The sequence below is a fragment of the Variovorax multivorans genome, from assembly GCF_051216835.1.
Taxonomy (GTDB): domain Bacteria; phylum Pseudomonadota; class Gammaproteobacteria; order Burkholderiales; family Burkholderiaceae_C; genus Variovorax.
Genome location: NZ_JBPJZL010000020.1, coordinates 1 through 54,922, shown reverse-complemented (window position 1 = coordinate 54,922; position 54,922 = coordinate 1). Strand labels below are relative to the sequence as shown.

The window sequence follows — 54,922 nt, the reverse complement described above, 5'->3', positions numbered from 1 at the left end:
CCGGTTCGGCAGGTTGGTGTAGTTGTCGATGCCCTGCTCCTTGCAGCAGTTGGCACAGGCGTTGTTGAGCAGGTCGAGCGCATAGCGTGTCTTGCTGATCGTGCTGGACGCACCGGGCTCCCGGAACGGATCGAAGATGCCGTCCGGCAGAACCTTGTATCCGAGCGCTATCGCCTGCGTCTGGAAGTGCGTAATGTGCTTCTGCGTGATCTGCCCGTAGTAGCCGTCCACGACGATCACCTCTGTCTGGCCGGGAGGCGGCTCCAGATCGTGGTTGAAGCCGAGCAGTTCGTAGTAGAAGATCTTGAACAGCGCCTGCACGAGCATCACGTCTTCACGTGTGTTGGAGCCGATCCGACCGACCGACCAGTCGGTGTTGTAGGTCGTGAGCAGCGCGCCGCTGCTGCTGATGGTTGGGGTGCTGAATGCCATTGCATTGCTCCGGTGCGGTGAGGACGCATGGAAACCGCACCGGGCACTGGCGCGCCCGATGCCGTGCCCGGCGGTCCGTCGCCCGTCAGCGGGTTTCGGTGGTCGCCACGTTCCAGCCGAACTTGACTTCGCCGCCGCCGGCGCCCTTGTCGTCCTGGGCCTTGTAGGCGAACTCGATGTCCTTGAACGAGCACATCACTTGTTCGTACACGTCGCCGCCTTGCGCGCCGCCGGGGCCCACGCTGGAGATGAAGACTTCCTTCAGCGTGACCTTCAGGTACTCCTGCTGGCCTTCGCCCGACTTGCGGCAGGTCAGGACCATGTCCTTGAAGTGCTTGCCGCTCACGCAGTTCTTGGCCAGCACCGGGGAGGCCTTGTCGTAGGTGTGCGTGAAGTGGAATTCACCGGGCGTGGCCTTGCCCTTGCCCGAGCCGCCGCCGGAGCCCGCGCCCGACGCGTTGGCCACGCTCCAGGACCACGACGAAATCTCGATCTCGTCCTTGTGGTCCTTGTGGGAAGACTCGCCCTTGACGCCGTCGAGCTTGATGTGAAAGTCAGATGACATGTTCCTACTCCTTGGAACCCGATTGCGTTCGGGCGGTTGATGATCGAAACGAGAAAAATGGCTGCCGGCGGTGGGAGGTAAGTTCCGATGCCCGGCAGCTACTCATAGAACGAAACGGAACCGGGAATTCAAGAAGAATCCCCAGATTTTTTTCAGCCGGCGCCCTTGGCCGTCGGCAGCTTCGACACCAGGCGCAAAGAAACCGTGAGGCCTTCGAGCTGGTAGTGCGGGCGCAGGAAGAACTTGGACGTGTAGTAGCCCGGGTTGCCTTCCACTTCCTCGACGACCACTTCGGCGGCCGCCAGGGGCTTCTGCGACTTGGTGATTTCCGACGAGTTGGCCGGGTCGCCGTCCACGTAATTCATGATCCATTTGTTCAGCCAGCGCTGCATGTCCTCGCGCTCCTTGAAGCTGCCGACCTTGTCGCGCACGATGCACTTGAGGTAGTGCGCAAAGCGGTTGCAGGCAAAGAGGTAGGGCAGACGCGCCGCCAGGTTGGCGTTGGCCGTGGCGTCCGGGTCGTCGTACTCGGCCGGCTTGTTGAGCGACTGGGCGCCGATGAAAGCGGCGAAGTCGGAGTTCTTGCGGTGGATCATCGACAGCAGGCCGGCCTTCGAAAGCTCGGCCTCGCGCCGGTCGCTGATGGCGATCTCGGTTGGGCACTTCTGGTCCACGCCACCGTCGTCGCTCGGGAAGGTGTGCAGCGGCAGGTTTTCCACCGCGCCGCCCGACTCGATGCCGCGGATGCGTGAACCCCAGCCGTAGAGCTTGTACGAACGGTTGATGTTGGTCGCCATCGCGTAGGCCGCATTGGCCCAGGCGTACTTGCTGTGGTCGGCGCCGGCGGTGTCTTCCTCGAAGTCGAACTCTTCCACCGGGTTGGTGTTGGCGCCGTAGGGCGTGCGCGCCAGGAAGCGCGGCATGCACATGCCGAGGTACTTGGAGTCGTCCGACTCGCGCAGGCTGCGCCAGCCGGCGTACTCGGGCGTAAGGAAGATCTTGGTCAGGTCGCGCGGGTTGGCGAGCTCCTGCCACGACTCCATCTGCATCAGGTTCGGGCTTGCGCCGGTGATGAACGGTGCATGCGCCGAAGCGGCGATCTTGGCCATCTCGCCGAGCAGTTCCACGTCGGGCGGGCTTTGGTCGAAGTGGTAGTCGCCCACCAGCGCGCCGAAGGGCTCGCCGCCGAACTGGCCGTACTCCTGCTCGTAGATCTTCTTGAACATCGGGCTCTGGTCCCAGGCCGCGCCCTTGAACTTCTTCAGGCTCTTGGCCAGATCCGTCTTGGAGATGTCCATCACGCGGATCTTCAGGTTCTCGTCGGTCTCGGTGTTGTTCACCATGTAGTGCAGGCCGCGCCACGCACTCTCGAGCTTCTGGTATTCGGGGTGGTGGATGATCTTGTTCACCTGGTCGGTGAGCTTGGCGTCGATCGCGGCGATCATGGCCTGGATCGACTTGGTCACGTCCTTGCCGATGACGGTGCTGTTGGCCAGCGCCTGCTGCGCCAGCGTGAGCACCGCGGCTTCGACGGCGCTCTTGGCTTCGTCGCTGCGCGGCTTGAATTCCTTTTGCAGCAGCGACGAAAAGTCGCTGCCCGCATACGCGACATCTTTCAGCGCGCTCTGTTCGAGTGCTTCGGTGGCCATGGTGGTTTACTCCTCGTGATCCTGTGTGGCGGTCGGATGGGTGTAGTCGTCAGGCGGCGGGTGTGCCGCCGGCGTCTTCGGGCTTCTTGCTCGCGGCCAGCGTCTGCAGCAGGGCCGGGTCTTCGAGCACCTTGGCCAGCAGGTCTTCGGCGCCGCCCTTGCCGTCCATGTAGGTGACGAGGTTCGACAGCTGCGTGCGCGCTTCGAGCAGCTTGTTCAGTGCGCCCACCTTGCGCGCCACGGCGGCGGGCGAAAAGTCTTCCATGTTCTCGAAGGTGAGCTCCACCTTCAGGTCGCCCTCGCCGGTGAGCGAGTTCTCTACCGCGAAGGCCGCGCGCGGCTTCATGGCCTTCATGCGCGAGTCGAAGTTGTCGACGTCGATCTCCAGGAACTTGCGATCGGCCACCGGCGCGAGCGGGTCGGCCGGCTTGCCCGAGAGGTCCGCCAGCACGCCCATCACGAAGGGCAGCTGCACCTTTTTCTCTGCCCCGTAGAGCTCCACGTCGTACTCGATCTGGACCCGGGGCGCCCGGTTGCGGGCGATGAATTTCTGACTGCTCTTGGCCATGGAGATGCTCCTTGCGGGTGTGAATGGGGGCGGGTGTGGGGTGGTGCCGGCTTACTCGGACGGGCGGCGGCCCGTGACCGTTTCGATGGTGTCCATCGCGTTCGGCGCGAGGTTGGCCATGATTTCGAGAAAGCTCACGCCGATGAGCTTCTTGGCGCGCTCGATCAGAAGCGGCGCGGGGTTGCCCGGCTCGGTCTGCTCGAGGTAGCGAATGACGCGGTCGAGCATCTGCACCGCGTCCTGCCGGTTCTGGATCTCGCCGCGTGCGGCGGCGGGGCGGGAGGCCGCGCTGCCGTTCGCCTGTGCATCGGCGGCCGTGTCGCCGGAGGCATCCGAAGCGGCGTCGGCCGGCGCGCCGCTGGCGGCGGCGCAGGCCTTCTGCAGCACGCGGGCGATGGTGCGCAGCGGCTCGAGGTCGACGGCATCGGCGCGGCCGGTGTGATCGGCGACGAGTTTCTTCAGCTGCTCCACCAGCGCGGGCACGCCGAGTGCGGCCTGGATCGCCTCGGGCCGCTCGGCCTGGATGGCTTCGAGCCCGCCATGCACCTGCGCTGCGGAGTAGGCGGCCTCGCCGCCGACGGCGGTGAGCGTGTTGTGGGCAATGGCAATGTCGCGCACACGGATCGGGCCCACGCCGCGCGCGATGCCGATCTGCGCCTCGTACAGGTCGCGCAGGCCCATGCTCTCGTCGGTCAGCGGCGCGAGCGCGTTCAGGCGCATCGTCGGGTCGTTGTCGTCGTCGGCATCCAGCTTTGGATGTATGCCGTCCCAGAAGGTGTCGAGCAATCCGTTGAGCAGGCGCAGCCCGGCGGCGAAGCCTTCCACGCCCTGCATGCGGGTGGATGCGCGCAGCAGCAGCACCGCGGCGCGCACGTCCTTGCTGCGGCGCAGGATGCCGTCGGCCCGTTCGCCCACTTCGCGCCACTCGGGTTCGACCGCGGGGATCACGGTGTCGCCGAACTGCTGCTCGGGCTTGCCCTGCGCGGCCGAGACCAGCGTCATGAAGTCCGCGTCGTACTCGAGATCGTCGCCGCACGGCGAGGCCTCGCCGATGGGCGCGAGCAGTGTGGCTGCGAGTTCGTTGGTCAGCATGTTGCCTGTTGGAGTTCGCTGGTGATAATCAAAGATGCGTCTTGACCGGTCAATGCAACGAAGGGAATAGCATGCGCACGCTGGGTACACACCATTCGTCCTATGAAGGCCTCCTTGGCGCGGCAACGCGGCGCCGCATTGCAGCTCTTGGCCTTGCTGCAGCGGGTCTTTTCATCGCGGGCTGCGCGAGCAAACCGGTGGTCACCACGGTGGCCGTGACCCTCACGGCCGGCGCCGACGCTAACCCCGATGCGCGTGGACGGGCCTCGCCGCTCACCGTGCGCGTGTATGCATTGAAGTCGCCCGGCCCGTTCGAGGGCGCCGATTTCTTCTCGCTGTTCGAGAAAGACCAGGCCACGCTCGGCGCTGAACTCGTGCAGCGCGAAGAAGTGCTGCTGCGGCCCGGCGAGACGAAGAAGCTCGACTTCAACCTGCCGCCCGACGCGAAGTCCATCGGCGTGATGGCGGCGTTCCGCGATCTCGACCGTGCGCGCTGGCGCGAAGTGCGTCCGGTCACCACGGGCAAGGCGCAGGCGCTCGACGTGAACCTGGGCGCACGCGCAATGCGCATCGACGCGAAGTAAGCGCTGCACCTTGCGCCGGCGGCGAGTCATGACGGCCGCCCTGGCCGCACCAGCGGTTGGTCGGCGGGCAGGAAGTGCTCGAACAGATCATTCACGAAGGCCCCGCGGGTTGAGTCCGATGCGGCTGCCGTGAGGTAGAGCCCGCGCCAGCGCGGCGTGCGCGAGGACTTGCCGTGGTTCTCGAACAGCACCTGCGCGAACTGGCGCAAGCCGGGCTGCAGCGCGCGCACGGCCTCCACGAATTCGTGAATGGCGAGCCGGCCTGCGGCGCCGGGTTGCTCGCGCAGCAGCGCCATGCGCAGCGCGTGCAGGTGCTTCGCGATGGGGTCGAACACGGCATCCAGCCGCTCGCCGGCCGGTGTCTCGATGAAGGGCGAGGCATCGGTCAGGCGATGCCCCAGCACCTGCGCCAGCACTTCGGGCGGCAGCGCGCCGCGCAGGGCCGCATAGCCCGTGAGCTGTTCGAGCCCGGTCACGACGAGGTAGGTGGGCAGTTGCAGGCGCAGGGTGTCGCTGGTTTCGTCGAGCAGGCGGCGCGCCCGTGCGGCCAATGACTTCAGCTCCGTGGCATCGGCATGCAGCAGCTCGCCCGCCGCCACGCCCACTACCAGGCCGTTGAGCGGTAGCCGGTCGCGCCGCTCGGCCAGCGCGAGCAGCGACTGCAGCCACAAGCCGCGCAGCGGCGGCGTACCGGCCGTGTCGCCGAGCGCGCCCGGATGGATCTCTATGGACACCGTCGCGCCTGTCAGCCACCAGTGCCACCACGTCGCGCCGAAGGGTTCGCCGCTGCCACCTCCGCTCGCGGGGGCGGGCGGGGGCACGCGTTCGGCGTGCGCTGTCGCGAACAGGCCGGGCAGGTTGGCTGCCGCGTCGCCGAAGCACAGGAACCACGGCGCGGGCACCACGGCTTTCGGCCGTGGCGAGCGGCGCAGGGCTTGCTGCGCCTGCGCCATGCCGTCTCTCAGGGCGTCGATGGCAACCTCGTCGGCGCCGGTGGATGGCGCGCCGAGCGCCGCGATGCGCTTCTGCAGCCCCCGTCGGCGCGCACCGCGGCCCGCATCGCGCACCACCGCGTACAGCAGGCCGAAGCCGAGCAGGCACAGCGCCAGCAGCAGCCAGAAGCGATGGGTGGGCGAGAGCAGGGCGTTCATCGGGAAACGGTCTCGAGGAAGACGAAGTCGGCGATCAGCCGCTCGCTGCTCTTGCCGGCCGCGAGCGCCTCGCGCAGCCGCAGCAGGTAGGCGGAGGCCAGCTCGTAGGGCGGACGATCGGAGGTTTCGCTGAATGGCGTCGGCGACGACAGCACGGTGACCAGCACGTTGCCGAAGGGCGGACTCACCAGCCAGCTCGACGGAATGTCGCGGCCCAGCTCCAGCGTTTCGCCGGCGTGCAGCCGCGTGGGCATCTGCCCGGCATTGAGGTGCATGACCGAGCCGTCGACCGTGTAGTAGTCGACCCAGATGTAGCTGTCGTGGCGCGGCGCCACCACTTGCACGCGCACGTTGTCGCCCTCGCGCAGCTGGCCTTCTCGGGCCGAGGGCGCGGTCACGTCCAGCCCGTAGACCTTCTCGTTGTTGCGCATCTGGTAGGGCTTGAGGATGGCGAACACCTCGCAGTGCGGCCATACGCGCAGGCCGATGTCGAAGCGCGGCGCCTTCACGCCGGGCAGCGCGCTCACTTCATGCTCCACGCGCGGCAAGTCGCCCGGCAGCGAGACGAAGCCGGTCACCTGCGTGCGGCCGTCGCGGTCGACGGTGGCCGTGAGGTCGGCGCAGGCAAAAGTCTGCAGGTGCTGCTCGACGCGCTGGCTCAGGCCGGTGGCGGCCGCGGGTGGCCCGGTGGACCACAGCCACAGCAGGTAGAGCAGGGGCAGCGCCAGCGCCAGCGCGGCGCTGCTCAGCAGCAGCGTGCGGTCGCGCCGGCGCGTGTCGTTGGGGCCGCGCGGGTCGGGCACCTCGTAGGGCTGCGGCGTGATGCGGTCCTGCACCAGGCTGCCGGTCGACAGCGGGCGCAGCAGCAGCTGGCTGCCGTGCAGGTCTTTCAGCTTGCCCAGCTCGCCCTGGTCGCCGTCCTCGAAGTAGTACTGGCCCTTGAAGCCGAGCGCCAGTGCATGCCAGTACACCTCGCGCACCGCGTCGTCCCGCGCGCCCAGGGCCGACAGGTGGTGGAAGAACTCGCTGTGCGCGTTGTTGGAGTTGAAGAGCTGCACCTGCAGCGGGGCCGCCGCGCCTGCCGCCAAGGTGGCCTCGGGGTGGCGCGCGAGGATTTCGTCGATCCAGGCCACCATTGCGAAAGCCGCCGATTCGATCTGCCCCGCGGGCGTGCCCGAGGCCTCGGCGGCGGCGCGGGCCGCGTCGAGCCGCTGGCGGGCCTGCTGCTGTGCAGCATCGTGCGCCAGCATGGGCGTGCCGGCCACGATCGATGCGTCCAGTGCGAGGCCGAACGAGATGAAGCTGGAGAAGCAGTCTAGAAGGCGAGCCATGGGCGGGCCCGCTCAGCCATGCGTTGCGAAGGATGCCCGGCGCCAGAGTCTGCTGCGATGGCACATGCCCATGTCCCCGGTTCCTTCGAGTAGGCGTTCATTCTTTCAAAGGGGGCGCGGCGGGCGCCATATCGCTTGGGGTCTATGCCGTTGGTGGGGCGGGCGGCCTTGCTGAGCGGGGCATTCGCCGGTATCTTCAGCGTCTGCAAGTGCACTGCACGCTGGGACACGGGGAAAGACATCATGAAAATCCTGATCGCCGACGACCACCGGCTCGTCATCGAGGCGGTCAAAGCCAAGTTGTCGGAGCTGGAGCCTGGCATCGAATTCGTTCTGGCGATGAGCGTCGACGAATTGCTTGCCGGAGCCACCGACGATCTCGACCTGGCCCTGATCGACCTCAACATGCCAGGCGCCGACGGCCAGGCCCACATCGACGAAATCCGCCGCCGCCATCCGGCCGTGCCGGTGATCGTGCTGTCGGGCTACGAAGACCCGGCCATCATGCGCAGCGCGCTCGAGCGCGGCGTGCTCGGCTTCATTCCCAAGGCGTATTCGCCCGAGGTCATGCTCTCGGCCGTGCGGCTGGTGCTGGCCGGCGGCGTGTATGTGCCGCCGATGATGCTCACCGCGCTGCCGCCGGGCATCGTGGCCGGCATGGGGCCGCAGGCGGCCACCGAGGCGCTGACGCGCGGCGCAGGCGGCGGCAATGGCGGCACCCAGACGCTGGAGCACCTGCGCAACGTGCTCACCGAGCGCCAGGTCGAGGTGCTGCAGCTGCTGTCGCAGGGCAAGCCCAACAAGCTGATCGGGCGTAGCCTGGGTATCAGCGAAGGCACCGTGAAGATCCACCTGGCAGCCATCTTTCGGGCGCTCAATGTGCGCAACCGCACAGAGGCGGTGGTGGCTGCGCAGGCGCTGACCGAGGCGCAGCAGGCCTAGGCTGCGCGCAACTCGGGGGGCGGTGCGGTTTCGGCACTGCCGCGCAACCCCTCTTTTCTCTGCGCAATGGCTTGGGCCAGAAACTCGGCATCGCGCGCCACGCCCGAGAAGCGACCCGAACCCCACGTGTGCAGCCAGGGCAGCCCGAGAAAGTAAAGCCCCGGCTCGTTCGTCACGCCGCGCAGGTGCACCGGTGCGCCGCGCCCGTTGAACACCGGCGCGTCGACCCATGCGAAATCGGGTGAGAAGCCGATGCACCAGACCACGCCGGTGATGCCCGCCGCCGCAAGGTCGAGCCGCGTGCGTTCTTCCTGCGGCTCCCACACCGGCGCGTAGACCGAAGGCGGCGGCGCCTCGATGCCCTGCGCGGCGATGTGCTTGTCGATCGATGCGTTGATGCGGTTGTAGGTGCCGTCGGCTTGGTCGAGGTTGTCGCGCAGGTTGGGCTGCAGCTCGAAGCTGCCGTTGTCGAAGCCGCTCAGCAGGCCATACAGCTCCATGCCTTCGAGTGCGAAGCGCCGCAGGTCGATGTCGCGTCCGCCGTCACGGCCGGTCACGTAGTGGTTGGTGTTGTCGCGCACGCCTTCGCGCAGCGGATGCTCGGTGACCGGCATGTCGTAGTACTTCATGTCGGCAAGCCAGTCGACCACCTCGCGGCCCCGGTAGAAGCGCGCACAGCGCGGCGCGTTGCCGGTGGCCAGGTGCACCTTGCGGCCGGCCAGGTGCAGGTCTTCGGCGATCTGCGCGCCCGACTGGCCGCAACCCACCACCAGCACCGCGCCCTCGGGCAGCTGCGCCGGGTTGCGGTACTGCGCGGAGTGGAACTGCGCCACGCTTGCGGGCAGCTTCTCGGCCAGGCGCGGCACGATGGGGCGGTGGTAGCCGCCGGAGGCCACCACCACCTGGTCGGCGGTGTAGAGGCCGGCGTCGGTCTGTACGCTGAAGCGCTCGCGTTCGCCATCGCGTGATATGCGTTCGACAGTCACGCCTTCGATGGCTGGCGCCTTCACGTGCTCGACGAAGCCCGCGAGCCATTCGTTGATCTGGTCCTTGACCATGAAGCCGTGCGGATCGCTGCCGATGTAGCCCCAGCCCGGCAGCTGGCACTGCCAATTGGGTGTGACGAGGCAGAACGAATCCCAACGCTGCGTGCGCCAGGTGTGCACGAGGCTGCGCTTCTCGATCACGAGGTGGTCGATGCCGCGCTGCTGCAGGCAATGGCTCAGCGACAGGCCGGCCTGGCCGCCGCCGACGATGACGACGCTGTAGTGGCTGCGTCCGCCGTAGGGGTGTGACATGGGTTTCTTCTTTCTCTCTGGATGTGGGGACGGTCAGTCGAAGGCGACGACGGTGACCTGGGCCTCTGCGGTTTCGCTGAAGCGCGTGGCGATGTGTTCGATCTCGGCGAGCTGGTCCATGGCCTGCGAGCAGGCGAAGCCGTACTTCGCGCGAACCCGCTCGGAGGCCATGCCCAGTGCCTCGCGCGTGCGCCGCATGAAGTCGGCCAGGGCGTAGCGTTCGCCGGGCGCGAGGTAGTCGCGCACCACGCTGGAAGGTGAATAGCAGCGGGTTTCGCTGGCATCGGGCCAGCGCACGCGGAAATGCATCACAGGCATGTGGCGGGCTCCCGCAGGGCGATGGGCGGCTGGATGAAGGCATCACTGCCGAAGTCCCACAGCAGCGCCTCTTCGCCTTCAGCGCGCAGCCGCACCCGCCGGGTGGCATCGACTTCGCCGATCACGCCGCAGGCGATGTCGCGCGCGGCAAAGCGCGCCATCACCGACGCCACCTGCGCGGGCGCCACGCTGAGCACGAAGCCGTAGCTGGGGAACGAAGACAACCAGCGCAGCAGCGGCACGCCGTCGGGCCGTGGCAGCGCATCGAGGTCGATGCGCGCGCCCACGCCAGAGCATTCGAGCAGCATCATGGCCGTGCCCACCGCGCCGGCCATGCTGATGTCTTTCGCGGCGCCGCACAGGCCGTCTTCGGCGATGGCCGGCAGCAGCTCCAGGTCGGCGCGCAGCCGTGCGGCGGGCGCGTGGGTCGAGGCGTTCCAGTATGGAAAGGGCTCTTCGTAGGCGCCGCGCAGGTCGGCGGCCATCACGAGCAGGTCGCCCGGCTTCGCGTCGAAGCTGGTCAGCAGCCGGCGCGCATGACCGAGGATGGCCACTGCCAGTTGCGGCCGCTCGCTGCGGTTGTTGCTGTGCCCGCCGACGATGGGCACGCCGTAGCGCACGGCGGCCTCGGCCATGCCGCGCAGCACGTCGTCGGCGGGGCTCATGCCGCTGCTCCACAGCGCATCGACCACCGCGGTGGGACGCCCGCCCATGGCGTAGATATCGCTCACGTTGACCATCACGCCGCAATAGCCCGCGAACCAGGGCATGCGCACGATGAAGTCTTCCACCAGCCCTTCGATGGCGAACAGCAGGTAGCCGCCGTGGCCGTCGGGAATGGCCGCGCAGTCGTCGCCGATTGGCACGGCCTGCGCGAGCGCGGCATGGCCGCCGGGCAGCGAGCGGCCGAGGGCCGACACCACGTCGCTGATGTCGCGCTTGTGGGCGAAGCCGCGCGTGGCGCGCAGGGCTTCGGCAATCTCGCGGACGTTCGTCGTCATGCCAGCACCTTGGCGCGCGTGACGAAGCCGCTCACGGGGTCGTGGCAGGGCGGGTAGCGATCGAGGTCGGCCTGCATGCGCGCATGCGGGCGGCCATGCACGCTCGTTTCTTCGAGCACCGTCCAGCCAAGCTTGTTGAACAGCGGCACGTTCTGCATCTGCACCTGCGCGAAAAAGGTCTCGCAGCCCAGTGCGTTGGCGCGCGACACGGCCAGCCGTATCAGCGTCGCGCCCAGATGCCCCTGGCTGCGGAACGCGGGGTGCACCGCCAGCCGCGAGCCCCACCATTCGCCTTCGGCTTCACCGCGATGGATGCGCACCGTGCCCACCACCTGCTCGGGCATGCCGCCGTTGCACGACATGGCCACCAGCAGGCGCGCGTGGTCGTCGATGGCATCGCGGTCGTCGCGCGCGAAGATGCCCTGCTCGATGCAGAACACCGCGCGGCGCAGCGCCATGGCCTCGTCGCGCTCCCACTGCTGGGCGGCTTCGCGCACCAGGTATTCGACGGGCGCGTAGTGGTCGCCCATCCGTTCGCGCATCTCGCAGAGGTCGTCGATGCACAGCATGCTCAGCTTTCGTAGACCGATAACGACGAGCACGCGCCGCACTTGCCGCAGCCGGCCTTGATGTCGGCCGAGCGCAGGCCCGCCGCCACCACGCGTTCGCCCAGCGGCGCGAGCAGCGACTTCATGAACTCCGGCGTGGGGGCCGGATGGTCCTCGAGCGGCGTGCCGCTGATCGGCACGAAGGGCACGACGAAGGGGTACACGCCGCGCGCCAGCAGTTGGTCGCAGGTGTCGAGGATGGCTTCGCGCGTGTCGCCCAGCCCGGCCAGGATGTAGGTGCTGACCTGCCCGCGACCGAACACGCCCACCGCCGCTTCGAAGGCGCTCATGTAGCGCGAGACGGGCACGCTGGCCTTGCCCGGCATGATGCGTTCGCGCACCTCGGGCGTGACCACTTCGAGGTGCATGCCCAGCGTGTCGATGCCGGCGGCCTTCATGCGGTGGAACCACTGGTCGTCGTCAGGCGGCTCGCACTGGCCCTGGATGGGAATGTCGACCGCGGCCTTGATGGCGAAGGCACTCTCGCACAGCACGGCCGCGCCGCGGTCGGTGGCGTTGGGCGTGCCGGTGGTCATCACCATGTGTTTCACGCCGTCGAGCAGCACGGCGGCGCGCGCCACCTCGGCAAGCTGCTCTGGCGTCTTGCGCGCGATGGTGCGGCCGGCCGCGAGCGACTGGCCGATTGCGCAGAACTTGCAGCTTTTCTTGCGGCTTTCGTAGCGGATGCAGGTCTGCAGCACGGTGGTTGCCAGCACGTCGCTGCCGTGCAGCGTGGCGATGTGCGAGTAGGGCACGCCGTCGAAGGTCTGCATCGCGTAGAAGCGCGGCTGCTTCGGAAAGCTGATGCTTGCAATGGGGATGCTGCCGCGCATCACGCGGCTCATGCCGGTGGCGTCGGGCGCCTCGGCGGTGAAGGGCGAGTGCCAGGCGGTGGAGGTGTGGACCGGCACCATGATCGTGTGGCCGTCGACCGTCACGGCCTTGTGGTCCGACGGGCCCGCGCCGCCGCGGCGGCTCGAGACGCCGGCCGAAGGGTCAACCAGCCGCAACCCGAAGGACTGGAGCTCTGTCATCAGCTGCCGGCTGTCCTGGGGCTGCATCGTCGTGGGTGTTGTCGTCATGGTCGGGGCTCCGTTGGGCGAAAGGTTGCGTGAGGTGCATGGGCACGGTGGTCTGCGCCGGCCGGTCGTTGATGGCGAGCGACAGCAGCTCGGGCCGCGCGTAGTGGCCGACCGAATCCATCATTCGCTTGCGCTTGGCGATCAGCGCCATGTCGAGGTCGGCTACCACCATGCCTTCGCCCTCTGTGAGCGGCGGCGCGAGGTGCTTTCCCTCGGGCGAGACGATGGCCGTGTGGCAGCCGCCGCGCAGCGCCTTCTGCAGATTGGCGTCGGGCGTGACCGAGCGGATCTGCTCGTCTGTGAGCCAGCCGGTGGCGTTGACCACGAAGCAGCCCGACTCCAGCGCGTGGTGGCGGATGGTCACTTCCATCTGCTCAGCGAAGATCGGGCCGACCAGCGAGCCGGGAAACTGCGCGCAGTGAATCTGCTCGTGCTGCGCCATCAGCGCGTAGCGCGCGAGCGGGTTGTAGTGCTCCCAGCAGGCCAGCGCGCCGACGCGGCCCACGGCGGTGTCGACCACCTTGAGGCCGGCGCCGTCGCCCATGCCCCAGACCATGCGCTCGTGATAGGTGGGCGTGATCTTGCGGCGCTTGAGCACCAGCGTGCCGTCGGCGTCGAACACCAGCTGCGTGTTGTAGAGGCTGCCGTGGTCGCGTTCGTTCACGCCGAGCACCACCACCATGCCGCGCGCGCGGGCCCGCTCGGCCACCGCCTGCGTGACGGGGCCGGGCACCACCACCGCGCGCTCCACCAGCTGCAGGTGCGGCGCACCCTGCAGCACCGGCGGCAGCACGAAGCTGAAGTAGGGGTAGTAGGGCACGAAGGTCTCGGGAAAGACCGCGATCTGCGCGCCCTTCGATGCGGCTTCGTCGATGGCGCTGCACACCCGGTCGAGCGTGCCGTCGGGCCGCTCGAAGTCGGGCGCGATCTGGATCGCCGCTGCGCGCACGATGCGGGAGGTGGAAGCCATCGCTCGTGCTGCCTTACAGCGTCCAGGTGTCGATGACCACGGCGTTGGCCTTCTTGTGCAGCAGCACGAGGTCGAGCACGTCGAGCGGGTTGATCGGCGTGATGCCCTCGATCAGCGCGCCTTCGCCGTGGCCGTACAGCGCCTGCAGCGCGAAACGGCAGGCGTACACCTTGCCGCCCTCTTCCATGAACTTGGCGAGTTGCTTGTTGAAGTTCTGGTGGCCCGGAAAGGCTTCGTCGCCCAGCGTGGGAAAGCCGCGCTGCACGCCCAGCGTCACGCCGGGGCCGTACAGCAGGACGGAAGTCTCGAAGCCCTTGCGACGCAGCCGCGTGGCCTGCAGCAGGTTCACGAAGCCGATCGAACCCTCGAAGGCCACGGTATGAAAGGTGACGAGCGCCTTCTGGCCGGGCTCGGCCTTGACGTCTTCGAACACCTTCTCTTCGTAGTCGACGAGGAACTCGCCTTTTTCGTTGCGGGGGCGGGTGACTTTGGGCATGGGGTACTCCGGTTGGGTGGTGGGTACGCAGGTGTTGCGTGCCTTTTCCTTCGCAGGCGATGTGCCAGCGGTTTGCCGGGTTCATGCGATCAATGCGCGATCAACGTGCAGCAGTGCGGGCTGCGTGCGCGCAAAATTTTTTCCGGCACCCGAAAACGCGGGTTCGAGGTGGGCCTGCGCGGCCTGTTCTGCACCGTGACGACGCACATGCCATGCGATCAATGCACCCGATCAATGGGGTTGATCGCACCTGATCGAAGCATTCTTCCCCTCTGGAGCGGGCGCAGATCCTGCATGTTGATCGGTAGCCAGATGCAATCAATGAATGCAATCAACTTCGCCGGACCATCACCGATGACCACGATCACCGCCCACTGGCGCAAGCAGCTGCGCAACACCTCCCGGCCGGCCTACCTGCTGCTGGCCGACCTGATCGCCGACGACATCAAGACCGGTCGCCTCGGCGTGCGCGACCGCTTGCCCACGCTGCGCGAGCTGGCTGCCGACCTGGAGCTGAACTACACGACGGTGGCGCGCGGCTACGCCGAGGCACGCAAGCGCGGGCTGATCGACTCGCGCGCCGGCACCGGCACCTTCATTCGCTCGGGCAGCCCGAGCCTGCGGCTGCGCGGCGGCAGCGGCGCCGAGATGACGATGAACATGCCGCCCGAGCCCGGCGACGAGCACCTGATGGCACGGCTGCACGACAGCGCGAGTCGCGCCTTTGCGCAGGTCGATTTCCACGACCTGCTGCGCTACCAGGACTTCGGCGGCACCGCGCACGACCGCGCCGCCGCCATGCACTGGCTGCGGCCCTTCGTGCCCGAGGCGAGCGTCGACCGCATCCTGGTGTGCCCTGGTATCCACGGCGTGCTGACCGCGCTGTTCTCGCAGCTGGCGCGGCCGGGCGAGCTGATCTGCGTGGAGTCGCTCACCTACCCCGGCGTGAAAGCCATCGCGGCGCAGCTCGGCGTGCAGCTGCACGCGCTGCAGATGGACGACGACGGCCCCATCGCCGATGCCTTCGAGCACGCCTGCAAGACGCTCAAGCCCAAGGCGCTGTACTGCAACCCCACGCTGCTGAACCCCACGGCCGCCACCGTGTCGCGCGCGCGGCGCGCGGCGCGAGGCGCTGGCCGACGTGGCGCTGCGCTATGCGGTACCGATCATCGAGGACGACGCCTACGGCATGCTGCCGCGCCAGACGCCCGCGTCGCTGGCCACGCTGGCGCCGGGGCTCACTTATTACGTGAGCGGTTTCTCCAAGTGCTTCGGCGCGGGGCTGCGTAGCGCGTACGTGTGCTCGCCGACGGTGGTGCAGTCGCAGCGGCTGGCGGGTGCGATGCGCGCCACCACCGTGATGGCCTCGCCCATCACCAACGCGCTGACCACGATGTGGGTGGAAGACGGCACGACCGAAGAGATGCTGCAGGCGGTGCGCGCGGAGTCGGTGGCGCGGCAGGTGCTGGCCACGCGCTATCTGGGCGACAGCGGCCTGCAGGCGCACCCCGAGGGCTTTCATGCCTGGCTGCCGCTCACGCCGGGATGGAGCCCGGTGGAGTTCGCGTCGTACCTGCGCACGCAGAACGTGGGCGTGGTGGCGAGTGCGGCTTTTTCCACCGATGGCGACCCGCCCGATGCGGTGCGCATCTGCCTGGGCGGGCCGATGTCGCGCGAGCAGTGCGATCAGGCGCTGCGGTTGATTGCGGACACGCTGGCGCATCCGCTGCATCCGCACGCGACGCTGCGCTGACCAGCCGCTGCCGTGGTGGCTACCAGCGGTAGGTGAGCTTCGCCTGCACCGTGCGCCCCTGGCCGAAGTACTGGCCGTAGCCCGCGACGTAGCTCTTGTCGAAGAGGTTGGTGGCATTCAGCGCAAAGCTGTAGGGGCCGCGTTCATAGCGGATGGCCGCATCGACCAGCGTGTAGGCCGGGTTGTAGCTGCTGTTGTCCACACTGGCCGGCACCTTGCCGACGCGGCGCACGCCGCCGCCCACGCTCCAGCCCTGCAGCTCGGAGCTGCCGAAGCGGTAGTCGAGCCACAGCGCGGCGGTCTGGCGCGCTGTGTTGAGCGGCTGCTTGCCCAGTTCTTCGGGGTTCAGGCTGCGGGTGATCTTTGCGTCGAGCAGGGTGTAGCTGGCCACCAGCTTGAGCTGTCGGGTCAGCGAGGCGCGCGCCTCGAACTCCGGGCCGCGCGTGCGCACCTCGCCGATCTGCGAAACCGGGTTGAGCACGTACGGGGTGAACGTGGGCGAGTTGTTCTTCTTCAGGTCGAAGACCGACACGGTGAACAGTGCGTCCACGTCCGGCGGGCGGTACTTCAGGCCCACCTCGAACTGCCGGCCGAGCTCAGGCTTCAGGAGGTCGCCGCCGCCGGCGATGGTGCCCAGCAGCGGGGTGAACGAGGTCGAGTAGCTGAAGTAGGGCGCCAGGCCGTTCGGCGCGAGGTAGAGCAGGCCCGCGTTGTAGGTGGTCTTGGTGTTGGTGTCGAGGCCGATGGACGACGCCGCCGCCTGCGGCCCCGGGCTGGCGCTGTTGTGCGCTCGGTCCTGCCGCACGGCCAGCCCGAGGGACCACGGCCCCGCGCGCATCTGGTCCTGCACGTGGAACCCGCGCTGCGTGATGCCGTTGGTCGACTGAACGGAGAACGCGGGCTCGGGCACGGGCGCGCCATAGACCGGTGCGAAGGCATCGATGGAGGAGGCCGGATCGACGCTGGTCTGCGTGGTGCTGCTCTGGCGCTGGTACTCCAGTCCCATCAGCAGCGTGTGCTCCACCGGCCCGGTGCGAAAGCGCCCTTCGAGCTGGGTGTCGAGCGTGGTGGTGCGGCTCCTGTCCTTCATCCGCACCGCCGAGCGGTCGAGCGTGCGCAGGTCGCTCTCGAAGCCGGTGCCGTAGATCTGCCGGTAGTCGATGTCGAGCGTCGCGTGGCGCGCGTTCTGCCGCAGCGTCCAGTTGTCGTTCAGCTGGTGCTCCAGCAGGTAGGTGAGCGAGAACGCGTCGCGGTTGTAGCGGTCGAAGCCGGGCTCGCCGATGAAGCGCTCGCGCGGAATGCTGCCGTTGGGGTTGGGCGAGATGAGCGCGCCTTCGGGCCAGATGCTCTTGGGCGTCATGCGGTCGCGCGTGGCCTCGGCCATCAGCGTGACCTTGGTGCGCGGCGATGGCGTCCACGTCAGCGACGGTGCGATGAAGCTGCGGTCGTCGCGCGAGAAGTCGGTCTGGCCGTTGCTGTTGCGCAGCACGCCGTTGAGCCTGAAGAGCAGGCTGCCGTCGGCGTTCATCGCGCCGCCGAGGTCGAAGCTGCCCTGGTAGCGGTTGCGGTTGCCTACCGAAAGGCTCACCTCGCGAACCGCCTCCGCCGAAGGGCGCTTCGACACCATGTTGATGGACCCGCCCGGCGCCGACGGGTCGTAGACCGCGCCCGGTCCTTTCAGCAGCTCGACGCGTTCCAGCGCCTGCGGCTCGACCAGCCACCGCGTGACGAGGCTGGTGGTGGGGAGCTTGAAGCCGTCGAGGTATTCGGCGGGCGTGAAGCCTCGCACCGTGAGCGACGCGAAGCGCGGGTCGTAGCCGCTGACCTCGGTGAGCACGCCGGCGGAGTAGCGCAGCGACTGCTCGACGGTGTGCACGGCCTGGTCGTCCATCTGCGCGCGCGTGACGACGGTGACGGCGCGCGGCGTCTCGAGCAGCGACGTGTCGGTGCGTGTGGCGGTGGCGCTGCGCTGCGCCACGTAGCCCTGCACCTGGCCGTCAGCGCGCTCGCCCTGCGCGGTGACGGTGAGCGTGGGCAGCGTGCTGCCGGTGCCCGGGGCTGCCGCCGTGGCGACGGCCGGGCGCACCGCATAGGCGCCGCTGCTGCCGGGCACGGCCTCCAGCTGGTGGGGCGACAGCAGCTCGGCCAGGCCTTCGGGCACCGTGCGGCTGCCCTGGAGCACGGCGGCACTCTTGCCATGCACCAGCGCCGGATCGAAAGACAGCGTGATGCCGGCCTGGCGCGCGAAGGTGCTGAGCGCGTCTTCGAGCGCGCCGGCCGGAACATCGAAACCGGCGCGCGCGGAAGCCTGCGCCTGTGCGCGTGCGGATCCTGCGGGCGCAGCCCATCCCGCCGCGACGCCCAGCAGCAGCGCGGGAAGCAGGGTGGGCCTTGCCGGCCGGAACCGCCAGAACCCGGGTGGGCGGTCCGGAGAAAGCCGTCTCAACGTCGCGCAACAGTCAATGTGCCTCCTGTGCCATGTTCGAGCCGTACAGGCAGTGTGCGAACCAGCGCTTCGAGCGCACGGCCGACCGGGTCGGGGCCGTTGAGCTGGAACACGCCCGACACGCGCAGCGAGGCCACGTCCGCATCGCACAGCAGCGGCGTGCCGTGGTAGCGCGCGAGTTCGGCGACGAAGGCGTCCAGGCGCATCTGCCGGGCCACCAGAGCGCCGTCGGTCCAGGCGTCGGGCTCGAAGCTGCGGTCCACGATGCGCTGGGGCTGTGCCGCGCCGCCGCGCACGATGTAGCCGTCGCCCGCCTGCGCGACCACCGGCGGTGCGCCTTCGGTGTGGATGGCCACGCGGCCTTCGGTGAGCGACAGCCGTGTCTGGTCGTCCTGCTCGCGCACGCCGAAGCGCGTGCCCAGCGCCTCGAAGCGGGCATGCGGCGTCTCGACCCAGAAGGCGCGGTGGCCCAGCAGCGCGCCGCTGTCGGCGCCGGTGCGCACGAAGAGCTCGCCGCGGCTCAGCACGATGCGCCGCTGGCGCGGCGAAAAGATCACCTGCACCTCGGAGCCGGTGTTGATGTTCAGCTCGGTGCCGTCGGCCAGCGTCACGCGCCGGCGCTCGCCCACGGCGGTGGCGTAGTTGGTGCGCCGTTCCCAGGGCGTTTCGCGCCAGACGAACAGGCCGACAACGCCGCCGGTGACAGCCAGGCCCAGCACGCTGAGCGCGCGGCGCCGGCTTTGCTGCTGCCGCTGCTGTTGCGCGCGCATCAGGGTCGCGGCCTGCAGCGCGCCGTGGGCCAGCGCGCCGCCTGCGTCGCCCATGTCACTGCTCATGCCGCTGCCGATGCGCGGCACCTGGCGGAAGGCGTCTTCCACGGCCTGCACCTGCTGCCAGGCCTGTTCGTGCGCGGGGTGCGCGGCGCGCCATGCGTCGCAGGCGTTGTGCGTTGTTTCGTCCGCGCTGCCGGAGCCCAGCCGCACGACCCAGGCGATGGCCTGTTCGAGCAGGTCGGAGGCGTTGCCGCCGTCGCCGGACGAAGGAGAAGAAGAGGGGAATGCAGGTTTCATCGCAGCGCCAGGCAGTGGCGGATGGCAGTTGCCATGTATTTCTCGACCGAGCTCAGGCTCACGTTCAGGCGCTGCGCGATCTCGGCATAGCCGAGGCCGTCGAGCCGCGAGAGCAGGAAGGCGCTGCGCGCCTTGGGCGGGAGGCCGTCGAGGATGGTGTCGATGCGCACCAGCGCCTCGACCAGCAGCAGTTGCGTCTCGGGCGAGGGCGCCTGCGGCTCCGGCAGGGCCGCGATGGCTTCCATGCAGGCGCGCTCCAGCGTGCGGCGGCGCACGTGGTCGACCACGAGGCCGTGCGCGATGGTGGTGAGCCAGGCACGCGGCTCGCGCACCTCTTCCACATCGCCCGGACGGCCCAGCACGCGCACGAATGTGTCCTGTGCGAGGTCGGCGGCGTCGCCCGCGTGGCCGAGCTTGCGGCGCAGCCATCCGAGCAGCCAGCCGTGGTGGTCGCCATAGAGGGTTTCCACACTGCGCGTGGGAGGACGGTCCGGCATGGAAGGCAGAGAGAAGTCGTTCGGGAACGCAGCGAGCGTTGCAGGCATGAATCTATCTCACTGTGTTGACATTTGTGAAAGCTTTACTGCCGCGGCTGCATCCCACCGGGGGATGGCCCCGGGTCTGCATGATGGGCGCGAGCGTGGATACGTTGGCGGCGCTGGTGCTGCCAGCCTCGCAGCGCCCTAGGCCGATCGACAGCGCAAGGCCGCCCGCCGCCGCGCCGAGGCAGCACACGCTGGCCAGCCAGGAGCGCAGGGAGCCAGTGACACCGACGGTGGCTCGCGCCCGTGTTCGTGCGCGGGGGCGCGGCGGCACGAAGAGCCAGGGGGTGGCCATCACAGCAACCCCTTCGGGGCGCGCGCCGCGCGGTCGCCGTACAGCGGAAACCGCAGCGTGAGACAGCCGTCGCCAAGAGGAGAGGGCGCGGTATAGATGCGCGCGCCATGCCGCGCCACGATGGCCCGGCAGGCATGGATGCGGGGCGTGGCCGTGCGGCTGGCGCTGGTTTCGAAGGCGTGCGACAGGCGGGGTGCGTCGGTGTCGCTGTCGCTGCCGATAGTGGCCTCGCGCCAGCTGATCACCGCCTGGTGCCCTTCGGCGCGCGCCAGCACGTGCAGCGTCGTGCCCTGCGGCAAGGTGGCGGCCGCCGCGTCGGCGATGTGCGCCATGAGCTGGGGCAGGTCGCCGGCGATCACGGCCACCGGCAGCGGATCTTCCGGCAGGCGCAGGTCGAGCCCGATGCCGCGTTGCGCCAGCGTCGCCCCGTGGGTGACGGCGAGCGCGCGCAGCGGCTGTCGCAGGTCGATGCGCTCGCGCGTGGCGACGGGCCCCGGCCGCGCGCCGATGTGGGCCGGCGGCGTGCCCGCGGCGCGCACACTGAGCGCCTTGCCCGTGAACCAGACGGCGCCGAGCGCGAAGAAGGCGGTCGCGACGATGCAAAGGCTGCTGACGCTCATCTGGCAGCCTCCTGGCGGGGCGATGTGAGCGACTTGGGCGACGGTGTATGGAAAGTGCTCTGAAGCATGGCGAGGCGGCTCCTCTTTCGGTCTCAGGTGAATTCACTTCCTTGCCGAACGGAGCCGCCAAAACCCGTAATGGCGCATCGAAAAAAGTTGCGGGCGTCAGTACCTGCACTCGGGCGCGGCCTGGTCGAGCAAGGCCACGATGCGCCCGACCAGCCGTTCGCTGTAGGCGGGCGCGGGGTGCAGCACGTCCGCCATTTCGGCGGGCTTGAAGGAAACGGCACCCCAGTCGGCAAACAGCGCGCCGGTTTCGCCGGCCACGCGCCGGGCGATGTTGTCGGCCGCGTCCCTGCCCGGTGCGGGGTGCGTCTGGCGGCTGAGGCCGGTGATGACCGGCGTGCGCCCCTGGGCCTGCACGTGCGCCACCATGCGGCGCAGCGCCGGCTCGTAGGGCTGGCCGAACTGCCCGTCGTTGATGCCGTGTTGCAGCACCACGAAATGCGTGGTCAGCGGTGTGCTGGAGAAGGCGGGCGCGCGCTGGGTGGCTGTCGACCCCGGCGCGCTGTTGTCGAACACCGTGTAGGCCGGCCGCAGGCGCTTGAGCATCGCCGCGGGCGGCTCGTCGAAGCGCTTGTTGTAGCCGTAGGCACCGTGGAGGATCGAGTCGCCCTCCAGGGTGACGGTGCAGTCGCGGGGTGCGTCGTCGGGAGCTTTCGCGGACGCCGCCGGACGGGTCGGGGCACTGCTGCTGTGGCTATTGCTGCTGCCCCTGTCGCCTCCGCAGGCGGGGACCAGCGCACCGATCGCAAGGATGGCAAGCAGCGTGAAAGCGATGTCGGACAGGCGGACACAGGCCGCGTGGGGGCGTGCGGAAAGAGAAACCAAGGCGATCTCCGGCAAGGGCCTCCGGCGTTTTCCGGAAGCATCGATCCCTTGCCGTACGAGTTTTCAAAACCCGCAATGCGCCTTGCGTTTCAGGTCAGTCGGCCATGTAAAGCCTGCTTCGTCTTCAGCGCTTGGCGAACACGCCGTTCCACGCGAACACCGAGTTCGGCGCGTTCACGCGCATCGGCAGGGCCGCGGGGCTCGGTGGGGTTTCTTTCTTCTTCGGGGGCTCGTGCTCGACGCGCACGCCCTTGGCCAGCTGGTCTTCGACCAGGCTCTGCAGCGTGACGGAGCCCAGGAATTCCATGACATGGTGCTTGGCGGAGGCCCACAACGCATCGGTCGAGTAGCAGCCCTTGCTGCTGCCGGCGTCTTCCTTGTTCGGTGAGGCTTCGGTGTCGGCCAGTGGCTGTCCATCGACCGAAGCGAGGATGTCCGCCACGGTGATTTCGGACGCCCTGCGCGTCAGCGTGTAGCCGCCGCCCGGTCCGCGCGTTGCCTTGATCAGCGCATGCTGGCGCAGCTTGCTGAACAGCAGTTCGAGCGACGAGCGGGCAATGTGCTGTCGTCGGCTGATCGACGCCAACGGTACGGGGCCATCCCGTTCGCGCATGGCGACATCGATCATGGCCGTCAAGGCGAAGCCGCCCTTCGTCGTGAGACGCATGGAGTGTTCCTCGGTGTTGGGTTTTGCAAACAATGCGTGATAGGTGTGCAAAAGACCGGGAAAGTTTCCTTCGGGAGGTAAAGGCCTTTTTTGAAACAAATCGAAAAAAGCCCGCCGCGGGGCTAGGACGACCAGCGATGAAGTTCCACGCCAGGAGCGTCGAGTGCCAGCTTCAGCACGTTGCCGTGCGTGGAGTCGGTGACGAACAAGGTCGACCTGCCAGGGCCACCGAAGGCAATGTTCGTCGTCGACGCACCGGTGGGCCCGCGCAGCACCATGACGGGTTCGGCGCGCGCGTTGAGCACCCAGACATAGCCCAGGCCGGGGTTGGCCACCAGCACTCGCCCCTGCGTGTCGACCGCAAGCCCATCAGGGCCGCTGGGCCCGTAGGACGTGAAGAACTGGCTCACCTTGGCAACGCTCCCGTCGGCCAGCAAGGGCACGCGCCAGACGCAGTTGCCGCGCGTCACCGCGAGATAGAGCACCTTGCCGTCCGGCGAGAGGGCGACGCCATTCGGGCTGGGCACGTTGGACAGCAGCAGGTCGAGCTGCCCGTCGGGCCTCAGGCGATACAGGCGACCCGATGGGTCGTGCAAGCCGCTCTGGCCCTGGTCCGTGAAATACACGTTGCCTCGCGCATCGAGCACCAGGTCGTTCACGCCCTTGAAGCTCTCGGTGTTGCGCCGCTGAAGGTGCGGCGTGATGCGGCCGGTTCGCACATCCACCCGCATCAGGCCGTTCTTGTAGTCGGTGACGAGCAGGGTGTGTGCGTCGATGAACTTCATGCCGTTCGGCTCGCCGTCGTATTCGGCGATCAGTGTCCATTCGCCCGATGCGTCGATGCGGAAGATCCGGCCGAAAGGGATGTCCGTGACGTAGAGGTTGCCGTCGTCGTCGAACACAGGGCCTTCGAGGAAGGAGTCGGTCACCTGCCCGCCGCGATTGGCATCGGCCCAGACGCTGGGCTCCGGGCGGCGAAAGGACTCGGGCATGCTGGTGAAGGTCTGCAGGTCCAGCACCTGGGGCGCTTGAAGCAGGTACAAGTCGGTCTCCTCTGCGATCAGGTCATCGCGAAGCCATAGAGCCTCGCCGGGTTGTCGACCAGGATGCGGTCGCGCACGGCGGTGGCGCCATCGCACCATGCCGACAGCACGTTTGCCAGGTCGGCGTCGTTGACGGTCCCTGGAGTCTCCGTGGTGTGAGGCCAGTCGCTGCCCCAGACCAGCCGTTCCGGTGCTGCCTTGACCAGCGCACGGCCCAGCGCGAAGGCATCCTGGTAGGCGGGCGCTCCGTCGCGCGATCGCATGTAGACGCCCGACAGCTTCATCCACGTATTGCCGCCGTCGAGCAGCCGTCGCGCCACCGCAAACGCCGCGCCATCGACGCCGTCGGCCGGGTCGATGCGGGCCATGTGGTCTATCACCAGCGGTACCGGGAGTGCCGCCAATATCGGCGCGAGCTCCACCAGTTGTTCGGGTTGCAGGAAGACCTGGATGTGCCAGCCCAGCCGGGCCACCTTGCGTGCCAGCGTCGTCAGCATCTGCGGCGTGGTGAGGCCCCAGGACTGCGGCGTCACGAAGTTCACGCGCAAGCCGCAGATGCGTTGTGCCGCCAGGCGGTCGAGTTCGTCGTCGGCCACGTCCTGGCCGACGACTGCGATGCCGCGCGCACGCTCGCCCAGTTGCGCGAGCGCGTCGAGCGTGCAGGCGTTGTCCGTGCCGTAGGTCGAGGGATTGACGACCACCGTGCGCGAGGTTCCGAGCCGCTGCTGGAGCAAGCGATAGGCTGCCACCTCGGCGCGCGGCGGCTGGCGCTTCCAGTGCGGCGACGCGGCGAAGCGCGGGTCGAAGATGTGCATGTGGCTGTCGCAGGCGTCGGCGGGCAGTGCAGCCGCGGGCCGGTTCGTCCCCACCGAATGGGGCACCGGCTGTGCGTTGGGGGCTGGGTTCATGGCTGTCTTCAGTCGAGCTTGATGTTGCCCTTGCGGATCACTTCCGCCCATTTCGCGTCTTCCTTCTTCAGGAAGTCGGCGAACTCGGATGGCGTCGAGCCGACCGGCTGCACGCCCACATCCACGAAGCGCCGCTTCACTTCGTCATTCTTCAGGACATCGACCACCGCCTTGTGGAGCTTGTCGGCGATGGGCGCGGGCGTGCCGGCCGGCAGGAGCAGGCCGTTCCACTCGTAGGCCTCGTAGCCGGGCGCAACGGTTTCGGCGATGGTCGGCACATCGGGCAGGCGCGCAGAGCGCTGCGGCGACGACACCGCCAGCGCGCGCAGCTTGCCGGAAGACACGAGCGGATACGACGCCGCGATGGTGCTGAACATGAAGTCGACCTGGCCGCCCATGACGTCGGAGATGGCGGGGCCGCCGCTCTTGTAGCCGACATGCACCATGTCGAGCCCGAGCCGCTGGCGCAGCAGTTCCGCCGCAAGCCGCTGCACGGTGCCGCTTCCGCCCGACGCGAAGTTGAGCTTTCCGGGTTCGGCCTTCGCCCTGTCCGCGAGGTCCTTGATGCTCTTCACCGGCGACTCCGCGCGGACGATCACGATGTTGGGCGCCAGCGAGACGAGCGCCAGCGGCTGCAGGGCATTGCCGGCGTACGGCATGCGGGGAAAGAGATGTGGATTGATCGAGTACGGCGTGGCGTCGTAGAGCACCGTGTAGCCGTCGGGCGCGGCCTTGGCGGCAAAGCTCGCGCCGATGGTTCCGCTGGCGCCGGGCCTGTTGTCGACGATCACGCTGGTGCCCAGCTTCTCGCCCATGCGCACCGCCAGCACGCGCGCCAGCGCGTCCGCGGAGCCACCCGGCGCATACGGCACGACGAGCGTGATGGGGCGGTCCGGAAAGGCCGCCTGTGCGGACACGGCAGCAGTGAAGAGGCATGCGGCGAGCATGCGTTGGATGGCCTTCATCATGGATTCCTTGGGGTGTGCAGTCATTCGGTCTTGAGGTCGAGCGTTCGGGCCAGCTCGCCGTAGAGCCTGACCTCGCGCGCCAGTTGCGCGCCGAAGGCATCGGCGCAGGTGTTCTGTGCTTCCATGCCGAGCGAGCGCAGCTTCTCTTGCGTGGCCGGCGCTTGCGCAAACTCGGTGGCTGCGCGGCGCAGCACGGCCAGGACTTCCGGCGGCGTTTTGGCGGGCGCAAGCAGGCCGTACCACGCGTCAGCCGTGTAGCCCTTGACGCCCACCTCCTCGAAAGTCGGCACGTCCGGCAGCAGTGCCGATCGCTTCGGTGCCGCCACGGCCAGGGCCGTCAGCTTGCCCGACTGCACCTGTGTGAGCACCGAGCCCAGCGTGGCGAAAGAGCTGTCGACCTGGCCTCCCATGAGATCGGTCGTCGCCTGCGCCGCGCCCTTGTACGGAATGTGGTTCATCGACGTGCCTGTCAGCCGCGTGAACTGCGCACTCGCGAAATGTCCCGAGCTGCCCGAACCCGGCGTGGCATAGGTGCGCTTGCCCGGTTCGGCCTTCACCGCCTGCAGGAACGCGTCGAACGACTTGACGGGCATCGATGGCCCGACGACCAGCACCGTCGGGCTCACGGCGAGCGAGCACACCGGAGCGAACGACCGCACGGCGTCGAACTTGACCCGCTGGCTGTAGAGAGCGGGGATCATCGTGTGATTCGTCGCGCCCAGCAGCAGCGTGTAGCCGTCGGCCGGCGCGGCAGCGACTGCTTCGGCCGCGAGGATCGTGTTGGCGCCGGGCTTGTTGTCCACGATGAAGGGCTGGCCCAGGGCGCGCGATGCATGGTCGGCAAAGGCGCGCGCCACCACATCGGTGGGGCCGCCTGCGGAAAAGCCGACGAGGATGCGCACCGGCTTGGCTGGCCAGGTCTGCGCATGCGCTGTTGCCAGCGCGGCCTGAAGCCCAATCAGCCCGAGCATGGCCATCGTGCGGCGGGCGTTCTTGCCTCTGTTCATTCTTGTCTCCTTGTTCTGGTCCGGATGATGCAGGCTGCCCTGCAGCCCCGAGCCTCAGGCTCTCAGGCGCTCGTCGTCTGGCGGGCGAGCACCTGCAGCAGATTCTTCGCCGCACCCACACCCATGTTCACGTAGGCATCGCTGGTCACGCCGCCGATGTGGGGGCTCAGCACGAAGTTCTTCTCGCCCTGGAACGGATGGCCGGGCGCCATCGGCTCGACCGCGAAGCTGTCCAGCCCGGCCATGGCCACCTGGCCCGAGCGGACCGCCGCCAGCAGCGCAGCCTCTTCGATCAGGCCGCCGCGTGCCGTGTTGATGACGATCACGCCGCGCTTGCAGCGCGCCAGTGTCTCGGCGTTGAGCAGCCCGCGGTTGTCGTCCGTCAACGGGCAGTGCAGAGAGATGGCATCCGATTCGGCCCAGATGGTCGCCAGGTCCACGGCTTGTACGTACGCCGGAAGGTTCTTGGCGTACGGATCGAACCCAAGCACGCGCATGCCCAGCGCATCGGCCATGCGCGCGAAACGCAGCCCGATGGCGCCGAGCCCGATGAGGCCGATGGTGCGGCCGCCGAGCTCGAGGCTCTTGTGCGTTGCCTTGTCCCAGTGGCCGGCATGCATGCGCGCGTCCAGCGCCACCACCGACTTGGCGCAGGCCAGGAGCAGCGCGAGCGCCTGCTCGGCCACCGCCGCGGCATTGGCGCCCACGGCCGCGACCACTTCGATGCCGCGTGCCTGTGCGGCCGCCTTGTCGATCGTGTCCGTGCCGCTGCCGTGCTTGGAGATCACCTTGAGCGAAGGGGCCGCGTTCATGACTGTCGGGCCCACCTTGCCGTAACGCACGATGATGGCCACGGGGTCATGCGCGCGGCACAGCGCCACGAGGTCGTCCTCGGTCGGCGTCTTGCCCGCGTAGATGACTTCGTATCCCTCGAGGAGGTCGAGTGCCTGCGGCGCGAGGTCGGCGCCCGTTACCAGGATGGCTCTCACAGCGTCTCGCCCTCCTTCAGCACACCGGCCGTGCGCAGCGCTGCATCGAGCCACTTGGCGGCGGTGTCCCCGCCCTTGATGGCGGCGATGCGCGCGGCCTCGTCCTTCACTTTCTTCGCAGCGAGAGGCAGCAGCGACTCGATTTTTTCGCGCTCCACCACGACCACGCCGTCGCCGTCACCGGCGATGAAGTCGCCCGGATGCACCGTGACGCCGCCGATCGACACCGGATGGCCGATGCGTCCGCCGATGTTCTTGGTCGGCCCGTTCGGATTGGTGCCGACCGAGAACACCGGAAAGTCCATCTCGTCGATCTCGTTGCTGTCGCGGCAGGCCCCGTCGATGACCACGCCGGCAATGCCGACCTGCTTGCAGGCGGTCATCATGATCGTGCCCATGAGCGCGCAGGTCTGGTCTCCCTTGCCGTCGATGACGAGCACGTCGCCGGGCTTCGCCATGGCAATGGCGGCATGGATCATCAGGTTGTCGCCGGGGCGCACCTCCACGGTGATTGCGGTGCCGGCCAGCTTCATGCGGGGGCGCAGTGCCTTGATGCGGCCGTCCACCGCGCCGCGGCGCCCGGCCACGTCGGCCAGGATGGCCGGCTGGAATTCGGCGGCCTGCGCCACGATGTGCGCGGGTACGCGCTCGAAGTTGCGGACGATGTCGGGGAGGGGCGATGACATGAGGGTGCTTTCAGAAGTGATGGAATAAAGAAGGGCGCTCAATCCAGCTTGATGCCCGAAACCTTGACGACGGCGCCCCAGCGAACGCCGTCCGTGCGAATCAGCGATGCGAACTTCTCGGGCGGACCGGACATCACCTCCGCGCCTTGCGCCGCGAGCTTCTTCTGCACTTCGGGCGTGGCGAGCGCCTTGTTGAAAGCTGCGTTGAGCTTGGTGACCGCATCCTTCGGCATGGCCGCGGGGCCTGCCACGCCGAACCAGGTGACGGCCTCGAAATCCTTGTAGCCCGACTCGGCCATGGTGGGCACGTCAGGCAAGTCGCGGTTGCGTTGCAGCGAGGTCACGGCCAGCGCGCGCAACTGGCCGCTCTTGATCTGCGCGATCAGGGTCGGCACGGACGAGATGTACATCTGGATCTGGCCGCCGACCAGGTCGGTCAGGCCTTGCGATGCGCCCTTGTAGGGAACATGCGTGAACTGCACGCCCGCGGCCTTCTGGAACTGCTCGGTGGCGAGATGGGCCACTGTGCCGTTGCCCGAGCTCGCGTAGTTGAGTGCGGTGGGCTTGGCCTTGGCTGCGGCGACCACGTCCGCGAGCTTCTTGTAGGGCGACGAGGCGGAGACCACCAGCACCAGCGGCGCGGAGGCGACGAGGCCCACCGCGGCGAGGTCCTTCACCGGGTCGTAGGGCAGCTTGGCGTAGAGCGTCGGATTGATCGCGAGGTTGCTGGTCTGTCCCAGCACCAGCGTGTAGCCGTCGGGGTTGGCCTTGGCCGCCGCGTCGACACCGATGTTGCCGCCAGAGCCGGGCTTGTTGTCGATGACGATGGTCCAGCCCTCCGAGGTCGCGACCTTGTTTGCCACCTCGCGGGCAATGATGTCCGTGCCGCCGCCCGGTGGGAACGGCACGACGAGGCGGATGGGTCGCGCCGGATAGCCTTGCGCCAGCGTCACGCCGCAAGAAAACAGAAGGGCGAGGCCGATGGCCGCGCGGCGAGGAATGGAGCTGGGGCTCGAGGTACGCATTTGTCTTGTCTCCGGAATCGTTCGATCAATCAGTGCCTGCGAGCGGTGGTGCTCTCAGGCATGAAGTGACTTTAGATTTGCGTTCCGCTCCATACAATGGTGGTCCACTGAACGGACCATGGACCACTGTGCGAAACAAATTGCCGGCGACTAAGAGGCCGACCGAAGTCATCGAAGAGCCGCGTGAAGTGGACGAAGGCGCCACTGGCGGCGTAACCGCCGTCACCCGTGCCCTGCAGCTGCTCGATGCCTTCGGCATGCAGGACGAGCGCCTCTCGCTGGCTGAGCTGACCCGCCGCAGCCACATGCACAAGACAACCGCGCTGCGGCTGCTGCGCACGCTGGCGCTTGCCGGCTACGTGGTGCAGCGCGACGACGGCGAATGGCGGCTGGGGCCCGCGGCAGGCTGGCTCGGAGCCCGCTACCAAGCCAGCTTCGATGCCAACAATGTGGTGGAGCCGATGCTGCTCGCCCTGTCGCATGCAACGGGCGAGAGCGCGGCGTTCTATGTGCGCGAAGGAAATTCCAGGACTTGCCTGGCGCGCGTGGAAGGGCCGCAGCCCATCCGGCATCACGCGCGCATGGGCGCGATGCTGCCGCTGGAAAAAGGGTCACCGGGGCGGGTGATTCTTGCGTTCTCCGGCGAGCCCGGAAAGCTATATGAAGACATCCGCAAGAAGGGCTATCACTTCTCCATCGGCGAGCGCGAGAAGAACGTGGCGACCGTGTCGGCGCCGGTCTTCGGCCTGCGCTGGGCGCTGCTGGGTTCGGTGTGCATCTCGGGCCCCGCGGACCGGCTGCCCAAGGCAAAGCTGCTCGGCCACGCGAAGACGATCATGAAGGCCGCGAACGAACTCTCCTATGCGTTGGCCGGCCGGCCCACTGCGCAGACTCCGGCCGTGGTCTCCACCTGGCATCCCTAGAAGGGGCCGGTGGAGTCCGCGCTGAGCTCAGGCCAATGCGCGCAGCGTCTTGGCGGCCGCCACCATGTTGGTCAGCGCCGGCACCACTTCCGCCCACTGGCGCGTCTTCAGGCCGCAGTCGGGGTTGACCCACAGGCGTTCGGCAGGAACGCGCTCCGCCGCCTTCCTCATCAGCTGCACGATGTGCTCCTGGCTCGGAATGTTCGGCGAGTGGATGTCGTACACGCCGGGGCCGATCTCGTTGGGGTACTTGAAGTTGTCGAAGGCATCGAGCAGCTCCATGTCCGAACGCGAGGTCTCGATGGTGATGACGTCGGCATCCATGTCGGCGATCGACGCGATGATGTCGTTGAACTCCGAGTAGCACATGTGCGTGTGGATCTGCGTCTCGTCGCGCACGCCGTTGGCCGTGATGCGGAAAGATTCGACAGCCCAGTCCAGGTACTCCTGCCACTGCGACTTGCGCAGCGGAAGACCTTCGCGCAGCGCCGCCTCGTCGATCTGGATCACGCGCACGCCGGCCTTTTCCAGGTCAAGCACTTCTTCGCGTATGGCCAGCGCAAGCTGGTGGCACGACACCGAGCGCGGCTGGTCGTCACGTACGAAAGACCAGTTCAGGATGGTGACCGGACCGGTCAGCATGCCCTTCATCGGCTTTTGCGTGAGCGACTGCGCGTACTTGATCCACTCCACGGTCATCGCCTTCGGACGGCTGATGTCGCCGAACAGAATCGGCGGCTTCACGCAGCGCGAACCGTACGACTGCACCCAGCCGAACTGGCTGAAGGCGTAGCCGTCGAGTTGCTCGCCGAAGTACTCGACCATGTCGTTGCGTTCGGCTTCGCCGTGCACCAGCACGTCCAGGCCCAGGACTTCCTGTTCCTTCACGCTGCGGCCGATTTCGGCCTGCATCGCGGCCTTGTAGCCTGCTGCATCGAGGCGACCCGCCTTGAACTCACTGCGCGCATGGCGGATTTCCGCAGTCTGCGGGAATGAGCCGATGGTGGTGGTCGGGTAGGCCGGCAGCTTCAGCAGAGCGGCTTGCTTGGGCGCGCGCTGGGCGTAGACGCTCTTGCGCTGGCCCAAGGCCGCGTTCAGCCTGGCGATAGCGGCCTTGACGCCGGGGTTGTTCACGCGCGGCGAGTTGCGGCGGGCGGAAATGGCGGCTTGATTGGCTGCCAGCTCATCCTTTACGGCATCGCGGCCGTGGCGCAAGGCGGCGGCCAGCACTCTCAGCTCCTCGAGCTTCTGGAGTGCGTAGGCGAGCCACCACTTGACCTCGGCATCGAGCTTCTGCTCGCTGGCCAGATCCACCGGCACGTGCAGCAGCGAGCACGACGGTGCGATCCAGAGGCGGTCGCCCAGGCGCTGCGCCAGCGGCTCGAGCCAGTCGAGGACGGCGGCCAGGTCGCTCTTCCAGATGTTGCGGCCGTTGATGACCCCGAGCGACAACACCTTGTGCGCGGGCAGCATGCTCAGCAGAGGCACCACGTCGTCGCGGCCGTTGATGGCGTCGACGTGCAGGCCCGCAACCGGAAGGTTGGCGGCCAGGTACTTGTTCTCCTGCAGCTGGCCGAAATAGGTCGCGAGCAGGATCTTGACCTTGGCGGCCTTGAGATGGTGGTAGGCCGTGTTGAAGGCATGTTGCCAGTCGGCGTCCAGCTCGGTGACGAGCAGGGGCTCGTCGATCTGCACCCACTCGACGCCCTGGGCCGCCAGCGCGTCGAGCAGTTCCGCGTACACGGGCAGCAGGCGCGGCAGCAGCGCGAGCTTGTCGGAGTCGTCCTTGGCCTTGCCGATGGACAGGTACGTCACGGGGCCCACCAGCACGGGCTTGGCCTTCACGCCCTGCGCCTTCGCTTCGGCGAGCTGCTCCAGGATGCGCGATGCGTCGAGCCTGAACTCGGTTGCCGACGTGAACTCGGGGACGATGTAGTGGTAGTTGGTGTCGAACCACTTCGTCATTTCGCCGGCGGCCACGCCGCCGCAGCAGCCCGCGTGGTCTTCGGCGGACTGCGCCGAGCGGCCGCGCGCCACGCGGAAGTAGTTGTCCAGGGCATCGCCGTGGAAGCCGCGCACGCGCTCGGGCAGGTTGCCCAGCGTGAAGCTCATGTCCAGCACCTGGTCGTAGAACGCGAAGTCGCCCACCGGGACCAGATCGATTCCGGCCTGGTCTTGCCAGTGGCGTTGGCGCAGCTCGGCGCCGAGCGCCTTGAGCGCGTCGCGCGAGGACTCTCCCTTCCAGTACGACTCGAGCGCGAACTTCAATTCGCGCCTGGCGCCGATGCGGGGAAAGCCAAGGTTGTGGGTGGTGGTCATGGGTATCGGAACGTCCGGCAGTCAGAGAAAGTGGGGATCGTAGGTTTGCCGACTCTTGAAGTAAAATGGTCTTATTTCACGTATCCATGAATACTGCTCATTAGTCATGTTGGAGCGCACGCATCTCGCCATCGTCCAGGAGGTGGACAAGCAAGGCTCGCTCACGGCCGCCGCCGAGGTGCTTCACCTGACGCAATCGGCCTTGAGCCATTCCATCCGCAAGCTCGAGATCCAGCTCGGAACGGAGATCTGGCAGCGCGAAGGACGCAGCCTGCGGCTGACGCAGGCGGGCCAGTACCTGCTGGCGGTTGCCAACCGCGTGCTGCCGCAGCTCACGCTGGCGGAGGAACGCCTGCGCCAGTTCGCCCAGGGCGAGCGCGGGTCGCTGCGCATCGGCATGGAATGCCATCCCTGCTACCAGTGGTTGCTGAAGGTGGTGTCGCCGTACCTGGCGTCATGGCCCGACGTGGATGTGGATGTGAAGCAGAAATTCCAGTTCGGCGGCATCGGCGCGCTCTTCGGCTACGAGATCGACCTGCTGGTGACGCCCGATCCGCTCTACAAGCCGGGCCTGCACTACGAGCCCGTGTTCGACTACGAGCAGGTGCTCGCGGTCGCGCGCGGCCACCGCCTGGCGAACGTGCCCTACGTCAAGCCCGCGCAACTGACCGAGGAGGTGCTCGTCACCTACCCGGTGGCGACGGACCGGCTGGACATCTACAACATGTTCCTGATGCCCGCGGGCGTGACGCCCAAGCGCCACAAGGCAATCGAGACGACGGACATCATGTTGCAGATGGTGGCGAGCGGCCGTGGCGTGGCCGCGCTGCCTCGCTGGCTGGTGGAGGAATACGCGGAGAAGATGGAAATCGTCCCGGTCCGGCTGGGCTCGCGCGGCATCGCCAAGCAGATCTTTCTTGGCGCGCGGGAAGCGGACACCGACGTCGATTACCTGAAGGCCTTTGTCGAGCTGGCGCGTCAGGTGTAGCGCTTCTCCAGCGCGTCCCACTCCGGCTTGCCGATCAGAAACTGTCGCCGGGCACGCGCACCCAGCCTTCCATCAACACGCGGGCGCTCCGGCTCATCAGGGCTTTGGTCACCACCCATTCGCCAGCGACCTTGTGGGCCTCGGCACCGACGCGCAGCGTGCCGGACGGGTGGCCGAAGCGCACCGCCTGGCGCTCGCCACCGCCGGCCGCGAGGTTCACCAACGTGCCGGGGATCGCCGCTGCGGTGCCGATGGCGACCGCGGCCGTGCCCATCATGGCGTGGTGCAGCTTGCCCATCGACAGCGCACGCACGAGCAGGTCCACGTCCGCCGCCTTCACGGCCTTGCCGCTGGAAGCCGTGTAGTCCCTGGGCGCTGCGACGAAGGCCACCTTGGGCGTGTGCTGGCGCCTGGCGGCCTCGCCGATGTCCTTGATGAGGCCCATCTTTACCGCGCCATGCGCGCGGATCGTCTCGAACATTGCCAGTGCCTTCGCGTCGCTGTTGATGGCGTCCTGCAGTTCGGTGCCGGTGTAGCCGATGTCTGCGGCGTTGACGAAGATGGTCGGAATGCCCGCGTTGATCAGCGTTGCTTTCAGCGTGCCCACGCCGGGCACCTCGAGGTCTTCGAGCACCTTGCCGGTCGGGAACATCGCGCCGCCGCCATCGCCGTCTCCCTCGTCGGCCGGGTCGATGAATTCCAGCGGCACCTCGGCTGCGGGAAAGGTCACGCCGTCGAGTTCGAAGTCGCCGGTTTCCTGCACCTCGCCTTGGGCGATGGGCACGTGGGCGACGATGGTCTTGCCGATGTTGGCCTGCCAGATGCGCACGGTGCACATGCCGTTCTGCGGCACGCGCGCCCGGTCGATCAGGCCCTGCGCAATCGCGAACGGACCGACCGCCGCCGACAGGTTGCCGCAGTTGCCCGACCAGTCGACGAAGGCGCTGTCGATGGAGACCTGGCCGAACAGGTAGTCGACGTCGTGGTCCGGCCGCGTGGAGCGCGACAGGATCACGGTCTTCGAGGTGGAGGAGGTGGCCGCGCCCATGCCGTCGATCTGCTTGGCGTAGGGGTCGGGGCTGCCGATCACTCGCAGCAGCAGCGCATCGCGCGCCGGCCCGGGCTGGCGCGCCGCCGCGGGCAGGTCCTGCAGGCGAAAGAACACGCCCTTGCTGGTGCCGCCGCGCATGTAGACGGCGGGAATCTTGATCTGGGGAACGGATGCCATGGCAAATGGAGTGGTGGTTGTCTTCAGGCTGCCGACTTGTTCTCGGCCAGGAAGTCTTGTGCAAAGCGCTGCAGCACGCCGCCTGCTTCGTAGATCGACACTTCCTCGGCGGTGTCCAGCCGGCAGGTCACCGGAACCTGCAGCGTGTCGCCGCTCCTGTGGTGGACGACCAGCGTGAGGTCGGCGCGCGGTGCGGGCTTGCCGATCACGTCGTAGGTTTCGGTGCCGTCCAGGCCCAGCGTGAGCCGCGTGGTGCCGGGCTTGAACTCCAGCGGCAGCACGCCCATGCCGAGCAGGTTGGTGCGGTGGATGCGCTCGAAGCCCTCGGCCACGACGGTTTCCACGCCGGCCAGGCGCACGCCCTTGGCGGCCCAGTCGCGCGACGAGCCTTGGCCATAGTCGGCGCCGGCCACGATGATCAGCGGCTGCCTGCGGTTCAGGTACGTCTCGATCGCCTCCCACATGCGCACGACCTTGCCTTCAGGCTCGATGCGCGCGAGCGACCCCTTCTTCTGCACGCCGTCGACCACCGCCATCTCGTTGACGAGTTGCGGGTTGGCGAAGGTGGCGCGCATGGCCGTCAGGTGGTCGCCGCGGTGCGTGGCGTAGGAGTTGAAGTCTTCTTCCGGAAGACCCATCTTCGCCAGGTACTCGCCGGCGGCGCTGTCCAGCAGGATCGCGTTGGAAGGCGACAGGTGGTCGGTCGTGATGTTGTCCGGCAGCAGCGCCAGCGGCCGCATGCCGCGCAGCGTGCGCGGATTGGCCGCGAGCGCGCCCACGCCCTCGCTGTCCCAATAAGGCGGGCGGCGGATGTAGGTGGACTGCGGTCGCCAGTCGTATTGCGGGCTCACCTTTTCGCCGCTGTCCGCGTGGATCGCGAACATGGGCTCGTAGACCTTGCGGAACATCTCTGGCCTGACGGAGGCCGCGACGATCGAGTCGATTTCCTCGTCGCTCGGCCAGAGGTCGTTGAGCCGGATCTCCTTGCCATCGACGATATCCAGGATGTCGCGCTCGATGTCGAAGCGCATGGTGCCCGCGATCGCGTAGGCCACGACCAGCGGCGGCGATGCGAGAAAGGCCTGCTTCGCATACGGATGGATGCGGCCGTCGAAGTTGCGGTTGCCCGAGAGCACCGCGGTGGCGTACAGGTCGCGCTCGATGATCTCCTGCTGGATCTTCGGGTCCAGCGCGCCCGACATGCCGTTGCAGGTGGTGCAGGCAAAGGCGACGATGCCGAAGCCGAGTTGCTCCAGCTCGGGCAGCAGGCCGGCGTCGCGCAGGTAGAGCTCCACCGCCTTCGAGCCCGGCGCCAGCGATGACTTGACCCACGGCTTGCGCTTGAGCCCTAGCCGGTTGGCATTGCGCGCCAGCAGCGCGGCCGCGATCACGTTGCGGGGGTTCGAGGTGTTGGTGCACGACGTGATGGCCGCGATGATCACGGCGCCGTCGGGCATCAGGCCCGCTGCTTCCTGCCGCCTGGCCTCTGCAAGACCGACGGCGATGTTGCGCTCGGCCAGCTGCGAGGTCGGCAGCCGGCGGTGCGGGTTGGAGGGGCCGGCCATGTTGCGCACCACGCTCGACAGGTCGAACTTCAGCACGCGTTCGTAGCTGGCGGTCTTCAGCGCATCGCCCCAGAAGCCGGCCGTCTTCGCATACGTTTCGACCAGCGCGACCTGTGCGTCCTCGCGGCCGGTGAGCCGCAGGTAGGTGAGCGTCTGGTCGTCGATGTAGAAGAGCGCGGCCGTGGCGCCGTACTCGGGGCACATGTTGGAGATGGTGGCGCGGTCGCCAATGGTCAGGCCGTGCGTGCCCTCGCCGAAGAACTCCAGGTACGCGCCGACCACTTTTTCCTTGCGCAGGAACTCGGTGAGCGCCAGCACGATGTCGGTCGCGGTGATGCCCGGCTGGCGCTGGCCTGTCAGCTCCACGCCGACGATGTCAGGCAGGCGCATCCACGAGGCACGGCCCAGCATCACGTTCTCGGCTTCCAGGCCGCCGACGCCCACCGCGATCACGCCCAGTGCATCGACGTGCGGCGTGTGGCTGTCGGTGCCCACGCATGTGTCCGGGAAGGCCAGGCCGTCCTGCACGTAGACCACCGGCGACATCTTCTCCAGATTGATCTGATGCATGATGCCGTTGCCCGCCGGAATCACTTCCATGTTGGCAAAGGCGCGCTTCGTCCAGTCGATGAAATGGAAGCGGTCTTCGTTGCGGCGGTCTTCGATCTGCCGGTTTTTCTCGAAGGCGTTCGGATCGAATCCGCCGCACTCCACGGCCAGCGAGTGATCCACGATCAGCTGCACTGGCACCACCGGGTTCACCTGCGCGGGGTCGCCGCCCTCGGCTGCGATTGCGTCGCGCAAACCGGCCAGATCCACCAGCGCGGTCTGGCCCAGGATGTCGTGGCACACCACGCGCACGGGAAACCACGGAAAGTCGCGATCGCGCCGGCGCTCGATGAGCTGCAGCAGGCATTCGTCCAGGATGGATGTGTCGCAGCGGCGCACCAGGTTCTCGGCATGCACGCGCGCGGTGTAGGGCAGGGTGTCCCAGGCGCCGGGGCGCAGCGCATCGACCGCGGCGCGGGCATCGATGTAGTCCAGCGTGGTGCCGGGGAGTCGTTTTCTGTGTCGTGGATTCATCGTGGCAAATCGGGAAGCGGCCTACTCGGAGCGGATGTCGTTGTCTTTCACGACCTTGGCGTAGCGCGGAATCTCGGCGCGAATCAGTGCGCCGAACTGTTGCGCGGTGCCGCCCGCAGCGGACACGCCGGTGGGCTCCAGCTTGGCGTTGAGTTCGGGCGCCTTCAGTCCGGCGTCGAGCGCGCCGTTGAGCTTTGCGAGCGCGGCGGGCGGCACGCCCTTGGGCGCGATCAGCCCGTGCCATGCCACCACGTCGTACTCGGGCAGGCCGCCGGCCTCGGCGATCGAGGGAATGTTGGGGTAGGCCTGCAGGCGCTGCGCCGTGGTCACGGCAAACGCACGCAGCCGGCCTGACTGCACGTGCGGCATCAAGGCCTCGGTGCCTGCGACCAGCATGTCCACGTTGCCTGCCACCAGGTCGGTGACAGCCGGCCCCGTGCCCCGGTACGGCACGTGTGTGGCCTTGACCTTGGCCATGCCGAACATGTACTCGGTCACGATGTGCAGGTGGCTGCCGTTGCCCGCCGAGGCGAAGGTCAGCTTGCCCGGGTTCTGGCGCCCGTAGTCGAGCAGCTCCTTCAGGTTCTTCGCCGGCACCTTGGCCGGGTTGACGCACAGCACGTATGCGCCCTTCGACAACTGGATCACCGGCGTCATGTCGGCGACCGGGTCGAAGCGCAGCTTGTACAAGGAGGGGTTGACGGTGTAGCTGCCGGCAATCAGCAGCAGCGTGTAGCCGTCGCCGGGCGTGTGCAATGCGTACTCGGTGCCGAGCGTGCCGCCGGCGCCTGGGCGGTTGTCCACCACCACGGCCTGGCCCAGCTTCTGGCTGAGCACGTTCGACGCAACGCGCGCGATGAAGTCGGAGCCCCCGCCGGGCGCAAAGGGGCAGACGATCTTGAGCGGCTTCGCCGGAAAGGCATCCTGGGCCCAGCCGGTGCGGGCAACGGGCAGCGCCAGCCCGGCGAGGGCTGCTGATGAAAAGGCGCGGCGATTCAGGGTCATGCTGTTGTCTCCAGTGTTGTTGTGCATGCCGCCCGCGACGGTGTGCCATCGCAGTGGCAGGCGCTAGTTTGCTCCCGCATGGCAAACCCGCGATAAACGCTCGGAGACTCCTGTGCGGCTCAGACCCGCGCCTCGATCGGCACGAACTTCACGTCTTCGGGACCGGTGTAGTTGGCGCTCGGGCGAATGATCTTGTTGTCTACGCGCTGCTCGATCACGTGCGCGGCCCAGCCGCTGGTGCGCGCGATCACGAACAGGGGCGTGAACATCGCGGTGGGCACGCCCATCATGTGATAGCTCACGGCGCTGAACCAGTCGAGATTGGGAAACATTTTCTTGGCCTCCCACATCACCGACTCCAGCCGCTGCGCGATGTCGAACATCTTGGTCGAACCGGCTTCGTCGGACAGCCGCCTGGCCACGCCCTTGATCACCACGTTGCGCGGATCGCTCACCGTGTAGACAGGGTGGCCGAAACCGATCACCACCTCCTTGGCCTCCACGCGCCGGCGGATGTCGGCCTCGGCTTCGTCGGGCGAGTCGTAGCGCTTCTGGATCTCGAAGGCCACCTCGTTGGCGCCGCCGTGCTTGGGGCCGCGCAGCGCGCCGATCGCGCCCGCGATGGACGAATACATGTCGCTGCCGGTGCCGGCGATCACGCGCGCGGTGAAGGTCGAGGCGTTGAACTCGTGCTCGGCATACAGGTTCAGCGAGGTGTGCATCGCGCGCACCCAGGCCTTGGAAGGCTTCTCGCCATGCAGCAGGTGCAGGAAGTGGCCGCCGATGGAGTCGTCGTCGGTCTCCACATCGATGCGCTTGCCCTGGCTGCTCCAGTGATACCAGTACAGCAGCATCGAGCCGAGCGAGGCCATCAGGCGATCCGCGATGTCGCGTGCGCCGGGCAGGTTGTGGTCGTCCTTCTCGGGCAGGATGCAGCCCAGCGCCGAGACGCCGGTGCGCATCACGTCCATCGGGTGGGCGCCGGCGGGCAGGCTCTCCAGCGCGTTCTTCACGTTGGCCGGCAGGCCGCGCATGGCCTTCAGCCGTGCCTTGTAGGCCTTGAGCTCGGCGCGCGTGGGCAGCTTGCCGTGCACCAGCAGGTGGGCGATTTCTTCGAATTCGCAGACCTCGGCGATGTCCAGGATGTCGTAGCCGCGGTAGTGCAGGTCGTTGCCGGTGCGGCCCACGGTGCACAGCGCCGTGTTGCCCGCGGTCACGCCCGACAGGGCGACGGACTTCTTGGCCTTGAAGCCGGCCGGTGCGGCGGTTTCGAGCGTGGAGGTCATGGTGGTCATGCAGTTTCCTTGTCCAGATAAGAGCGATCAATGGCGGCGGGGCGGCCGGCGGCATCGACCGCCACCATCTCGAACACACCCTTGAGGACTTCTTCCGCCGGAACGCCCGGCACGTCGGCCAGGCCGGTCACGCACACGGTCATCGAACATCGGCCGATGCGGCTGACCCACCCGCGCAGGACAAGCTGATAGCCCACCGGCACGGGCGACAGAAAGCTGACGCTGGTCACCTCGGCCATCACCACTTCGCGCTGCGCCAGGCCGCGCGCCGCCAGGAAGGCCGTCTTGCTCATGAGCTGCAGACCCTGGCCGGCGAAGAGCGTGCCGCGGTGATTTGCATGCACCGGCAGCACCAGTTCGCGGAGTTCGGTTGTTCCAACGGGTGTCGTCATGGTTCGCAATCTACGCAGAAAGCAACGACTGCAGAAGGACTGAAAGGGCGAACTCCTGCGAACGGAGGCCGGTAGATTTGCGAATGCTGCGAAGTTCGGCGAAATCAACGCTCCACGGAAAACCGGGGCGCTTCGAGATGGAAATCAACATCCAGACCAGAAAGGCGACTCACGGATATGGAAGAGACGAGTTGATGTTGGACAAGGAGTGCCAGGGGCGGTGAGTGAATTCACGCGGCCCCAAAAAATGAAGCACGGTCACCGCTCCCCCGCGCGACAGGGTGCAGCGGCCAGCATGCGCGCTGCGCGCAGGAACGCCACCGGGCCGACCCAGCTGACGTTCCAGTCGCCCGCGACCGGCACCTGGCGCTTGTGCGCGATCACCATCTGCCGCTTCGGCACCACGAGGATGTACTGGCCATGCACGCCCCAGGCCATGTACGCGCCGCTCAGCGGCGAGTCCTGCGGCTCTTCGAGCAGCCACCACAGGTAGCCGTATCCGAAACCGCGCCGCGCAGTGTGTGGCGGATGCATCTGTGCAGCGGGCGTGGTCTGCCGCGTCATTTGGTCGACCCAGTCGGCCGGCACGAGCTGCTGGCCTTGCCAGTTGCCCTGGTGCAGCATCAGGTAGCCCAGCCGCGCCATGTCGCGCGTGGACAGGTAGAAGGGGTAGGCCAGGTGCTGGGAGCGCTGCGCGTCGCCGCTGCGTGCGTGGCGTGACAGGTCGAAATCCTCGAGCTGCAGAGGTGCGGCCAGATCGTCCGCAAAAGCCTGGTAGATGCTCCTGCCGGTCAGGCGTTCGAAGGCGGTCCCCGCGGCGTTGAAGTCCCAGTTGTTGTAGAGGAAATAGCTGCCGGGCACGTGCGACCCTCGTGGGGGCGCGGCCGCCGCGTCGTCTCCGCCGTTGGCGGCCGCGTGATAGACGCCCGAACGCGCGGCGAGCAGGTCGCGCAGCCTGGCCTGTCGCTCGATGGGCAGCAAGCCGCCCACGTCGTCGATACCCAGGTCGGCCAGCGTGCGGTCGAGGTCGATGGTGCCATTGGTCACGTACTTGCCGTACATCATCGAGAGCACACTTTTGCGCACCGAGAACACGATGCTGACGCTCTGGACCGGCCCCTCGCTGAACAGCACGCGGCCATCCTGCACCGCCATGAGAGCGGTCGTGTCCAGCGTGCGCAGGTAGCTGCGGGTGGCGTCAAGTTCGCGGCGGCAGGCGCTGCCCGGTTCAGCCTCGGGTGCCGTCGCCCAGGATGCGCCCGGAAAAACCACCGGCGCGGCAGGCGTCGAGGGCGCTGAAGGTATTGCAATGGCGCATCCACCAGCGAGCGCGCACACGCCAGTGAACAGGGCTTGCGAAGCGAAGCCGGCGATGCATTTGAAGAGGTCCATTTTGAAAAGCCAACGGGTCGTGTGTCCAGCTGAATGCCGGCTCAGGAACGAAAAAGACAGTGCCATTGCGAATGCCAATACCAGAGAGCCGAATGCGCCTGCCGTGGCTGCACGGTCGTCACCAGTGGGTCGAGTGACAACCATTCATTTCATTTGCATCTTTTTCCCAGAGCAACTTAGCGGGCGCATCATGCCTTGTGCATGTCGTACTGATGCATTCCGGGTCTCGGCTCGACCCACCCGGCCGCTCCGGTATCCAACTACTTCAACTGGAGACCAAAATGAAAAAGTTCACTTCCAGCGCCATCGCCAGCCTCCTGATCGCAGGGGCAATTTTGCCGGCCGCCGCCAAGGAGAAGGTCGTCGACCGGAGCATCACGGAAGCGGAAGTCCTGGAGGCCCAGCAGGTCTGGTGCAAGGCGCTAGTTGACATCAGCGCTGCGAATTCCAGCGGCGGGCAACCGGCGGCCAAGGCGCTGGCCGAGAAGGTCATCGACAGCGCCTACGCCTACCAACTGGGCGCGGTGCTGTTCAAGCCGACGCTCACGACATCGCCGCAGACCTTCCGCACCGCTCGCGACGGTGCGCTGGCGTACTTCGTGGGCGGCAACCCTGCTTTTCCCAACGACACTGGCTTCGCCCTGAAGGGCTGGACCAAATGCGAGATTGCCAACAGTGCTGTACTGATCCACGGCGACGTGGCCAGCACACTGGGTAACGTGCTGTTCACTGACCCGGACGGCAAGGTCACCACGGTCGACAAGACCTGGACTTTCGTGAAAGACGGTGCCGGCAAGCTGCGCATCGTCGTGCATCACTCGTCACTGCCATACGCCGGCCGTTGAACACCGCGTTCGAGTGCCGGCAGGCCCAGGCTGATGCGCAACACCGACAACCACGCCCGCAACACCGCGGTACAACGGCTGCCGGATGGAGCACTGCAGCTCACGCCCATCTTCGACTTTGCCCCGATGCTCCTCGATCCCGAGATCTGCAAAACCGACCCAAGCCTTGCATGATCTGAACCCATGACGATCGCAAGGCTACGTCTCCGAAGGCACCCTTGCCAACCGGATGCCGCAATCCCTTCATGGGGGCCACCTGCTTGCGTATGCCAACCGTGGCCCCATGGTCCTCGGAACGGATCGAGTGATGAATCCTCGTCAAGGCAATGCTCCTCGAGAGAGCTTTGCCGCTGGGCCTACGGAGCAGCCATCGAATCGTCCTGCCAAGACTTGCCTGGCGCCGAAGCGCTTTTCAGGAACTCCACAAAAGCCCTCACGGTCGGCGACAACTCTCTGCTGCTCGGGAAGACTGCGCTGACCTCCACCGGAGGCAGAGTCCATTCTGGAAACAGGTGAACAAGTCGCCCGGCCTTGATATCGGGCGCACACAGGTAGCCCGACAGGCACCCTAGGCCGACGCCGGAAACCACTTGTCGGTGAATCAACAGAGGATCGTTGATGCTCAGACGCGGCTTGAGTTCGAACCGCTTCTCCTCGCTGCCGGGTCCTTTGAAAATCCAGGCCCGCGGCCTCCCGTCGACACCCGGCATCTCGATGGCGTGATGCGTTCGAATCTCGTCCAGCGCTTGGGGCGAGCCGTGCCGTGCGAGATATGCCGGGGCGGCGCAAAGGTAGCGTCGTATCGTCCCGAGCCCGACTGCGATGAGCCGCGAGTCGGTCATCGGTCCTATGCGCACCGTGACGTCGACGCTCTCGGCGATCAGATCGACGGTTCGACTGGTCAACTCCAGTGCCACGTTGACATCGGGGTATCGCTCCAGGAACTCCGGCAGCAGGTCGGACAGTACGTTGTACCCGAAGCCAATTCCGACACTGATCCGCAGCAGACCTCGCGGGTTGCCGCTCATTCCGCTGACAACATCGATCGTTTCATGGATACGCGCGAGCAGATTCACACATCGCTCATGCAATGCAACGCCGGCTTCCGTCAACTGCACTTCGTGAGTCGTGCGCTGGACGAGGCGGATTCCCAAGGCCGATTCGAGGCGAGCAACCCCTCGACTCACGCTCGATTTGGGCACATTCAGCACTCGCCCGGCCGCGGAGAAACTTCGCAGCGTCGCGACTTTCTCAAACAGGCGCAAGTCGTTCAGGTCCAGCATGTCGAAGGATTGGCTCAAAGTGAACAGGAGGACCGCTTGAGGCCCGGATAACTCTGCGGCAAGTCCTGATCGTAAACAGGCGACCGTCCCGCCATGGGAACACCGTGTTCCCGCTGCTAGGTGTGCTGTCCGACAGACTGCCCTGGCCCATCGCGCTTCAATGAGCTTGTCATCCCACCCACCTTCCTTAGTGGCACCCGCGAAAGAGCATCGAGCAGACGGAGCCGTTGACCAGCGCCAGGATCAAGCGACCGTCGTCGCCATGGTGGCGGAAGGTGACTGGGCGACAAGGTCGGCGGGATGGTCCGCTTGGTCGCAGAACACGTAGAAGCCCACACGATTCGCGACTGCGGGCACTTCGTTCCGCAAGAGTGCCCGGCGGTCGTTGTCGAACACATCATGGCCATGGCCAACCCTGCAACCCGATCAACAACCAGGAAATGAAGATGAGCAAATCCCAAGAAATGAAGAAGGTCCTGTTCGTGGGGCAGGAACCGGAGACGGTCGACTTCTCGGACCCGGCATTGCCGCCCGGCTTCGACGCCGCGAAGATCCATGCCGGCATCGCCCTCGGCATGAAGCAGATGGCAGACCGGGGCTGGCATGCCGACCTCTGTCTCGTGCGCCCGGACGACTCTGCGACAACGGTGCTGGAGCACCAACTCTCTACCATCTTCTACGACTGCGTCGTGATCGGCGGAGGCATTCGCATTCCCCCCAAGAGCCTGCTGCTTTTCGAGCGACTTGTGAACTCCGTGCACAAGTCCGCACCCCAGGCATCCATCGCCTTCAACACGTCCCCCCCGGACACCGGCGATGCCGCCGCTAGATGGCTCAACGTTGACTGAGTGGACGAAGGAATCGCACCATGACCACGATCCGTCATCCTCTGCACCTGCTCGACCGCGCCGTCATGTTCGCGATGCGGAATATGGTCGCGTCGATGAAGGGAAGCGTCACCATCCCGGAGGCGAGAAAGCCCTTTGATGAGCTGATGCAGAAGACTCCTGCAGCCGCCGGCGTGACCTACGAACAGGCTTCCGTGGGTGGTGTCGCGGGCGTTTGGTGCCGACCGGGAGATGCGCCTGACGCCAGTGCCGCGATCCTCTATTTTCACGGGGCACCTACATCGTCGGATCGGCGGTCGCCCAGCATTTCTACGGATCCAGTCGCCCCCTTCAGCGGCGCATAAAAGGAACACCAAATGACAGGTATCCAAGGAAAAGTCGTCGCAATCACTGGAGCGAGCAGTGGCATCGGTAAGGCAACCGCTTTGTTGCTGGCCGAACGGGGAGCAAAGGTCGTAGTTGGCGCGCGCCGCCAGGATCAGCTTGACTCCATCGTTTCGCAGATCAAAGCCAGAGGAGGCCAGGCAGTTGCAGTCTCGATTGACATCAAGAAGCGAGAAGATATGACCCGTTTTGTTAGCGTCGCCTTGGCGACGTTTGGGCAACTCGATGTGTTGGTGAGTAATGCGGGAACTGCGCCGATCTCTTTACTCGACGAACTGCGGGTCGAGGATTGGGAAGAGACGATCGACGTCAATGTGAAGGGCTTGCTGCATGGCATAGCAGCAGCATTGCCCGTCTTTCGCGAGCAAAAGTTCGGGCATTTCGTCAACATCTTGTCCACGGCGGGTCTGAAGATCGTGCCGACGATGGCCGTGTACGCAGGCTCGAAGAACGCGGCGAGGGCCATCACAGAGGGCCTCCGGCAAGAGGCAGGTGCCAACCTCCGCGTCACGGCGATATCCCCCGGACTCGTACAGACCGGTTTGACCTCATCAATGACGAGCGCCGAGGTGGCGAGCAAAACAAGTCAACAGATGAGTGAGATCGGAATACCGGCAGACGCCATCGCCCGCTGCATCGCCTTCGCAATCGAACAACCTGCTGACGTGGACGTTGGTGAGATCGTTGTTCGACCCACCGCACAGTCCTAGTCCAGTAGAACTACCATGACCAACTCATTGGCCGGAAAGATCGCAGTTGTCACTTAAGCACGCGGCGAACACATCTTGACGAGGGCCGCGCATTTGGCGGCGAGCGCGAGCAGGTAGTCAGCTGTGCTGCCAGCGCGGCAACGAGATCGAGGCGCAGGGCTACAAGCTGGTGCGCCAAGGCATACACGATCCCGCTCGCATCGCAGGGCGCCGGCTCCGAAATTGCGCCGCAGCCCCAATCTGTGCGAACAGCCTGATGATGGGCAGGTCGACAAACCGTCGATCTACTCAGAGATTGCGCAGGCCGAGGAATACGAGCTCAAGGGCTGGGTGGTGCTGCGACGCACGAAGGTGTCGAAGGGCCGCGAGACCTACGGCCAGCAGACCGTCTACGCGCAGATCACAGATGCTGGACGGCGTGCTCTGGAGGAGACGGCAGCGTAAACGTAGGAACGACCCCAACGGAGCGTTCAGGTGCCAGTCGATTACCCCCGGCAGTCGCTCTTGAGCCGCACCATCGGTAAAGTACCGGGCAATTTTCTGAACTCTACTAGTTTGTTTTGAACTCCATCAGCTTCGACCACACCCGCTTCGACGCAGCCATCGTCGACCTCGACGGCACCATGGTCGACACCCTCGGCGACTTCGCTGCGTCGCTGAACCGCATGCTCGACGACCTCTCGCTGCCGCATGTGGCGCCGGCTGCCATCGAGACGATGGTGGGCAAGGGCTCGGAGCACCTGATTCATTCCGCGCTCATGCATGTGATGGCGCCAGATGCTGCTGCCGATGCGAAGGCACGGGCCTTGTTCGACCGCGCATGGGAGCGCTATCAGCACCACTACCTCGCCATCAACGGACAGTACTCGGCGGTGTACCCCGGCGTGATCGACGGGCTGAAGGCGTTGCGCGCAAGCGGCCTGCGGCTGGCCTGCCTCACCAACAAGCCGACGTCGTTCGCAAAGCCATTGCTGATCGACAAGGGCCTCGACGGTTTCTTCGAACTGGTGCTCGGCGGAGATGCCTTCGAGCGCAAGAAGCCCGACCCGCTACCGCTGCTGAAGACCTGCGAAGCGCTGGACACCACGCCCGCGCGCACGCTGATGATTGGCGACTCGAGCAACGACGCGCGCGCCGCACGCGCCGCGGGCTGCCCCGTTGTGCTCGTGACCTACGGCTACAACCACGGCGAGCCGGTGCGCGGCGTCGATGCCGATGGCTTCGTCGATTCGCTGGCCGAGCTTGCGCCGGCCGCGTTGCGGTAACGGCCCTTCTTATTGCTTGCCGAGCAGCGCGTCCTTCAGCTTCCAGTCGGCCGGGTTCGGCCCCAGCCAGATGCGCAGCAGCGCATTGAAGAAAGCCGGCTCCTTCACCGGATCGGGCTGGGGTACGCCGCGCACCGTGATCACCGTGCCGGTGCCGGGCAGCCAGTCGATGGTGAAGGTGTCGCCAGTCTTCAGCTGTTTCTGGTCCGCGAACATCTGGCCCATGCGCAGCAGGCCCGGAATGAGGTTGACCATTTCGCTCTTGGGCGAGTTGTCTTCCACGCCTTTGGTGAAGAGCTTGCCGAGTTCGTTCGCGTCGATGTCGCGCAGCATGGTGATGGCCACGCGCTTGGGGCCCGGCGCGGCCAGTGCCTCTTCGGTGGTAGACACTTTCTTGCCCACGTACAGGCCGGCCGTGTAGACCTTGAAGATGGCCTTGTAGCGGATGCCCGCGCCATTGAGCACCAAGGGGCTGCCGCGCAGATCCATCTGGTCTTCGAGCTTGACGCCGGCCACGTCGACCTGCGCGGCCGAGGCGCCGAGGGCGGCGGTGGCAAGGCAGGCCACCAGGGCGAGTCGGGAGAAGAGCATGGTTGGGAGCGAGAGAGCGGTCAACGGAGTCTCCTTGGAATTTTGCGAACGGTCGTGCGAATGTATCTTTTTGTTTTACGTTTCCGGCCTCGGGGGAACCCTGAAAGCGGCCATGAAGGCGACCGTTGCACGCTTTGGCGTTTTCGTGGGCTAAACTCCGCGCCTCATATGTTCGTTCATCACATCATTCAAACAGGTGAAGGCAGCCGGGGAGCCTGGCCCTGGCGTCGCCATACTTCGCTGACTGTTTGATTGCACGGCGCACGCCGTGCGCCCGCGGTTCCGAGTCGATACACACTACGACGCCGGACCACCCGTGAATGACCTTGCCGCCGGCCGAAGGAGCGCCGCAGGCAACTGGAGAACGAATCCGTGATCACCGAACTTGAATTCAAGAGCCTCAGCGCCCAGGGCTACAACCGCATTCCGCTGATGGCCGAGGCCTTTGCCGACCTCGAGACGCCTCTTTCCCTTTATCTCAAGCTGGCCCATTCGCAGGGCGGAGGCAAGCACAGCTTTCTGCTCGAGTCGGTGGTGGGCGGCGAGCGCTTCGGGCGCTACAGCTTCATCGGACTGCCGGCTCGCACGCTGTTGCGCGCCAGCGGCTTCGGCGCCGAGGCCGTCACCGAAGTGGTGACCGACGGGCAGGTGGTCGAGACCGCCGGGGGCAATCCGCTCGACTTCGTGGCCGAGTACCAGAAGCGATTCAAGGTCGCGCTGCGGCCTGGACTGCCGCGCTTTTGCGGCGGTCTTGCCGGCTACTTCGGCTACGACACCGTGCGCCACATCGAGCGCAAGCTCGAAAAGAGCTGCCCGCCCGACACGCTGGGCTGCCCCGACATCCTGCTGCTGCAGTGCGAGGAGCTGGCCGTCATCGACAACCTGTCGGGCAAGCTCTACCTCATCGTCTATGCCGACCCGAAGCAGCCCGAGGCTTATGCCGGCGCCAAGCGCCGCCTGCGCGAGCTGAAGGAAAAGCTCAAGTACTCGGTGAGTGCCCCCGTCGTGAAGCCCACGCAGCCGCATCCGCCCGAGCGCAGCTTTGCCAAGGCCGACTACCTCGCGGCTGTCGAGCGCGCCAAGGAAATGATCGCCGCCGGCGACTTCATGCAGGTGCAGGTGGGCCAGCGCATCAGCAAGCGCTACACCGAGTCGCCGCTGTCGCTGTACCGCGCGCTGCGTTCGCTCAACCCCTCGCCCTACATGTACTACTACAACCTCGGCGACTTCCATGTGGTGGGCGCTTCGCCCGAGATCTTGGTGCGCCAAGAGAACACGGGCGAGGGCGAGCAGAAGATCACCATCCGCCCGCTGGCCGGCACGCGTCCTCGTGGCGCATCGATCGAGCTCGACAAGGCGGCTGAGGAAGAACTCATCAACGACCCGAAGGAGCGCGCCGAGCACGTGATGCTGATCGACCTCGCACGCAACGACATCGGCCGCATCGCCAAGACCGGCACGGTGAAGGTGACGGAGGCCTTCGCGGTGGAGCGCTACAGCCACGTGATGCACATCGTGAGCAACGTCGAAGGCACGCTGAAGGACGGCATGACCGCCATCGACGTGCTGAAGGCCACGTTCCCGGCGGGCACGCTGACCGGTGCGCCGAAAGTGCATGCGATGGAGCTCATCGACCAGCTGGAGCCCACCAAGCGCGGGCTGTATGGCGGCGCATGCGGCTACATCAGCTACGCGGGCGACATGGACGTGGCCATTGCCATTCGTACCGGCATCGTGAAGGACCAGATGCTGCACGTGCAGGCCGCGGCTGGCGTGGTGGCCGACTCGGTGCCCGAGCTGGAGTGGAAAGAAACTGAAGCCAAGGCGCGCGCGCTTCTGCGTGCCGCCGAACTGGTCGAGGAAGGCCTGGAATGAGCACCGCACCCGATATTCAGAACGACTTCTCGCACGAGATCATCGGCGCGGCCGTCGAGGTGCAGCGCGTGCTCGGCACGGGGCTCGACGAAGGGGCCTATGCGGCTGCGCTGGCCATCGAGCTCGCCGAGCGGGAGATCGGCTTCACGCGCGACGTGGCGCTGTCGGCCAGCTACAAGGGGCGCTCGCTCGGCGAGGTGTACCGTGCGGGCTTCGTGATCGAGCAATCGGTCATCGTCGAACTCAAGGCGGTCGACGTGCTGACCGACCTGCATCGCGCGCAGGTGCTGGCCGCGCTGCGCCTGTCGGGCCTCAAGCTGGGCCTTCTGATCAACTTCAACGTGTTCCCCGTCGTCAAGGGCGTGCACCGGATTGTGAGCAAGCCATGAAACTGCTGATGATCGACAACTACGATTCCTTCACCTACAACATCGTCCAGTACTTCGGCGAGCTGGGGGCGGACGTGCAGGTGCACCGCAACGACGAGATCACGGTGGCGCAGATCGGCGAGCTGATCGCCTCCGGCGTGACGCGGCTGGTGGTGTCGCCCGGGCCGTGTTCGCCGGCGGAAGCGGGTGTTTCGGTGGCGGCCATCGAGGCCTTTGCGGGCAAGCTGCCCATTCTTGGCGTGTGCCTGGGCCACCAGGCCATCGGCGCGGCCTTCGGCGGAAAGATCGTGCGCGCGCAGCAGCTCATGCATGGCAAGACCAGCGAGATCACGACCACGCAAGAAGGCGTGTTCGCGGGGCTGCCCGAGAAGTTCATCGTCAATCGCTACCACTCGCTTTCCATCGAGCGGGAGAGCTGCCCGAAGGCACTGGCTGTCACTGCCTGGACCGACGACGGCGAGATCATGGGGGTGCGGCACACCGGGTTCGCGCATGACGTGCGCATCGAAGGCGTGCAGTTCCATCCCGAATCCATCCTGACGGAGCACGGCCACGCCATGCTCAAGAACTTCCTGGACTGAGCCACCATGACCGATCGCACCTCCCTCGTCGACCTGCGCAGCGACACCGTCACGCAACCCACGCCCGCGATGCGGGAGGCCATGATAGCGGCGCCGCTGGGGGACGACGTCTTCGGCACCGATCCGAGCGTGAACGCGCTGCAGGAAAAGATCGCCGCGATGCTGGGCTTCGAGGCTGCGCTGTTCGTGCCCACGGGCACGCAGAGCAACCTGTGCGCGATTCTTTCGCACTGCGGCCGTGGCGACGAATACATCGTCGGCCAGCAGGCGCACTGCTATCGGTGGGAAGGTGGCGGCGCGGCGGTGTTCGGCAGCGTGCAGCCTCAGCCGCTCGACCATGCACCCGACGGCACGCTGCCGCTGGCGCAGATCGAGGCGGCCATCAAGCCCGATGACGCGCATTTCGCGCGCACGCGGCTGCTGGCGCTGGAGAACACGCTGGGCGGCAAGCTGCTGCCCTTCGACTACGTGCAGGCTGCGACCGACCTGGCGAAGAGCAAGGGGCTGCAGCGGCATCTGGACGGCGCACGGCTCTTCAATGCCGCGACCGCGCAGGCAGCGTTGAACAAGCGTAGCGACATCCGCGCGGAGGCGCGCCGCATCGCGCAGTGCTTCGACAGCGTGTCGGTGTGCTTCAGCAAGGGGCTTGGTGCACCCATCGGCTCGGCGCTGGTGGGGTCGCGTGAATTCATTGCACGCGCACATCGCATTCGCAAGATGGCAGGCGGCGGCATGCGGCAGGCCGGGCTGCTGACTGCGGCTGCATCGCATGCGCTCGATCACCACATCGATCGCCTGGCCGAGGACCATGCATTGGCACAGCGGCTTGCACAAGGACTCGAAGGCATCGAGGGCCTGACGGTCGAGGCGCCGCACACGAATATCGTGTTCGCGGATCTCACCGGGGCTGCGCAGGCGCGTTCATCGGAGCTGATCGCGAGCCTGAACCAGCAGGGCATCCTGGCGACGGGGCTTTACCGCTTGCGCTTCGTGACGCACCTCGACGTCGATGCCGCCGGCGTCGACCGGGCCGTCGCCGCGATCCGCGCCTTCTTCAACGCCTGAGCCCCGCGAGCGCGCGATGCCTGATCTTCCCCATCTGCTCGCTTTCATCGCCGCCGGCTGGCTGCTGAACCTCACGCCTGGGCCCGACGTGCTGTACGTCGTGACGAATTCGCTGCGCTGCGGCGTGCGCGCCGGCATCGTGGCGGGGCTCGGCATCACGGCCGGCTGCTTCGTTCACATCTTTGCCGCCGCAGTCGGCGTCGGCACCCTGATGGCGACATCGGCGGCGGCCTTCACCGTGCTCAAGTACATCGGCGCGGCGTACCTGCTGTATCTGGGCGTGCGCATGCTGCTGTCGCGCGCGGCGCCGCCTGCGGATCTCGACAAGGCGGCGGCCGATGCGGGCGGGGAGCGCAGTCTCAAGGCGATCTTTTTCGGGGGCTTCTGGACGAACGTGCTGAACCCCAAGGTCGCGCTGTTCTTCCTGGCCTTCGTGCCGCAATTCATTGCACCCGGTGCCGACAACAAGGCCCTGTACTTCGTGCTGCTGGGCGTGCTGTTCAACCTCAACGCCATTCCCGTCAATGTGGGATGGGCCTTGGCCGCAGGCTGGATGGCGCATCGCAGCGCCGTGCAGAAGGGCATGCATTGGCTCGACCGCGCTGCCGGCGTGCTTTTCATCGGCTTCGGCCTCAAGCTCGCGTTCACCGACGCGCCCGCCGTTCGCGTCGGCCGCTGATTCACCCTCGAGGAGACTTTTCATGATCACCCCCCAGGAAGCGCTGCAGCGCACCATCGAACACCGCGAAGTCTTCCACGACGAGATGCTGCACATCGTGCGCCTCATCATGAGCGGCGAGTGCTCGCCCGTGATGATGGCCGCGCTGATCACCGGCCTGCGTGTGAAGAAGGAAACCATCGGCGAGATCACCGCCGCCGCGCAGGTGATGCGCGAGGTGTCGACCAAGGTGCCCGTCGCGGACACGACGCACCTCGTGGACATCGTTGGCACAGGCGGCGATGGCTCGCACACATTCAACATCTCGACCTGCTCGATGTTCGTGGCGGCCGCGGCGGGCGCCAAGGTGAGCAAGCACGGCGGTCGCAGCGTGTCGAGCAAGTCGGGCAGCGCCGACGTGCTGGAGTCGCTGGGCGTGAACATCAACCTCAAGCCCGAGCAGATCGCGCGCTCGATCGAGGAGTGCGGCATCGGCTTCATGTTCGCGCCGAACCATCACCCGGCGATGAAGAACGTCGCGCCGGTGCGAAAAGAGCTCGGCATCAAGACCATCTTCAACATCCTCGGGCCGCTGACCAATCCGGCCGGTGCGCCGAACATCCTGATGGGCGTGTTCCATCCCGACCTCGTGGGCATCCAGGTACGCGCGCTGCAGCGGCTCGGCGCCGAGCATGCGGTGGTGGTCTACGGGCGTGACGGCATGGACGAGATTTCGCTCGGTGCCGCCACCATGGTGGGCGAGTTGAAGGATGGCGAGATCCGCGAGTACGAACTGCACCCCGAGGATTTCGGCTTCCAGATGTCGAGCAACCGCGCGCTGCGCGTGGAAACGCCCGAGCAGTCGAAGGCGATGCTGCTCGGCGTGCTCGACAATCATGCCGGCCCCGCACTCGACATCGTGCTGCTGAATGCTGGCGCGGCACTGTATGCGGCGAACGTGGTCGACTCGGTGCAGGCGGGTGTGGAGCGTTCGCGCAGCGCCATCGCCTCGGGCGCGGCGAAGGCCAAGCTGGCCGAGCTGATCAAGGCCTCCACGGCCGTCTGAGTTTCAAGAAACCGGAAACCCCAGAAGTTATGTCCGACATCCTCGACAAGATCGTTGCCGTCAAGCACCAGGAAGTGGCTGCGGCCCTGAAGCGCGCGCCGCTCGAGGCCGTGCGCTTCGATGCCGAGAGCCGCGTGCTGACGCGCGACTTCGAAGGCGCGCTGCGCGCCAAGATCGCCGCCGGCCAGGCCGCGGTGATTGCCGAAGTCAAGAAAGCCAGCCCAAGCAAGGGCGTGCTGCGCGAAGACTTCATTCCGGCCGATATCGCCCAGAGCTACGCCGAGGGCGACGGCGAGATCAGCGCGGCCTGCCTTTCGGTGTTGACCGACAAGCAGTTCTTCCAGGGCGGCGTGGACTATCTCAAGCAGGCGAGGGCCTCTTGCGACCTGCCGGTGCTGCGCAAGGACTTCATCGTCGATGCGTACCAGGTGTACGAATCGCGCGCGATGGGCGCCGATGCCATCCTGTTGATCGCCGCTTGCCTCGACGATGCGCAGATGAAGGACTACGAAGCCATTGCGCACGGGCTGGGCATGGCGGTGCTCGTGGAAGTGCACGACGCGGCTGAGCTCGATCGTGCGCTCAGGCTGAAGACAGCGCTGATTGGGGTCAACAACCGCAATCTGCGCAATTTCGAGGTGTCGATCCAGGCGACCATCGACTTGCTGCCGAAGCTGCCGGCCGATCGTTTGCCTGTGACCGAGTCGGGCATCGGCACGCGCGAAGACGTCGCCACGCTTCGCGCGGCCGGCGTCAACGCCTTCCTGGTCGGCGAAGCGTTCATGCGCGCCAAGGAACCCGGCGAGGCCCTCGCTGCGTTGTTCAAATGAGCCGGCCCGATCAGCTGTCGAGCAGCGATCCTGCCGACTGGCCGGTGGCGCCTGGCTGGCAGCCACTGGTTGACGATTTCTTTGGCGGTGTCGTGGGACAGAAGCTGCTGGGCTTTCTGCGCGAACGTCTCGATGCGGGGGCGGTGATCTTTCCGCCGCAGCCGCTGAGGGCGTTGGAACTCACGCCGCCAGAAGACGTGCGCGTGGTGATCCTGGGCCAGGACCCGTACCACGGGCGTGGCCAGGCCGAGGGGCTGGCGTTTTCCGTGGCGCCCGGCGTGGCGTTGCCGCCTTCGTTGCGCAACATCTTCAAGGAACTCCAGCGTGATCTGGGCACACCGCCGCCGTCGTTCCCGAATCCGGGTGGCAGCCTGGTGAAGTGGGCGACGCATGGCGTGCTGCTGCTCAACACCTGCCTGACAGTCGAGGAAGCGCAGCCGGCCAGCCATTCCGGCCGTGGCTGGGAGGTGCTGACGGATGCCGTCATCCGCCATGTCTCAGACGGGGCTAAGCCTGTTGTTTTTATGCTGTGGGGCTCGCACGCGCAGAGTAAGCGGGCGTTGATCGACGTTAAGCGCCATAAGGTGCTGATGTCGAATCATCCGTCGCCTCTTTCGGCGTTGCGCCCGCCCGTGCCGTTCATCGGCTGCGGCCACTTCGGCGAAGCGCGTGCGTGGCGGGAGGCCCAGCGGGCGGAGGGGTGAAGTTGGGCGATAATCGTGGGCTCACGCCTCGAGCAGTTTCCCCGCATCTTCTGGATGCTTGGATTTCTGAGTAGTCACAAAACCGTGCTATATTTCGAGGTTCGCCGGAGAGGTGGCCGAGTGGTTAATGGCAGCAGACTGTAAATCTGCCCTCTTACGAGTACGCTGGTTCGAATCCAGCCCTCTCCACCAGCGATGAATTTGGTTTCTAAGAGCGATTGGATTTCGCGCTTTGGGTGCCTTGAGTGCCCCGATGCGGGAGTAGTTCAATGGTAGAACCCCAGCCTTCCAAGCTGATGACGCGGGTTCGATTCCCGTCTCCCGCTCCAGAGACTCGGTTCATTGTTGAGGCGATGTGAATTCGTAACTTTGTTACAAATGCCCTTTTGGCTCAGTGGTAGAGCACTCCCTTGGTAAGGGAGAGGTCGCGGGTCCGATTCCCGCAAAGGGCACCAGTTTTTTGGGGGTTGCAACGGCAGCTTTGCAACCCATATGCATACGTTGGAAACGTTTTTTTCGGAGTCGAAAAATGGCAAAAGGTAAATTCACCCGCACCAAGCCGCACGTGAACGTGGGCACGATTGGTCACGTTGACCACGGCAAGACGACGCTGACGGCTGCGATCGCAACGGTTCTGTCGG

General features: G+C 66.6%; 56 protein-coding genes, 3 tRNA genes and 1 pseudogene (1 of these 60 cut by a window edge). 24 read left to right on the top strand and 36 right to left on the bottom strand.

Translation table 11 applies throughout. The features are described 5' to 3' along the window. The 5 genes from ACSFCA_RS33000 to tssA all read right to left on the bottom strand — a co-directional run. Nucleotides 1–432, bottom strand: the 5' portion of a protein-coding gene (locus tag ACSFCA_RS33000) for a peptidoglycan-binding domain-containing protein (RefSeq protein WP_258351490.1). Its footprint begins 69 nt before the window's first position; the window shows 432 of its 501 coding nt (coding positions 1–432); its start codon is at nt 430–432; the stop codon falls past the left edge of the window. An 85-nt stretch (nt 433–517) separates the two neighbouring features. After that, nucleotides 518–997, bottom strand: coding sequence for an Hcp family type VI secretion system effector (locus ACSFCA_RS32995; protein ID WP_258351489.1), 480 nt, complete (start codon nt 995–997; stop codon nt 518–520). Between the two features lie 152 nt (nt 998–1,149). Continuing rightward, nucleotides 1,150–2,646, bottom strand: coding sequence for a type VI secretion system contractile sheath large subunit (gene tssC / locus ACSFCA_RS32990; protein WP_093058764.1), 1,497 nt, complete (start codon nt 2,644–2,646; stop codon nt 1,150–1,152). A 49-nt stretch (nt 2,647–2,695) separates the two neighbouring features. After that, entirely contained in the window at nt 2,696–3,214 is a 519-nt protein-coding gene (tssB, locus tag ACSFCA_RS32985) for a type VI secretion system contractile sheath small subunit (protein WP_093058765.1), read from the bottom strand. Nucleotides 3,215–3,265: 51 nt separating this feature from the next. After that, nucleotides 3,266–4,306: a type VI secretion system protein TssA gene (tssA, locus tag ACSFCA_RS32980; protein WP_435462441.1), complete on the bottom strand. Its 1,041-nt coding sequence runs from the start codon at nt 4,304–4,306 to the stop codon at nt 3,266–3,268. Nucleotides 4,307–4,377: 71 nt separating this feature from the next. Here tssA and tssJ point away from each other — a divergent pair, with 71 nt between their 5' ends. Then, on the top strand, nt 4,378–4,890 hold the full coding sequence (gene tssJ, locus ACSFCA_RS32975) for a type VI secretion system lipoprotein TssJ (protein WP_435462442.1): 513 nt from the start codon (nt 4,378–4,380) through the stop codon (nt 4,888–4,890). A 26-nt stretch (nt 4,891–4,916) separates the two neighbouring features. Here tssJ and ACSFCA_RS32970 read toward each other — a convergent pair whose 3' ends face one another. After that, the gene (locus ACSFCA_RS32970) at nt 4,917–6,041 is read right to left on the bottom strand and encodes a type VI secretion system protein (protein WP_435462443.1); all 1,125 of its coding nucleotides are present in this window, start codon (nt 6,039–6,041) and stop codon (nt 4,917–4,919) included. Beyond that, complete coding sequence (locus tag ACSFCA_RS32965) at nt 6,038–7,372, bottom strand: DotU family type IV/VI secretion system protein (protein ID WP_435462444.1); 1,335 nt, start codon at nt 7,370–7,372, stop codon at nt 6,038–6,040. Before ACSFCA_RS32965 ends, ACSFCA_RS32970 begins: the two co-directional genes overlap by 4 nt. A gap of 243 nt (nt 7,373–7,615) precedes the next feature. Between ACSFCA_RS32965 and ACSFCA_RS32960 the strand changes: the two genes are divergently transcribed. Beyond that, on the top strand, nt 7,616–8,314 hold the full coding sequence (locus ACSFCA_RS32960) for a response regulator transcription factor (protein ID WP_258351484.1): 699 nt from the start codon (nt 7,616–7,618) through the stop codon (nt 8,312–8,314). Here the strand turns inward: ACSFCA_RS32960 and ACSFCA_RS32955 are convergent. From ACSFCA_RS32955 to ACSFCA_RS32925, 7 genes are read right to left on the bottom strand one after another with little or no spacing between them, the layout of a single operon-like run. Next, a complete protein-coding gene (locus ACSFCA_RS32955; protein ID WP_435462445.1) occupies nt 8,311–9,612 on the bottom strand; it encodes an MSMEG_0569 family flavin-dependent oxidoreductase in 1,302 nt (433 codons plus the stop codon). The genes ACSFCA_RS32960 and ACSFCA_RS32955 overlap by 4 nt on opposite strands. Nucleotides 9,613–9,645: 33 nt before the next feature. Beyond that, nucleotides 9,646–9,930, bottom strand: coding sequence for an MSMEG_0570 family nitrogen starvation response protein (locus ACSFCA_RS32950; protein ID WP_093077109.1), 285 nt, complete (start codon nt 9,928–9,930; stop codon nt 9,646–9,648). Continuing rightward, nucleotides 9,921–10,931, bottom strand: a complete 1,011-nt coding sequence (locus tag ACSFCA_RS32945) for a sll0787 family AIR synthase-like protein (protein WP_258351481.1) — start codon at nt 10,929–10,931, stop codon at nt 9,921–9,923. The genes ACSFCA_RS32950 and ACSFCA_RS32945 overlap by 10 nt, the downstream gene beginning before the upstream one ends. Continuing rightward, complete coding sequence (locus ACSFCA_RS32940; RefSeq protein ID WP_435462446.1) at nt 10,928–11,500, bottom strand: MSMEG_0567/Sll0786 family nitrogen starvation N-acetyltransferase; 573 nt, start codon at nt 11,498–11,500, stop codon at nt 10,928–10,930. Before ACSFCA_RS32940 ends, ACSFCA_RS32945 begins: the two co-directional genes overlap by 4 nt. Before the next feature lie 2 nt (nt 11,501–11,502). Next, the gene (locus tag ACSFCA_RS32935; protein WP_435462475.1) at nt 11,503–12,573 is read right to left on the bottom strand and encodes an MSMEG_0568 family radical SAM protein; all 1,071 of its coding nucleotides are present in this window, start codon (nt 12,571–12,573) and stop codon (nt 11,503–11,505) included. Further along, nucleotides 12,536–13,591, bottom strand: coding sequence for a Nit6803 family nitrilase (locus ACSFCA_RS32930; RefSeq protein ID WP_093077112.1), 1,056 nt, complete (start codon nt 13,589–13,591; stop codon nt 12,536–12,538). Before ACSFCA_RS32930 ends, ACSFCA_RS32935 begins: the two co-directional genes overlap by 38 nt. 13 nt (nt 13,592–13,604) lie before the next feature. After that, complete coding sequence (locus ACSFCA_RS32925) at nt 13,605–14,087, bottom strand: MSMEG_0572/Sll0783 family nitrogen starvation response protein (RefSeq protein WP_093058775.1); 483 nt, start codon at nt 14,085–14,087, stop codon at nt 13,605–13,607. A gap of 354 nt (nt 14,088–14,441) precedes the next feature. Between ACSFCA_RS32925 and ACSFCA_RS32920 the strand changes: the two are divergent. Continuing rightward, nucleotides 14,442–15,840, top strand: a pseudogene (locus ACSFCA_RS32920) (aminotransferase-like domain-containing protein). Between the two features lie 19 nt (nt 15,841–15,859). On the opposite strand, the gene ACSFCA_RS32915 reads toward ACSFCA_RS32920, so the two are convergent. The 13 genes from ACSFCA_RS32915 to ACSFCA_RS32855 all read right to left on the bottom strand — a co-directional run bounded on the left by ACSFCA_RS32915 (nt 15,860) and on the right by ACSFCA_RS32855 (nt 28,997). Next, a complete protein-coding gene (locus ACSFCA_RS32915) occupies nt 15,860–18,286 on the bottom strand; it encodes a TonB-dependent siderophore receptor (RefSeq protein ID WP_435462447.1) in 2,427 nt (808 codons plus the stop codon). Beyond that, a complete protein-coding gene (locus tag ACSFCA_RS32910) occupies nt 18,283–19,356 on the bottom strand; it encodes a FecR family protein (protein WP_258351477.1) in 1,074 nt (357 codons plus the stop codon). Before ACSFCA_RS32910 ends, ACSFCA_RS32915 begins: the two co-directional genes overlap by 4 nt. Further along, the gene (locus tag ACSFCA_RS32905; RefSeq protein ID WP_435462476.1) at nt 19,353–19,853 is read right to left on the bottom strand and encodes a sigma-70 family RNA polymerase sigma factor; all 501 of its coding nucleotides are present in this window, start codon (nt 19,851–19,853) and stop codon (nt 19,353–19,355) included. The genes ACSFCA_RS32910 and ACSFCA_RS32905 overlap by 4 nt, the downstream gene beginning before the upstream one ends. A gap of 339 nt (nt 19,854–20,192) precedes the next feature. Then, on the bottom strand, nt 20,193–20,813 hold the full coding sequence (locus ACSFCA_RS32900; RefSeq protein WP_435462448.1) for a sensor histidine kinase: 621 nt from the start codon (nt 20,811–20,813) through the stop codon (nt 20,193–20,195). Nucleotides 20,814–20,978: 165 nt separating this feature from the next. Next, the gene (locus ACSFCA_RS32895) at nt 20,979–21,704 is read right to left on the bottom strand and encodes an SGNH/GDSL hydrolase family protein (RefSeq protein WP_258351475.1); all 726 of its coding nucleotides are present in this window, start codon (nt 21,702–21,704) and stop codon (nt 20,979–20,981) included. Between the two features lie 124 nt (nt 21,705–21,828). Continuing rightward, entirely contained in the window at nt 21,829–22,371 is a 543-nt protein-coding gene (locus ACSFCA_RS32890; protein WP_097200932.1) for an Rrf2 family transcriptional regulator, read from the bottom strand. 122 nt (nt 22,372–22,493) lie between these two features. Beyond that, nucleotides 22,494–23,414, bottom strand: coding sequence for an SMP-30/gluconolactonase/LRE family protein (locus ACSFCA_RS32885; protein WP_435462449.1), 921 nt, complete (start codon nt 23,412–23,414; stop codon nt 22,494–22,496). A gap of 17 nt (nt 23,415–23,431) precedes the next feature. Beyond that, nucleotides 23,432–24,322: an amidohydrolase family protein gene (locus tag ACSFCA_RS32880; RefSeq protein WP_435462450.1), complete on the bottom strand. Its 891-nt coding sequence runs from the start codon at nt 24,320–24,322 to the stop codon at nt 23,432–23,434. Between the two features lie 8 nt (nt 24,323–24,330). Next, nucleotides 24,331–25,287, bottom strand: coding sequence for a Bug family tripartite tricarboxylate transporter substrate binding protein (locus ACSFCA_RS32875; RefSeq protein ID WP_435462451.1), 957 nt, complete (start codon nt 25,285–25,287; stop codon nt 24,331–24,333). 23 nt (nt 25,288–25,310) lie between these two features. Next, nucleotides 25,311–26,297, bottom strand: a complete 987-nt coding sequence (locus tag ACSFCA_RS32870; protein ID WP_435462452.1) for a Bug family tripartite tricarboxylate transporter substrate binding protein — start codon at nt 26,295–26,297, stop codon at nt 25,311–25,313. 62 nt (nt 26,298–26,359) lie between these two features. After that, nucleotides 26,360–27,286 carry an NAD(P)-dependent oxidoreductase gene (locus tag ACSFCA_RS32865; protein WP_435462453.1) on the bottom strand — a complete coding sequence of 309 codons (927 nt, stop codon included), beginning with the start codon at nt 27,284–27,286 and terminating at the stop codon, nt 26,360–26,362. After that, a complete protein-coding gene (locus tag ACSFCA_RS32860; protein ID WP_435462454.1) occupies nt 27,283–27,972 on the bottom strand; it encodes an RraA family protein in 690 nt (229 codons plus the stop codon). Before ACSFCA_RS32860 ends, ACSFCA_RS32865 begins: the two co-directional genes overlap by 4 nt. 38 nt (nt 27,973–28,010) lie before the next feature. Continuing rightward, nucleotides 28,011–28,997: a Bug family tripartite tricarboxylate transporter substrate binding protein gene (locus ACSFCA_RS32855; RefSeq protein WP_435462455.1), complete on the bottom strand. Its 987-nt coding sequence runs from the start codon at nt 28,995–28,997 to the stop codon at nt 28,011–28,013. A 170-nt stretch (nt 28,998–29,167) separates the two neighbouring features. Here ACSFCA_RS32855 and ACSFCA_RS32850 point away from each other — a divergent pair, with 170 nt between their 5' ends. After that, nucleotides 29,168–29,920, top strand: a complete 753-nt coding sequence (locus ACSFCA_RS32850) for an IclR family transcriptional regulator (protein WP_093058820.1) — start codon at nt 29,168–29,170, stop codon at nt 29,918–29,920. A gap of 27 nt (nt 29,921–29,947) precedes the next feature. Here ACSFCA_RS32850 and metE read toward each other — a convergent pair whose 3' ends face one another. Continuing rightward, nucleotides 29,948–32,239, bottom strand: a complete 2,292-nt coding sequence (gene metE, locus ACSFCA_RS32845; RefSeq protein WP_435462456.1) for a 5-methyltetrahydropteroyltriglutamate--homocysteine S-methyltransferase — start codon at nt 32,237–32,239, stop codon at nt 29,948–29,950. 106 nt (nt 32,240–32,345) lie between these two features. On the opposite strand from metE, the gene ACSFCA_RS32840 reads away from it, so the two are divergent. Next, nucleotides 32,346–33,227 carry a LysR family transcriptional regulator gene (locus ACSFCA_RS32840; protein ID WP_093058789.1) on the top strand — a complete coding sequence of 294 codons (882 nt, stop codon included), beginning with the start codon at nt 32,346–32,348 and terminating at the stop codon, nt 33,225–33,227. Between the two features lie 34 nt (nt 33,228–33,261). Here ACSFCA_RS32840 and prpF read toward each other — a convergent pair whose 3' ends face one another. From prpF to ACSFCA_RS32810, 6 genes are all read right to left on the bottom strand, one after another. Further along, nucleotides 33,262–34,455: a 2-methylaconitate cis-trans isomerase PrpF gene (prpF, locus tag ACSFCA_RS32835; protein ID WP_435462457.1), complete on the bottom strand. Its 1,194-nt coding sequence runs from the start codon at nt 34,453–34,455 to the stop codon at nt 33,262–33,264. A gap of 23 nt (nt 34,456–34,478) precedes the next feature. Continuing rightward, on the bottom strand, nt 34,479–37,103 hold the full coding sequence (gene acnD, locus ACSFCA_RS32830) for a Fe/S-dependent 2-methylisocitrate dehydratase AcnD (RefSeq protein ID WP_435462458.1): 2,625 nt from the start codon (nt 37,101–37,103) through the stop codon (nt 34,479–34,481). Between the two features lie 21 nt (nt 37,104–37,124). Then, complete coding sequence (locus ACSFCA_RS32825) at nt 37,125–38,108, bottom strand: tripartite tricarboxylate transporter substrate binding protein (RefSeq protein ID WP_435462459.1); 984 nt, start codon at nt 38,106–38,108, stop codon at nt 37,125–37,127. A gap of 119 nt (nt 38,109–38,227) precedes the next feature. Then, nucleotides 38,228–39,394, bottom strand: a complete 1,167-nt coding sequence (prpC, locus tag ACSFCA_RS32820) for a bifunctional 2-methylcitrate synthase/citrate synthase (RefSeq protein WP_435462477.1) — start codon at nt 39,392–39,394, stop codon at nt 38,228–38,230. 5 nt (nt 39,395–39,399) lie between these two features. Then, nucleotides 39,400–39,795 carry an acyl-CoA thioesterase gene (locus ACSFCA_RS32815; RefSeq protein ID WP_435462460.1) on the bottom strand — a complete coding sequence of 132 codons (396 nt, stop codon included), beginning with the start codon at nt 39,793–39,795 and terminating at the stop codon, nt 39,400–39,402. Between the two features lie 258 nt (nt 39,796–40,053). Beyond that, nucleotides 40,054–41,187: a serine hydrolase domain-containing protein gene (locus tag ACSFCA_RS32810; protein ID WP_435462461.1), complete on the bottom strand. Its 1,134-nt coding sequence runs from the start codon at nt 41,185–41,187 to the stop codon at nt 40,054–40,056. Between the two features lie 281 nt (nt 41,188–41,468). Here ACSFCA_RS32810 and ACSFCA_RS32805 point away from each other — a divergent pair, with 281 nt between their 5' ends. Beyond that, nucleotides 41,469–42,032: a hypothetical protein gene (locus tag ACSFCA_RS32805; RefSeq protein WP_435462462.1), complete on the top strand. Its 564-nt coding sequence runs from the start codon at nt 41,469–41,471 to the stop codon at nt 42,030–42,032. 33 nt (nt 42,033–42,065) lie between these two features. Then, a complete protein-coding gene (locus ACSFCA_RS32800) occupies nt 42,066–42,206 on the top strand; it encodes a hypothetical protein (RefSeq protein ID WP_435462478.1) in 141 nt (46 codons plus the stop codon). A 182-nt stretch (nt 42,207–42,388) separates the two neighbouring features. On the opposite strand, the gene ACSFCA_RS32795 is transcribed toward ACSFCA_RS32800, so the two are convergent. After that, nucleotides 42,389–43,315: a LysR family transcriptional regulator gene (locus ACSFCA_RS32795; protein WP_258351461.1), complete on the bottom strand. Its 927-nt coding sequence runs from the start codon at nt 43,313–43,315 to the stop codon at nt 42,389–42,391. Between the two features lie 446 nt (nt 43,316–43,761). On the opposite strand from ACSFCA_RS32795, the gene ACSFCA_RS32790 reads away from it, so the two are divergent. From ACSFCA_RS32790 to ACSFCA_RS32770, 5 genes are all read left to right on the top strand, one after another. Beyond that, nucleotides 43,762–44,163, top strand: a complete 402-nt coding sequence (locus ACSFCA_RS32790; RefSeq protein WP_435477467.1) for a hypothetical protein — start codon at nt 43,762–43,764, stop codon at nt 44,161–44,163. 20 nt (nt 44,164–44,183) lie between these two features. After that, nucleotides 44,184–44,507, top strand: a complete 324-nt coding sequence (locus ACSFCA_RS32785; protein ID WP_435462464.1) for a hypothetical protein — start codon at nt 44,184–44,186, stop codon at nt 44,505–44,507. A 12-nt stretch (nt 44,508–44,519) separates the two neighbouring features. Beyond that, the gene (locus ACSFCA_RS32780; RefSeq protein ID WP_435462465.1) at nt 44,520–45,257 is read left to right on the top strand and encodes an SDR family oxidoreductase; all 738 of its coding nucleotides are present in this window, start codon (nt 44,520–44,522) and stop codon (nt 45,255–45,257) included. A gap of 222 nt (nt 45,258–45,479) precedes the next feature. Further along, the gene (locus ACSFCA_RS32775; RefSeq protein ID WP_258351457.1) at nt 45,480–45,701 is read left to right on the top strand and encodes a hypothetical protein; all 222 of its coding nucleotides are present in this window, start codon (nt 45,480–45,482) and stop codon (nt 45,699–45,701) included. Between the two features lie 116 nt (nt 45,702–45,817). Then, on the top strand, nt 45,818–46,522 hold the full coding sequence (locus ACSFCA_RS32770) for a phosphoglycolate phosphatase (RefSeq protein ID WP_435462466.1): 705 nt from the start codon (nt 45,818–45,820) through the stop codon (nt 46,520–46,522). A gap of 9 nt (nt 46,523–46,531) precedes the next feature. Here the strand turns inward: ACSFCA_RS32770 and ACSFCA_RS32765 are convergent, their stop codons facing one another. Then, nucleotides 46,532–47,113: a chalcone isomerase family protein gene (locus ACSFCA_RS32765; RefSeq protein WP_435462467.1), complete on the bottom strand. Its 582-nt coding sequence runs from the start codon at nt 47,111–47,113 to the stop codon at nt 46,532–46,534. A gap of 372 nt (nt 47,114–47,485) precedes the next feature. Between ACSFCA_RS32765 and trpE the strand changes: the two genes are divergently transcribed. From trpE to ACSFCA_RS32705, 12 genes are all read left to right on the top strand, one after another. Further along, nucleotides 47,486–48,988 (top strand): anthranilate synthase component I, encoded by a 1,503-nt coding sequence (gene trpE, locus ACSFCA_RS32760; RefSeq protein ID WP_435462468.1) that lies wholly within the window; start codon nt 47,486–47,488, stop codon nt 48,986–48,988. After that, nucleotides 48,985–49,377 (top strand): GxxExxY protein, encoded by a 393-nt coding sequence (locus ACSFCA_RS32755; protein ID WP_093058807.1) that lies wholly within the window; start codon nt 48,985–48,987, stop codon nt 49,375–49,377. The genes trpE and ACSFCA_RS32755 overlap by 4 nt, the downstream gene beginning before the upstream one ends. Beyond that, entirely contained in the window at nt 49,374–49,958 is a 585-nt protein-coding gene (locus ACSFCA_RS32750; protein ID WP_093247440.1) for an aminodeoxychorismate/anthranilate synthase component II, read from the top strand. The genes ACSFCA_RS32755 and ACSFCA_RS32750 overlap by 4 nt, the downstream gene beginning before the upstream one ends. A 6-nt stretch (nt 49,959–49,964) precedes the next feature. Then, a complete protein-coding gene (gene ltaE / locus ACSFCA_RS32745; protein WP_435462469.1) occupies nt 49,965–51,023 on the top strand; it encodes a low-specificity L-threonine aldolase in 1,059 nt (352 codons plus the stop codon). A 16-nt stretch (nt 51,024–51,039) separates the two neighbouring features. Beyond that, nucleotides 51,040–51,702 carry a LysE family translocator gene (locus ACSFCA_RS32740; protein WP_435462470.1) on the top strand — a complete coding sequence of 221 codons (663 nt, stop codon included), beginning with the start codon at nt 51,040–51,042 and terminating at the stop codon, nt 51,700–51,702. A gap of 22 nt (nt 51,703–51,724) precedes the next feature. Beyond that, complete coding sequence (gene trpD, locus ACSFCA_RS32735; protein ID WP_435462471.1) at nt 51,725–52,747, top strand: anthranilate phosphoribosyltransferase; 1,023 nt, start codon at nt 51,725–51,727, stop codon at nt 52,745–52,747. 29 nt (nt 52,748–52,776) lie between these two features. After that, nucleotides 52,777–53,577 (top strand): indole-3-glycerol phosphate synthase TrpC, encoded by an 801-nt coding sequence (gene trpC / locus ACSFCA_RS32730; RefSeq protein WP_435462472.1) that lies wholly within the window; start codon nt 52,777–52,779, stop codon nt 53,575–53,577. Further along, nucleotides 53,574–54,281, top strand: coding sequence for a uracil-DNA glycosylase (locus tag ACSFCA_RS32725; protein WP_435462473.1), 708 nt, complete (start codon nt 53,574–53,576; stop codon nt 54,279–54,281). The genes trpC and ACSFCA_RS32725 overlap by 4 nt, the downstream gene beginning before the upstream one ends. Before the next feature lie 106 nt (nt 54,282–54,387). Then, nucleotides 54,388–54,473: transfer RNA gene (locus ACSFCA_RS32720), tRNA-Tyr, on the top strand. A gap of 63 nt (nt 54,474–54,536) precedes the next feature. After that, nucleotides 54,537–54,610 (top strand) — tRNA-Gly (locus ACSFCA_RS32715). 51 nt (nt 54,611–54,661) lie between these two features. After that, nucleotides 54,662–54,736 (top strand) — tRNA-Thr (locus ACSFCA_RS32710). Nucleotides 54,737–54,810: 74 nt separating this feature from the next. After that, nucleotides 54,811–54,922, top strand: a 112-nt coding sequence (locus ACSFCA_RS32705) for a GTP-binding protein (RefSeq protein WP_435460540.1), incomplete at its 3' end; no start/stop codon positions are given.

Coding starts and splice junctions, on each gene's coding strand:
- ACSFCA_RS32840 (WP_093058789.1), top strand. CDS start 32,346: ATGTTGGAGCGCACGCATCTCGCCATCGTCCAGGAGGTGGACAAGCAA.
- ACSFCA_RS32880 (WP_435462450.1), bottom strand. CDS start 24,322: ATGAACCCAGCCCCCAACGCACAGCCGGTGCCCCATTCGGTGGGGACG.
- tssA (WP_435462441.1), bottom strand. CDS start 4,306: ATGCTGACCAACGAACTCGCAGCCACACTGCTCGCGCCCATCGGCGAG.
- ACSFCA_RS32965 (WP_435462444.1), bottom strand. CDS start 7,372: ATGGCTCGCCTTCTAGACTGCTTCTCCAGCTTCATCTCGTTCGGCCTC.
- ACSFCA_RS32900 (WP_435462448.1), bottom strand. CDS start 20,813: ATGAGCGTCAGCAGCCTTTGCATCGTCGCGACCGCCTTCTTCGCGCTC.
- ACSFCA_RS32905 (WP_435462476.1), bottom strand. CDS start 19,853: ATGCCGGACCGTCCTCCCACGCGCAGTGTGGAAACCCTCTATGGCGAC.
- ACSFCA_RS32875 (WP_435462451.1), bottom strand. CDS start 25,287: ATGAAGGCCATCCAACGCATGCTCGCCGCATGCCTCTTCACTGCTGCC.
- ACSFCA_RS32955 (WP_435462445.1), bottom strand. CDS start 9,612: ATGTCACACCCCTACGGCGGACGCAGCCACTACAGCGTCGTCATCGTC.
- metE (WP_435462456.1), bottom strand. CDS start 32,239: ATGACCACCACCCACAACCTTGGCTTTCCCCGCATCGGCGCCAGGCGC.
- ACSFCA_RS32890 (WP_097200932.1), bottom strand. CDS start 22,371: ATGCGTCTCACGACGAAGGGCGGCTTCGCCTTGACGGCCATGATCGAT.
- trpD (WP_435462471.1), top strand. CDS start 51,725: ATGATCACCCCCCAGGAAGCGCTGCAGCGCACCATCGAACACCGCGAA.
- ACSFCA_RS32910 (WP_258351477.1), bottom strand. CDS start 19,356: ATGAAACCTGCATTCCCCTCTTCTTCTCCTTCGTCCGGCGACGGCGGC.
- ACSFCA_RS32855 (WP_435462455.1), bottom strand. CDS start 28,997: ATGCGTACCTCGAGCCCCAGCTCCATTCCTCGCCGCGCGGCCATCGGC.
- ACSFCA_RS32925 (WP_093058775.1), bottom strand. CDS start 14,087: ATGCCCAAAGTCACCCGCCCCCGCAACGAAAAAGGCGAGTTCCTCGTC.
- ACSFCA_RS32755 (WP_093058807.1), top strand. CDS start 48,985: ATGAGCACCGCACCCGATATTCAGAACGACTTCTCGCACGAGATCATC.
- ACSFCA_RS32740 (WP_435462470.1), top strand. CDS start 51,040: ATGCCTGATCTTCCCCATCTGCTCGCTTTCATCGCCGCCGGCTGGCTG.
- ACSFCA_RS32765 (WP_435462467.1), bottom strand. CDS start 47,113: ATGCTCTTCTCCCGACTCGCCCTGGTGGCCTGCCTTGCCACCGCCGCC.
- ACSFCA_RS32805 (WP_435462462.1), top strand. CDS start 41,469: ATGAAAAAGTTCACTTCCAGCGCCATCGCCAGCCTCCTGATCGCAGGG.
- tssC (WP_093058764.1), bottom strand. CDS start 2,646: ATGGCCACCGAAGCACTCGAACAGAGCGCGCTGAAAGATGTCGCGTAT.
- trpC (WP_435462472.1), top strand. CDS start 52,777: ATGTCCGACATCCTCGACAAGATCGTTGCCGTCAAGCACCAGGAAGTG.
- ACSFCA_RS32725 (WP_435462473.1), top strand. CDS start 53,574: ATGAGCCGGCCCGATCAGCTGTCGAGCAGCGATCCTGCCGACTGGCCG.
- ACSFCA_RS32995 (WP_258351489.1), bottom strand. CDS start 997: ATGTCATCTGACTTTCACATCAAGCTCGACGGCGTCAAGGGCGAGTCT.
- ACSFCA_RS32935 (WP_435462475.1), bottom strand. CDS start 12,573: ATGACAGAGCTCCAGTCCTTCGGGTTGCGGCTGGTTGACCCTTCGGCC.
- tssB (WP_093058765.1), bottom strand. CDS start 3,214: ATGGCCAAGAGCAGTCAGAAATTCATCGCCCGCAACCGGGCGCCCCGG.
- ACSFCA_RS32790 (WP_435477467.1), top strand. CDS start 43,762: ATGAGCAAATCCCAAGAAATGAAGAAGGTCCTGTTCGTGGGGCAGGAA.
- ACSFCA_RS32815 (WP_435462460.1), bottom strand. CDS start 39,795: ATGACGACACCCGTTGGAACAACCGAACTCCGCGAACTGGTGCTGCCG.
- ACSFCA_RS32795 (WP_258351461.1), bottom strand. CDS start 43,315: ATGCTGGACCTGAACGACTTGCGCCTGTTTGAGAAAGTCGCGACGCTG.
- ACSFCA_RS32945 (WP_258351481.1), bottom strand. CDS start 10,931: ATGACGACGAACGTCCGCGAGATTGCCGAAGCCCTGCGCGCCACGCGC.
- prpC (WP_435462477.1), bottom strand. CDS start 39,394: ATGACCTCCACGCTCGAAACCGCCGCACCGGCCGGCTTCAAGGCCAAG.
- ACSFCA_RS32780 (WP_435462465.1), top strand. CDS start 44,520: ATGACAGGTATCCAAGGAAAAGTCGTCGCAATCACTGGAGCGAGCAGT.
- ACSFCA_RS32930 (WP_093077112.1), bottom strand. CDS start 13,591: ATGGCTTCCACCTCCCGCATCGTGCGCGCAGCGGCGATCCAGATCGCG.
- ACSFCA_RS32785 (WP_435462464.1), top strand. CDS start 44,184: ATGACCACGATCCGTCATCCTCTGCACCTGCTCGACCGCGCCGTCATG.
- ltaE (WP_435462469.1), top strand. CDS start 49,965: ATGACCGATCGCACCTCCCTCGTCGACCTGCGCAGCGACACCGTCACG.
- tssJ (WP_435462442.1), top strand. CDS start 4,378: ATGCGCACGCTGGGTACACACCATTCGTCCTATGAAGGCCTCCTTGGC.
- ACSFCA_RS32870 (WP_435462452.1), bottom strand. CDS start 26,297: ATGAACAGAGGCAAGAACGCCCGCCGCACGATGGCCATGCTCGGGCTG.
- ACSFCA_RS32970 (WP_435462443.1), bottom strand. CDS start 6,041: ATGAACGCCCTGCTCTCGCCCACCCATCGCTTCTGGCTGCTGCTGGCG.
- ACSFCA_RS32825 (WP_435462459.1), bottom strand. CDS start 38,108: ATGACCCTGAATCGCCGCGCCTTTTCATCAGCAGCCCTCGCCGGGCTG.
- ACSFCA_RS32750 (WP_093247440.1), top strand. CDS start 49,374: ATGAAACTGCTGATGATCGACAACTACGATTCCTTCACCTACAACATC.
- ACSFCA_RS32810 (WP_435462461.1), bottom strand. CDS start 41,187: ATGGACCTCTTCAAATGCATCGCCGGCTTCGCTTCGCAAGCCCTGTTC.
- prpF (WP_435462457.1), bottom strand. CDS start 34,455: ATGGCATCCGTTCCCCAGATCAAGATTCCCGCCGTCTACATGCGCGGC.
- ACSFCA_RS32800 (WP_435462478.1), top strand. CDS start 42,066: ATGCGCAACACCGACAACCACGCCCGCAACACCGCGGTACAACGGCTG.
- acnD (WP_435462458.1), bottom strand. CDS start 37,103: ATGAATCCACGACACAGAAAACGACTCCCCGGCACCACGCTGGACTAC.
- ACSFCA_RS32960 (WP_258351484.1), top strand. CDS start 7,616: ATGAAAATCCTGATCGCCGACGACCACCGGCTCGTCATCGAGGCGGTC.
- ACSFCA_RS32860 (WP_435462454.1), bottom strand. CDS start 27,972: ATGTCATCGCCCCTCCCCGACATCGTCCGCAACTTCGAGCGCGTACCC.
- ACSFCA_RS32940 (WP_435462446.1), bottom strand. CDS start 11,500: ATGCTGTGCATCGACGACCTCTGCGAGATGCGCGAACGGATGGGCGAC.
- ACSFCA_RS32950 (WP_093077109.1), bottom strand. CDS start 9,930: ATGCCTGTGATGCATTTCCGCGTGCGCTGGCCCGATGCCAGCGAAACC.